The 46,214-nt window shown below is 56.8% G+C and carries 43 protein-coding genes, 1 other RNA gene, 1 pseudogene and 1 other annotated feature; of the genes and pseudogenes, 29 read left to right on the top strand and 16 right to left on the bottom strand.

The features are described from left to right. Positions 1-146: 146 nt before the first annotated feature. From DWV16_RS12845 to DWV16_RS12830, 4 genes are all read right to left on the bottom strand, one after another. Complete coding sequence (locus DWV16_RS12845) at positions 147-485, bottom strand: hypothetical protein (RefSeq protein WP_118479596.1); 339 nt, start codon at positions 483-485, stop codon at positions 147-149. 19 nt (positions 486-504) lie between these two features. Then, a complete protein-coding gene (locus DWV16_RS12840; RefSeq protein WP_066454759.1) occupies positions 505-1,278 on the bottom strand; it encodes an SDR family oxidoreductase in 774 nt (257 codons plus the stop codon). Between the two features lie 330 nt (positions 1,279-1,608). Next, positions 1,609-2,355: a coenzyme F420-0:L-glutamate ligase gene (locus DWV16_RS12835; RefSeq protein ID WP_079988076.1), complete on the bottom strand. Its 747-nt coding sequence runs from the start codon at positions 2,353-2,355 to the stop codon at positions 1,609-1,611. Positions 2,356-2,460: 105 nt separating this feature from the next. Then, positions 2,461-3,321 (bottom strand): DMT family transporter, encoded by an 861-nt coding sequence (locus DWV16_RS12830; RefSeq protein WP_066454762.1) that lies wholly within the window; start codon positions 3,319-3,321, stop codon positions 2,461-2,463. A gap of 279 nt (positions 3,322-3,600) precedes the next feature. Here DWV16_RS12830 and DWV16_RS12825 point away from each other — a divergent pair, with 279 nt between their 5' ends. Genes DWV16_RS12825 through DWV16_RS12815 form a run of 3 tightly spaced genes read left to right on the top strand, consistent with a single transcriptional unit; the run spans position 3,601 to position 7,809 of the window. Beyond that, the gene (locus DWV16_RS12825) at positions 3,601-5,010 is read left to right on the top strand and encodes an MBOAT family protein (protein WP_118479594.1); all 1,410 of its coding nucleotides are present in this window, start codon (positions 3,601-3,603) and stop codon (positions 5,008-5,010) included. A gap of 24 nt (positions 5,011-5,034) precedes the next feature. Then, positions 5,035-6,729, top strand: a complete 1,695-nt coding sequence (locus DWV16_RS12820; protein ID WP_118479592.1) for a DHHW family protein — start codon at positions 5,035-5,037, stop codon at positions 6,727-6,729. A gap of 24 nt (positions 6,730-6,753) precedes the next feature. Beyond that, positions 6,754-7,809 (top strand): TRAP transporter substrate-binding protein, encoded by a 1,056-nt coding sequence (locus DWV16_RS12815; protein ID WP_118479590.1) that lies wholly within the window; start codon positions 6,754-6,756, stop codon positions 7,807-7,809. A gap of 120 nt (positions 7,810-7,929) precedes the next feature. On the opposite strand, the gene DWV16_RS12810 is transcribed toward DWV16_RS12815, so the two are convergent. Next, entirely contained in the window at positions 7,930-10,146 is a 2,217-nt protein-coding gene (locus DWV16_RS12810; RefSeq protein ID WP_066454776.1) for a transglycosylase domain-containing protein, read from the bottom strand. Between the two features lie 543 nt (positions 10,147-10,689). Here DWV16_RS12810 and DWV16_RS12800 point away from each other — a divergent pair. Next, positions 10,690-11,028 carry a hypothetical protein gene (locus DWV16_RS12800; RefSeq protein ID WP_147349465.1) on the top strand — a complete coding sequence of 113 codons (339 nt, stop codon included), beginning with the start codon at positions 10,690-10,692 and terminating at the stop codon, positions 11,026-11,028. 333 nt (positions 11,029-11,361) lie between these two features. Next, positions 11,362-11,517, top strand: a pseudogene (locus DWV16_RS12795) (transposase); the annotation flags it as partial. Between the two features lie 150 nt (positions 11,518-11,667). Here the strand turns inward: DWV16_RS12795 and DWV16_RS12790 are convergent. From DWV16_RS12790 to DWV16_RS12780, 3 genes are all read right to left on the bottom strand, one after another. Then, positions 11,668-14,463, bottom strand: a complete 2,796-nt coding sequence (locus tag DWV16_RS12790; protein ID WP_118479586.1) for an N-acetylmuramoyl-L-alanine amidase — start codon at positions 14,461-14,463, stop codon at positions 11,668-11,670. A gap of 25 nt (positions 14,464-14,488) precedes the next feature. Then, on the bottom strand, positions 14,489-14,707 hold the full coding sequence (locus tag DWV16_RS12785) for a hypothetical protein (RefSeq protein ID WP_066454788.1): 219 nt from the start codon (positions 14,705-14,707) through the stop codon (positions 14,489-14,491). Between the two features lie 69 nt (positions 14,708-14,776). Continuing rightward, complete coding sequence (locus tag DWV16_RS12780) at positions 14,777-15,865, bottom strand: nucleoside recognition domain-containing protein (protein WP_118479584.1); 1,089 nt, start codon at positions 15,863-15,865, stop codon at positions 14,777-14,779. Between the two features lie 119 nt (positions 15,866-15,984). On the opposite strand from DWV16_RS12780, the gene DWV16_RS12775 reads away from it, so the two are divergent. The 10 genes from DWV16_RS12775 to DWV16_RS12735 all read left to right on the top strand — a co-directional run bounded on the left by DWV16_RS12775 (position 15,985) and on the right by DWV16_RS12735 (position 24,450). Beyond that, complete coding sequence (locus tag DWV16_RS12775) at positions 15,985-16,281, top strand: YabP/YqfC family sporulation protein (RefSeq protein ID WP_158572868.1); 297 nt, start codon at positions 15,985-15,987, stop codon at positions 16,279-16,281. Positions 16,282-16,303: 22 nt separating this feature from the next. Next, complete coding sequence (locus tag DWV16_RS12770) at positions 16,304-17,518, top strand: sporulation protein YqfD (protein WP_243007328.1); 1,215 nt, start codon at positions 16,304-16,306, stop codon at positions 17,516-17,518. 167 nt (positions 17,519-17,685) lie between these two features. Next, the gene (locus DWV16_RS12765) at positions 17,686-18,663 is read left to right on the top strand and encodes a PhoH family protein (RefSeq protein WP_066454805.1); all 978 of its coding nucleotides are present in this window, start codon (positions 17,686-17,688) and stop codon (positions 18,661-18,663) included. Between the two features lie 86 nt (positions 18,664-18,749). After that, on the top strand, positions 18,750-19,259 hold the full coding sequence (gene ybeY / locus DWV16_RS12760) for an rRNA maturation RNase YbeY (RefSeq protein WP_066454806.1): 510 nt from the start codon (positions 18,750-18,752) through the stop codon (positions 19,257-19,259). After that, positions 19,252-19,752: a diacylglycerol kinase family protein gene (locus DWV16_RS12755; RefSeq protein ID WP_118479580.1), complete on the top strand. Its 501-nt coding sequence runs from the start codon at positions 19,252-19,254 to the stop codon at positions 19,750-19,752. The genes ybeY and DWV16_RS12755 overlap by 8 nt, the downstream gene beginning before the upstream one ends. Before the next feature lie 11 nt (positions 19,753-19,763). Further along, the gene (gene era / locus DWV16_RS12750) at positions 19,764-20,675 is read left to right on the top strand and encodes a GTPase Era (RefSeq protein ID WP_066455026.1); all 912 of its coding nucleotides are present in this window, start codon (positions 19,764-19,766) and stop codon (positions 20,673-20,675) included. A gap of 110 nt (positions 20,676-20,785) precedes the next feature. Then, positions 20,786-20,968: a hypothetical protein gene (locus DWV16_RS19095; protein WP_066454809.1), complete on the top strand. Its 183-nt coding sequence runs from the start codon at positions 20,786-20,788 to the stop codon at positions 20,966-20,968. Continuing rightward, entirely contained in the window at positions 20,922-21,677 is a 756-nt protein-coding gene (recO, locus tag DWV16_RS12745) for a DNA repair protein RecO (RefSeq protein ID WP_066454812.1), read from the top strand. Before DWV16_RS19095 ends, recO begins: the two co-directional genes overlap by 47 nt. 4 nt (positions 21,678-21,681) lie before the next feature. Continuing rightward, positions 21,682-24,063: an endonuclease MutS2 gene (locus DWV16_RS12740; RefSeq protein ID WP_118479578.1), complete on the top strand. Its 2,382-nt coding sequence runs from the start codon at positions 21,682-21,684 to the stop codon at positions 24,061-24,063. An 87-nt stretch (positions 24,064-24,150) separates the two neighbouring features. Next, on the top strand, positions 24,151-24,450 hold the full coding sequence (locus DWV16_RS12735; RefSeq protein ID WP_242863566.1) for a hypothetical protein: 300 nt from the start codon (positions 24,151-24,153) through the stop codon (positions 24,448-24,450). Between the two features lie 56 nt (positions 24,451-24,506). On the opposite strand, the gene DWV16_RS12730 is transcribed toward DWV16_RS12735, so the two are convergent. The 3 genes from DWV16_RS12730 to DWV16_RS12720 form a co-directional block, all read right to left on the bottom strand. Beyond that, the gene (locus tag DWV16_RS12730; RefSeq protein ID WP_066454828.1) at positions 24,507-24,749 is read right to left on the bottom strand and encodes a helix-turn-helix transcriptional regulator; all 243 of its coding nucleotides are present in this window, start codon (positions 24,747-24,749) and stop codon (positions 24,507-24,509) included. A 176-nt stretch (positions 24,750-24,925) separates the two neighbouring features. Then, positions 24,926-25,660, bottom strand: coding sequence for an elongation factor P 5-aminopentanone reductase (ymfI, locus tag DWV16_RS12725; RefSeq protein ID WP_066454837.1), 735 nt, complete (start codon positions 25,658-25,660; stop codon positions 24,926-24,928). A 53-nt stretch (positions 25,661-25,713) separates the two neighbouring features. Next, positions 25,714-25,959 carry an IreB family regulatory phosphoprotein gene (locus tag DWV16_RS12720; protein WP_066454840.1) on the bottom strand — a complete coding sequence of 82 codons (246 nt, stop codon included), beginning with the start codon at positions 25,957-25,959 and terminating at the stop codon, positions 25,714-25,716. Between the two features lie 208 nt (positions 25,960-26,167). Between DWV16_RS12720 and DWV16_RS12715 the strand changes: the two genes are divergently transcribed. From DWV16_RS12715 to DWV16_RS12700, 4 genes are all read left to right on the top strand, one after another. Next, positions 26,168-26,836, top strand: a complete 669-nt coding sequence (locus DWV16_RS12715) for a FadR/GntR family transcriptional regulator (protein ID WP_118479576.1) — start codon at positions 26,168-26,170, stop codon at positions 26,834-26,836. A 190-nt stretch (positions 26,837-27,026) separates the two neighbouring features. Further along, positions 27,027-28,478, top strand: a complete 1,452-nt coding sequence (locus DWV16_RS12710) for an NAD(P)/FAD-dependent oxidoreductase (protein ID WP_118479574.1) — start codon at positions 27,027-27,029, stop codon at positions 28,476-28,478. Further along, complete coding sequence (locus DWV16_RS12705; RefSeq protein WP_118479572.1) at positions 28,475-29,713, top strand: NAD(P)/FAD-dependent oxidoreductase; 1,239 nt, start codon at positions 28,475-28,477, stop codon at positions 29,711-29,713. The genes DWV16_RS12710 and DWV16_RS12705 overlap by 4 nt, the downstream gene beginning before the upstream one ends. Then, entirely contained in the window at positions 29,707-30,069 is a 363-nt protein-coding gene (locus DWV16_RS12700; RefSeq protein ID WP_066454850.1) for a DUF1667 domain-containing protein, read from the top strand. The genes DWV16_RS12705 and DWV16_RS12700 overlap by 7 nt, the downstream gene beginning before the upstream one ends. A gap of 54 nt (positions 30,070-30,123) precedes the next feature. Here the strand turns inward: DWV16_RS12700 and DWV16_RS12695 are convergent, their stop codons facing one another. Continuing rightward, a complete protein-coding gene (locus DWV16_RS12695) occupies positions 30,124-30,825 on the bottom strand; it encodes a GntR family transcriptional regulator (RefSeq protein WP_118479570.1) in 702 nt (233 codons plus the stop codon). Between the two features lie 327 nt (positions 30,826-31,152). Here DWV16_RS12695 and DWV16_RS12690 point away from each other — a divergent pair, with 327 nt between their 5' ends. From DWV16_RS12690 to DWV16_RS12680, 3 genes are all read left to right on the top strand, one after another. Then, positions 31,153-31,935: a GntR family transcriptional regulator gene (locus DWV16_RS12690; RefSeq protein WP_066454852.1), complete on the top strand. Its 783-nt coding sequence runs from the start codon at positions 31,153-31,155 to the stop codon at positions 31,933-31,935. A gap of 106 nt (positions 31,936-32,041) precedes the next feature. Next, positions 32,042-33,118 (top strand): mannonate dehydratase, encoded by a 1,077-nt coding sequence (gene uxuA, locus DWV16_RS12685; RefSeq protein ID WP_066454855.1) that lies wholly within the window; start codon positions 32,042-32,044, stop codon positions 33,116-33,118. Positions 33,119-33,135: 17 nt separating this feature from the next. Continuing rightward, complete coding sequence (locus DWV16_RS12680; protein WP_118479568.1) at positions 33,136-34,155, top strand: zinc-binding alcohol dehydrogenase family protein; 1,020 nt, start codon at positions 33,136-33,138, stop codon at positions 34,153-34,155. A gap of 119 nt (positions 34,156-34,274) precedes the next feature. On the opposite strand, the gene pheT is transcribed toward DWV16_RS12680, so the two are convergent. The 4 genes from pheT to DWV16_RS12660 all read right to left on the bottom strand — a co-directional run bounded on the left by pheT (position 34,275) and on the right by DWV16_RS12660 (position 40,047). After that, on the bottom strand, positions 34,275-36,656 hold the full coding sequence (gene pheT, locus DWV16_RS12675; protein ID WP_118479566.1) for a phenylalanine--tRNA ligase subunit beta: 2,382 nt from the start codon (positions 36,654-36,656) through the stop codon (positions 34,275-34,277). A gap of 45 nt (positions 36,657-36,701) precedes the next feature. Next, a complete protein-coding gene (gene pheS, locus DWV16_RS12670; RefSeq protein ID WP_066454870.1) occupies positions 36,702-37,721 on the bottom strand; it encodes a phenylalanine--tRNA ligase subunit alpha in 1,020 nt (339 codons plus the stop codon). Positions 37,722-37,773: 52 nt separating this feature from the next. Further along, positions 37,774-38,012, bottom strand: a binding site (T-box leader). Between the two features lie 100 nt (positions 38,013-38,112). Continuing rightward, positions 38,113-38,982: a UTP--glucose-1-phosphate uridylyltransferase GalU gene (gene galU, locus DWV16_RS12665; RefSeq protein ID WP_118479564.1), complete on the bottom strand. Its 870-nt coding sequence runs from the start codon at positions 38,980-38,982 to the stop codon at positions 38,113-38,115. A 33-nt stretch (positions 38,983-39,015) separates the two neighbouring features. Then, a complete protein-coding gene (locus DWV16_RS12660) occupies positions 39,016-40,047 on the bottom strand; it encodes an RING finger protein (RefSeq protein ID WP_118479562.1) in 1,032 nt (343 codons plus the stop codon). A 222-nt stretch (positions 40,048-40,269) separates the two neighbouring features. Here DWV16_RS12660 and prfB point away from each other — a divergent pair, with 222 nt between their 5' ends. The 7 genes from prfB to dnaX form a co-directional block, all read left to right on the top strand. Next, a complete protein-coding gene (gene prfB, locus DWV16_RS12655; protein WP_066454876.1) occupies positions 40,270-41,403 on the top strand; it encodes a peptide chain release factor 2 in 1,134 nt (377 codons plus the stop codon). 28 nt (positions 41,404-41,431) lie between these two features. Then, entirely contained in the window at positions 41,432-41,845 is a 414-nt protein-coding gene (locus DWV16_RS12650) for an EamA family transporter (protein ID WP_066454879.1), read from the top strand. A gap of 95 nt (positions 41,846-41,940) precedes the next feature. Beyond that, complete coding sequence (locus tag DWV16_RS12645) at positions 41,941-43,554, top strand: penicillin-binding protein 2 (protein WP_066454887.1); 1,614 nt, start codon at positions 41,941-41,943, stop codon at positions 43,552-43,554. Between the two features lie 73 nt (positions 43,555-43,627). Then, positions 43,628-44,494, top strand: a complete 867-nt coding sequence (locus DWV16_RS12640) for a DegV family protein (RefSeq protein ID WP_066454890.1) — start codon at positions 43,628-43,630, stop codon at positions 44,492-44,494. Between the two features lie 10 nt (positions 44,495-44,504). After that, positions 44,505-44,834, top strand: a complete 330-nt coding sequence (locus DWV16_RS12635; RefSeq protein ID WP_118479560.1) for a hypothetical protein — start codon at positions 44,505-44,507, stop codon at positions 44,832-44,834. Positions 44,835-44,923: 89 nt separating this feature from the next. Continuing rightward, an RNA gene (gene ffs / locus DWV16_RS12630) (signal recognition particle sRNA small type) lies at positions 44,924-45,022 on the top strand. Between the two features lie 54 nt (positions 45,023-45,076). Beyond that, on the top strand, positions 45,077-46,214 hold a 1,138-nt coding region (gene dnaX / locus DWV16_RS12625), incomplete at its 3' end, for a DNA polymerase III subunit gamma/tau (protein ID WP_118479558.1).

Here is a 46,214-nt window from a genome sequence, read left to right as displayed (position 1 = left end):
CGCCGCCCCGCCGCCAAAAGCGGCGGATGAGGTACAAGGAGTGCCTGCGGCACGATTTGGGCCTCTCACTTTGGAAGGAAGGGGCCCGTGGGGAAGGGCGAGGAGCACGAAAGACTTGCGGACGGGAGCCGCAAGTCTTTCGTGCTTCAGAGTGGGTAAATATTGAGACGTTTGATTTTTTCTTCGCTGTCGATTTCGGAAAGGAAGGCGGTGACCGGAACGACCTTGCCGTTATAGGTGATGAAATACCAGACGGTAGTGTCGTTGAGGTGTTTCACCGAAGTGATCCGGAACGGGCCGCCGTTAAAGCCGAATTTATGATGGAACATCATTTCGATGGCCATTTTCCCTTCGAGATGCAGGGTATCCTGCCCGACCTTGATGAGCGAGGAATCGTGCAGCACGCCGTAATCGTTAAAGAGGTCCGCAAGGCAAGCGCAGTTGCCTTCCTGCATGCAGTGGATATATTGTTCGAGAATTTTCATCGTTCGGATGCTCCTTTCCTTAAATCTGTTCCGAGCGCAGCAGCGCGTCGATGCCGCCGTCCACAAAGAGAATGATACCGTTGATCCCACTTGCTTCCTTTGAGGCAAGGAAACAGATGCCGTTGGCGATTTCGACCGCATCGAGGAATTCCCGGCGGCCGTACCGGGTGGGGATCGGGATCAGCAGCGCGGCATCCATCTGCGCGGCGGTCATACTCTGGGTCATGGGGGTGGTGGTGTTGCCGGGCGCGACCGCGTTAATCCGCAGCCCGTCCGCAGCCCAGGAGGGCGAAACCCGGCGCACCCATTTGGCGAGCGCGCGTTTGGAGGAGCTGTAAGCGGATGGGGCCAATTCGCGCGGGAGGTCTTTGGCAAATTCCATCGCGCGTTCTTCATCCATGACATTGGCGAGCATGTCGACCCAGTCCATTCGTACCGTCATATTGGTGATCGAGTTGGAGGAGGTGATGACACAGCATCCTTTTCTCATTTTGAGCAGATCGCGGACTCCTTCGGCCAATTGAACCGAAGCGAAAAAGTTGAGCGCGAAGATCACGGGGATCGGCGCGGTGGGGCCGACGCCTGCATTGCAGATCATTGCGTCGATGCCGTCCGGAAAACGCCGGTGGACTTCTGCGATGGCGCCTTTTCGGCCTTCCGGAGTGGAAAGGTCGGCGGTGTAATCGCCGCCCTTGTAGTCAATATTGAATACCTCATGCCCTTGTTCCTGCAATTTCTCTCGGGCAGCGGCACCGATGCCCGTCGTCGCGCCGGTCATGACATAGATTGCCATTGATGCATTCCTCCATTCTATGAATGATAATAATTTATTGGATGCTTTTAGATTATCATCCGTTTTTTAAATTGTCAATTTTAATATTTCTTTCACAATTGGTATTTAATGCGCTTTGATGGAGCTTTTAATGAGATTTTAGTTGATTCGAATTGATAAAAAATTATCTTATACAAATATGGTATATTTTAAAGAGCCATTCTTTGGGAACTCGCACAAAACAAAGGAAAAGCCAGCCGGAAACGGCTGGCAATCTATATAAAAATGAAAGAGATTTTTCTCCATGCTGCAACATAAAACTCCCCGGCCAATCGGTCGGGGAGTTTGGTTTTACGCTTTGCGGATGACGCCCATAGGGGTTTGTTCGCTGCACTGGCCAAGGGGGTTGTCCTTGAGAATTTTGCAGAGCAGGCCGCGGTCGATTGATTTGTCCGAGGTGCCGAGGATCTGTCCCTCGAGGTCGTTGATGTCGGTGATGGCAACCGGGTGCCCGATTTTTTTTGCGATATCGGCGGCCACCTCGTCCGGCTTGTCCGGGCCGAGGACGACATATTCATTATATGGCGGAAGGGTAAAATCACAGGGCCCGTCGATACTGCGCGCCTTGTAGCCGGCAATATTGTAGAACCATCCGCGGATACCGAACAGCTTGCCAACGGCGGAAACCGCCGCCGCAAAAAGGATGCGGATAGTACCGCATTCCCGCAGGGCCATTTCCATGGTTTCGGGCATCGCGAGGCCGATGCCATAGGGGGTGCGCAGAACAAAACGGCTTAAAAACCGCGCCAACGGGCGGGGATGGATGTCCTTCAGGGGGATGGCGCGTTTCTGGGTGCAGGCGACCGCTTTCTCGGTGATGAAAAGGATGTCGCCATCCTGCAGGACCGGGGAGCCATACTTGTCCGCAACCTCAACAATGTTGTCCGCATCGGTGATGACATGGGTTTTGATGCAGAGCCTGCGGTAATCCACACCGTCCACTGTGATGACTTCGTTCTTCTCCGGATTTACCACATATCCGGCCGCCGCTTCCGGCTGCCCGGCGGCTTGGTTTGCTTCATTGACTTCGTTTGCCATTTAAAACGCCTGCCTTACCAATTTATTCATATCGCTATTCTGGAATGAAAACATTCAAATTATACAATAAAGGGCCTGTCCCGTCAATTCCCGGCGTCCACTGCTTCAGACTTCAGACCCCACCACCTTGTCCCGCCGCACACACCAGAGCGTGATAGTGACGATGACAATTACACCGCCGCACAGCGCAAATGCGCCGGGCCGTTCGCCGGTCACGAGGAACACCCAGACCGGGTTTAGGAGCGGTTCCACCGCGTCGAGCAGGGAACAGGCGAGCGGAGGACAGCTTTTGAGCGCACAGCCGTATAGGATATATGGGATGCCGAGCTGGAAGATGCCGAGAACGAGGATCGAGAAGATGGAAGCGGAGTTCAGCGGCGTGTCAAAGACAAACATCAAGGGGATGCCAATGAATGCCGAGACGAACTGCCCGAGCAGGATGCCGCTCATCCGTTCCTCCATATTCGCGCGGCTGTTCACCAAAAACATGCAACCGAAGCCAAGGCCCGCGCCGATCGCAAGCAGATTCCCGATCAGGCTGCCGAGGTCGAGCTGGTCAAAAAAGAAGAGCGCGATGCCGCCCATCGTAGCTGCGACTGTGAAAATATCGGCGCGTGAAAAACGCTGATGGAACAGCAGCGCGGAAAGAATCATAACGAAAACCGGCGCGGTGAACTGCAAAACGATCGCATTCGCGGCGGTGGTGAGCTTGGTTGCGCTGACAAATGCAAACATAACGACCACCATGAGCGACGCGCTCGCCAGGGAATAGTGATTGACCCGCACGCGCAGCCGGGAAAACCGCATATAGATCAGGACGCAGAAGCCGGCGATCAGGCTGCGCCAGCCGGTGATGACCAACGGGTTCCAGGGCAGCAGCTTGATAAAGAGCCCGGAGATACTCCAAAGCCCCGCGCAGGCGCACATCATCAGCATGCCTTTTTTCTGTTCGTCGAGCGCTTTCATCAAAAAATCCCCTGCCATTCTGCAATTCACAAACATAGTCTAATACTACCGTAATTGCATGGAAAAAACAAGCCGTACTAGAAAATTCCACTTTATTATTTGGCAGGTTCTGTGTATAATAGTAATATCATGCGCGGCCCTGTTGGGGACGGTTTCTGTTTCAAGGCAAAAGCGCTCCCCTCGGATGGCGGCGGGGCTTATCCGGCGCACTGGTTTTTGCCGCCGCTGCGGTGTAGATTGTTCTGCCGCCTGTTCATGCGGGCGGTCAAGGAGAAATAAATGGTTTTTGCAAATCTGCTGTTCCTGTATCTGTTTTTGCCGCTGAATTTGCTGTTTTACTTTCTTTCCCAAAAAATTGTATACCGCAACCTGGTACTGGTCTGCTTCTCATTCCTATTTTATGCGTGGGGCGAGCCGGTCTGGGTTTTTTTGCTTATGACCTCGGCCGCGTTTGACTATATGCATGGGCGGCTCATCGAACGGTACCGTGGTTCCTGGGTGGCGAAAGCGGCGGCCGTTTCGTCGCTCTGTCTCAATCTGGGACTGCTTATCACCTTCAAATACAGTGGATTTCTGGTGCAGAATCTGAACGCTATTCTGGGGACGGCGTTCCCGGTTCCCGCGTTTGCATTGCCGATCGGCATCTCGTTTTACACCTTCCAGACCATTTCCTATGTCATCGACGTCTATCGCGGAGACACCAAGGCGCAGCAGAATCCAGTTTACTACCTGCTTTACCTTTCGATGTACCATCAGCTGGTGGCGGGGCCAGTTGTGCGCTACGCCGACGTGGCGAGTGAAATACGGCACCGCACCGTCGACGCCGCAAGCTTTTCCGAAGGCGCGACGCGGCTTATCTATGGGCTGTGCAAAAAGGTAATCGTCGCAAACGCGGCTGGAAAGCTGGTGGATCAGTATATGGGCGCTGGGCTTTCGGGCCTTTCGGTGGCGGGGGCCTGGTTCGGCGCACTCATGTTTACGCTGCAGATCTATTACGATTTTTCCGGCTATTCCGATATGGCCATCGGACTTGGACGGATGTTCGGTTTTCATTATAAGGAGAACTTCAACTATCCCTACATCGCGAAATCAGCCACCGAGTTTTGGCGCAGGTGGCATATTTCGCTCTCCTCGTTTTTCCGGGATTATGTCTATATTCCGCTCGGCGGCAACCGCAAGCATCAGTACCTGAACCTTCTGGCGGTGTGGTTTTTGACCGGTTTCTGGCACGGAGCAAGCTGGAATTTCATTCTGTGGGGACTTTATTTCGGCTTTTTCATCGCGCTGGAAAAGAAATTTTTGCTGGGGATTTTGCAGCGGCTCCCGGCCGTTGTCCAGCATCTTTATCTGTTATTGATCGCGGTTGTCGGATGGGTGCTTTTCTATTTCACCGACATGAAACGGCTGGGCGGCTACCTTTCGGTGATGTTCGGCCTTTCGGGAAACCGGCTGTGGGACAGCCAGGTCGAAATCACCTTGCTCAACAACCTTTTCTGGCTGATTTTGGCGGTCGTGTTCTGCCTGCCGATTGTCAAGGAAATCAAGCGAGAGGTGAGTGAGCGGATGAATGCGGGCCGCATCCAGGTCGCCCTGTGCGGGCAGGCGTTCATAAACCTGGCGCTGCTGCTCATCTGCACCGCCCAGCTTGTTGGGCAGAGCTACAATCCGTTTCTTTACTATCGATTCTAAAATCCTTCCGACTGGAGATACCGCATGAGAGACCGCAACAAAAAATCAGAACCATATCGCTACCGGCCGCCTGCCGCAGGCGGATCGCCGCGTGTGGCGCGCCCGGAGGATACGCGGGAACGGTATTATCTGCTGATCCGATTAAAGCTTTCCATGGAATGGCTGCGGCGGGTTTCCTGGGTGAATATCGCTGTGTTCCTATGTGTGCTGGGGATGTTTTTCCTGGGTGGGATCTTCCTGCCGAAACCGGAATTTTCTCAGGTCGAGAAACGGGATCTTGCCAAGCTCCCGGAATTTTCGGCAGAAACACTGTTTTCCGGGGAATATACCCGCGGGTTGGAAACTTACTTCGCGGACACCTTCCCGCTGCGCGAATGGTTTGTAAGTTTTTCCGCTGTGATCGATGAAGCGCACGGCATCCGGAAGGACGATGTGCGTATCGTGCATAACGGCGGCATGAATGAGGTCCAGGATGTGCCGGTCACAGCGTCCGGCGACGCCAAAGCGCCTGCTCAGCCGGAAACGGACGCCGTTTCCGCCGCCGAAGCGTCTTCGGGGGCTTTTGCGCCGTCCGAAGCGGATATGCCCGAGAGCAGCGCACCGGAATCTCCGGCGCCTTCCGAACCGGCCGCGCCCCAGGACGACGGCACGGGTGAAGCGAGCACGATCAGCAATGGCATCCTGGTTTATAAGGGCCGGGCGATGTCGCTCTTCGGCGGGCTGCCCGCCAACGGCGAATGGTATGCGCAGGTTCTGAATGCCTATCACGAGGAACTGCCGGATGTGCAGATTTATAATATGGTGATCCCGACGGCGGGCGAGTTCTATGTACCGGAACGGTACCGCGACCTCACCCAGAGCCAGAAGGCGATGATTGACCACATCTACAGTACGCTCGACCCGGCGATCAAACAGGTGGATGCCTGGACGAAGCTTGCCGAGCACACCAGCGAATATATCTATTTCCGTACTGACCACCACTGGACCGGGCTGGGCGCTTATTATGCCTACACCGCTTTCTGCGAACAGGCAGGCTTTGAACCGCTTTCGGTCAGTGACTTTGAAACGCGCAGGCTCACCGATTTTATCGGCACCATGTATGCGCAGACGCAGGATTCCACACTGCTCAAAGAACCGGATTATGTGGACTATTATCTTTTCAAACAGCCATACACGGCCGAACGGTTCATGCCAAACGCGCCGTATTATCCGATCCGGCACAACCTATGGGGCGAATATGCGCAGAGCCCAAACAGTTATTCGGTTTTCCTGCAGGGTGATTTCCCACTGATCCAGGTGCATACAGGCATCCCGAACGGACGCAAAATCATGGTGGTCAAGGAATCGTTCGGCAATGCGTTCGCTCCCTTTTTGATCAATCACTACGAAGAAGTTTATATCGTTGACCAGAGGTACTTCCAGCTTGGCGCGGTCGATTTCATCAGGGAACATGGAATCAACGAGCTTGTCTTTGCCAACAACACCTTTGCGGCATGCACACCGTACCACATCCGCTGCATTGACAACCTGCGGCATCAGGTCTTTGTCCCGCCGGCGCCGGAACCCGCAAAGGAAGAACCTGCTGAACTCAAAACGGAGGAAAAGCCGAAAAAGCAGCAGATGGAGAAATCCTCCTCCGAAGTGCAGCCGGACGATGAGGAAGAGATGGACGACCGAGAACGGTCTGCCAAAAAGAAGAAGAACATGGACGGCGGATAAATTCCGAAAAAGGGGGTGCGCGCCATGTGCAAAGCAAAGAGAGCTGTAATCCTGTTGCTTTCGGCGATGCTGGTTTTGGGCGGGTGCGCCTCTGGCACAGCTGAAATGCGGCAGATTTCGGTGAAGATCACCCGCAGCCTGACCATGCAGGTGAGTGAAAAGGACGCGATGGTGCGTGAGGAGGCGGAGCGCTTCGCTGCGCGGGTTTCTGAATTGAGCGGCGGGATGCTCGAAATCGAGGTGCAAAGCGGTTTTCCAGATCATGAAACGGTGGCGTCGGGAGAGGCGGATTTCGCGTTCCTCAGCAACATTCAGATGGCGCAGGCGAACAGCCTGTTCGGGATGCTTTCGCTGCCGTTTACCTATGACGACTATAACCATATGAGCATTGCGCTCAATTCGGAGGAGATGCTCACGCTGCTGACCGACCGGCTTGCCGGCACCAATCTGCTGCCGATGATGGCGCTCTATAACGGTACCTCCTGCCTGGTCACCAATCGGGGGGAGCTGCGGGTGCCTTCTGATTTTCGGGATCTGGCAATTGCGATGCGCACCGACAACGCTGAAAAAATCCGAATGTTTGAGGTGCTTGGCGCACGGGTGCTGCCGTATTCGCATACCTCGCTCGTGCCAATGCTTGGGCAGGAGGTGGAAATCCTGCCGGATGATTTGACCAAGCCCGGCGACCTTGTCACGATCGATACGATTGAAGTTGACCTCGAACAGGCGCTCCAGCTGCTGTCCGATCCTGATTCGCTCTATTTGATCCGTACCTTCCACAATCTTTCGCCGCTCTGGCTGGTGGCCAATCAGGAGGCCTTCGCAAGCCTTTCCGCATGGGAACAGGCAGTGGTGCGCGAAGGCTTGGCTGGGTTGCTGGCGCAGATGGAACTGCGGCGGGAAGGGCGCGACCGGGAACTTCTTGCGCAGATGGTGAATATGGGGATCGAAATTGTGGACATCGAACGACCGGAAATCGGCGTGGCGATTTATGGCTCGAGCGGGACCGGGACCGACAAATACACGCCGCCTGCCGCGTTCGACCGGCGGGTCTACCAGATGATTCAGAACTTTTCATAAAAAACAGCCGCTTTGCGGCTGTTTTTTTGCACTGGGCAGGGCGCGCAATCAGCATGTATCCGCCTGCGTGAAAACTAAAGACAGAAGGCTGCCGTAGGCAGCCTCCTGTCTTTAGTTTGATTAATCTTCGTCGTCAATGATCTTGAGATCGTCCTTATCTTCCTTTTCCTTCTGCTTCAACCGGAGCGCGCGCCGCTCGGCGGGAGTGAGATCGTCGAGGTCAATCGAGTCGGTGACATCCGAATGGAGCGTGCAGGTGCCTGGCATGTAGGATTCCTTATACCATCCGATAGCAGTGGTTGGGCAGGTGTCGAGCGCCAAGTCGCCGCTTTCGGTGCAGTAGGCCTTCTCAACCACATTGCCCCAGACAGGGAACTGCTGAACTTCGAGCCCTTCGTGCAGCGGTCCCATAACCGCTTTGAAAACGAGCGGCGGCGGGTAGCTGGAATAGCGGATGCGTTCCGGGGTGTCGTAGCCCATCCAGACAGCGCAGACATAATAGGGCGTGCAGCCGATAAACCACTGGTCGCGGTCGTCGTCGGTGGTTCCAGTCTTGCCTGCAACCGGCATGGTGGAAAATTTTGCACCCGCGCCGGTTCCGTAAGGCCCGGTGGTGACCCGCTGCATCAGTTTGTTGACGATGGTGGCGGTTTCCGGGGTGATGACCCGGCGCGGCGTAATGTCGCGCTCAAGGATCGTTTCTCCGTTCGCGTCGAGCACCTTGGTGTAGGCATATGGCTTGGTGAAATAACCGCCGTTTGCGTATATCTGGTAAGCGCCCGCCATTTCAAGCGCCGAGACGCCGTTGGTGAGCCCGCCGAGCGCCATCGGGAAGAGATCGACGTCTCCGAGAATCCGTCCGTCGACCACCTGCCGTTCAACCAGCGTTTCCATGCCGAGCTTGTCGTGCAGGAAATCGAAAGCGCGGCGGGGGGTTATGATCTCGATCAGCTTGACCGGGATGGTGTTGGTTGAGCGCTGGATCGCCTCATCGATGGTGATCGGCCCCAGGTAACGGCCATAATGGTTGACCGGCCAGTCCTTGTCGTTGAGTTTGATGGGGGAGTCCTCCAGCTTGGTGGACCAGGTGACCACATCGTTTTCGATCGCCTGCAGATAGGCGGAGATCGGCTTGATCGACGATCCGCACTGGCGCAGCGACTGGGTAGCGCGGTTGAGCGCGCGGGAATATTCCTTCTCACCGATGCCGCCCGCGACCGCGAGCACCTTACCGTTTGGATCGGTGACCACACAGGCCGACTGCGGGTATTCTTCATTGTAGACGGTCTGAGGGAAGTTCGCGACATCTTTATAATAGGCCGAAAGGCTGTCCTGCATCTGCTGGTTTACAGTCGCATAGATGCGGTAACCGCCGTTAAAGACCTGGCTCTGCGCATAAGCGTAAGTGTAGCCTTTTTCCGATACCAGATCGGCGATTACCTCCTCGATGAGATGGTCGACAAAATCACTGTAGATAATATTCTTTTTGGCGTAGGCGATGTCCTTTTGGAAAACGAGTTTCTCATTGACAGCATCCTCGTATTCCTTGTCATTCAGATAGCCCTGGTCGTGCATCTCCGCAAGGATATGCTCCTGACGCTCCTTGTTGTCATCGGGGTTTACAAACGGGTCATACCGGCCGGGAAACTGGGTGATGCCGATGATGGCTGCCGATTCAGCTACCGAAAGCTCGTTTACATCCTTACCGAAATAGGTATTGGCGGCCGCCTGCACGCCGTAGCAGGAGTTCGCATAGTAGACGGTATTGAGGTAGGCCTCCAGGATCTGCTGTTTGGAATAGCGTTTTTCTAGGTTCAGCGCGCGGAAGATCTCCTGCACCTTGCGCTCAATGCGCAGGTCATCATCCCCGGTGACATTCTTGACCACCTGCTGGGTGATGGTCGAACCGCCCTGCTGGGTGTTATAGATGGGGACAAAGAGGTTCACGAATGCACCAAAGGTGCGCTTCCAGTCGACGCCCTGATGCTCCCAGAAGCGCTTGTCCTCAATTGCGACCAGTGCTTCGACCATGTGCTCAGGAATCTCATCGTAGGATACCCATATCCGGTTTTCCGCGGTCTGCAGGCTCTGCAGTTCGTAAGGTTCACCGGTCGCCGGGTCATCGGCATAGATGATGGTGGTGTATTTGAGCGGGAGGTTGTCGAGGCTGACCTGGTCGTCCGAATTGATGTAGCGCAGGATATAGACGGTCAATACCGAAGCCACGATACAGCCAGTGATGATACCGACCATGATAAGCGCAGCAATCACGCGGCCAATGTTGGCAAACGTCCCTTTGACGATGCTGCCAACAGAATATTTTTTGTTAGACCCCATTCGGTAGAATCCTCCTTACAGATGAGCGCAATGCAGAGACCTTTTTTACTGGGATTACATATCTATAGAATAGTATGCCATAAAACAGAGAAAAATGGATGATGCATTTGCATATGGGATATTCTCCCGCAAGAGCGAAGCGCGCGGCGGGAGAATTGCGCGCTGGGGCGGGAGCGCCAAAGGCGCGGATCGTCCCGCGCATAGCGGTATAATAACCGCATTGGAAAAAGGCCATGCGGATATTCTCCCGCAAGAGCGAAGCGTGCGGCGGGAGAATTGCGCACTGGGGCGGGAGCGCCAAAGGCGCGGATCGTCCCGCGCATAGCGGTATAATAACCGCATTGAAAAAAGGCCATGCGGTTATTATACCACAGAATAAAGGTAAAGTGTTACAGTTTTTTAAACGAATGAGGCAGGCGCTTCGGAAAAACAAAAACAGGGAACCGCTTACTGAATATTTTACCTAAACAGTGTGCAAAATATTGTAAATCAATTCATCCAAATGGATTTTTGGCCGATCCCGGAATGAGGTGTAGTTTTAAGATGCGTAATGCAGTGATATTGACGCTTGTAGGAATTCTGGTGGTGTCCCTGATCACAATCGGAGTCGCCTATGCGGTGCCGCAGACGGTTCCGCCAGAGATGACCTCCTCCAGCATGCCTGAACCGCCGCCGATTGAAGATACCACGGGGTATCCATATCTTCTGCGCAATTATGAAGGGAAGCTGGCGGTATTTACCGATGATCTTGTGCAGCCGGACATGGTGTTCGACGTATATGTCCGCACCCTGCCGGAACTCGACCAGCAGGAGCTGCAACGGGGCGTGCGGGTGCAGAGCTATGAGGAGCTCACCGCGCTGATTGAGGATTATATCAGCTAGCCAACCACAACATCTGGTGGTTGGAGACAGATGTAACCGCTTTGTAATCTTTCCCTTGTTTTTGTTACTATTTTGTTACCGCTTTGTAATCTAAAAAGGCGGATTTTATCCCTTGCGTATCATATAATAAAAACAGGTTAAGACTTCAATTACTTGAAAGTCTTCCTCCTGAAAAATCAGTTTTGAAAAATGCGTAAGGTCTGATCAGCCTTAACTCCCCACAATTAAGCGGTTGTACGAGCAGCCGCTTTTTTGCTGCCATTTTTCCGAAAACCGCCGGGCCTGATAGGGTCCGGCGGTTTTCATTATGACTTTCGCTAAGAAAAGGATAAATGGAAAAGAATAGAAATTATAGAGTGGCGTATGATGCCCGACCACATCCATCTGCTCCTCCGTATACCGTCAAAGCAGAGTGCGTCGCAAATCATGGGATATCTAAAAGGAAAAAGTGCAATGATGATGTTTGAGCGGCATGCAAATCTAAAGTACATACCACCGTGGCTTGAACAAAGTGAAAGCCAGCGTCTTTTAGGCGCTGGCTTCTCTTATGGCCTTATAGACGGCCCCTCATGCCACCCATCTTAAGGGTGTAATGACTGTAAAATAACTGGCGGCTGCGAAGGGTGGCAGCCCTTCGTGTCAATCCCCGAAGTAGGCGAGCACCGCATCCGCGACGGCGTTCGCGTAGCGGTACATGGCCTGTTCATTTGCAATCTCCTCGTACTCGGACGGGTTGCAGATGTAACCCGATTCGATCAGCACGGCGGGCCGCGCGGTCATCATCGTGACCCGGTACCAGGACCACTGGGCCCACCGCAGCTTGCGGCCGGTGTCCTGCGAAAGGTTTTCTCCAATCGCCTGCGCGAAGGACTCCGACTGGCTGTTGTAATAATAAACCTCAATGCCCGAAACGTCATTGGAATCGACGTTCTCTCCGAGTGAATTGTGATGGCTCGAGATGAATACGTCCGCGTCGAGCGTCTCGGCGAGCTGGATACGGTCGTTCAGGGTCATTGTCTCATCCGCCTGGGCCACATGGACCTCGGCGCCGAGTGCCGCAAAGCGGCTTTGCAGGGCGTAGGAATTTGCAAGGTTGAGGGTCTTTTCCATCGGGCCCGTCTCACCCGGAATACCAAGCGCCCCGGGGTCGGTGCCGCCGTGACCCGGATCGAGCAGGATGGTTACGCCCGCGAGCGGTGTGGCGGTGTCTTTGAGGAGCGCCGGCTTTTTGCGCAGATAAATAATGGTATCGTCGTTTTCGAACTGGACGTCCCAACCGAGCAGGTCGACGCCCTGGGCCAGGGTGAAGGTCAGCGTAAGACTCTGATCCTCACCGATTTCACTGTCGATCGATTCGCAGAGTTGGCTTTCGAGCCCCTTGGCATTGAGCTTTTCAAAACCTGTGATGTTCTGTAGGGTCACGGTGAGCTTCCCATCCACGAGCTCGCCTTTGAAGTATGGCCGCGCCGTGCCGGTAAGAATGATCTTTTCGCCCTTTGGCACGCGTGAAAGCGAGATGGCGGTGACATTGTTTTGCGCGGTCACGGCGCCTTCCGGGATATCGACGCTCGATTTGGGGACGTAGTCGCCTGTAACCAGCTTATAATAGCCGCCGCGTGGGTTTTCGGCAATCTCCACGACGCAGTCCTTTTTCAGCAGGGTGGAATAATCGCCGTCGTCCTTGCCGTTTTGGCTGATGGGCGAGAAGTTTTTCATCTTTGCGACCGGGACAATCCCTTCGCCGGTTACGAAGACCTCGCCCGCCGACTGCTGGGAGGAATTCATGCCCGCATAGTTGAGGTTATAGGTGATGGGCCCCAGTTTTTTGACCTGTCCGGCAACCGCGACAGAGGAAAGGTCAAGCGTGGCTTGGTAGGTCATTGCAATGCCGTTCTGGCTCGCGGCGGAAAGCGGTTCAAGCGTTTGGGTGAGCCCGCCGATCGAGGCGGTCACAGTGCCACCCGCCGGTGCGACGCAGGAAAGCTTGAGCACGTCGCCGTCGAGCACAACTTCGGCAGCGGACGGGTAGAGGTCGGATTTCTGGATGGAATCGATCGTCGCGACGGCGCCGGATGGCTGCGGGCGTACGATCGTCACAGTTTTGGTGGCGCCGCCCTGCGAAAAGGAATAGGTATTGGTTCCATAGGGGACGTTCACAAGCAGTCCCCAAAGCCCTGTTTGGGGACTGCGGGAAACCTCCTGCCCGTTATAGAGAAGCGGCTGAGAGGGATCGGAGGTGCCGGTGATAAAATACTTGTCATAGGAGGTGGTGAGCCGTTGGGCCGGTCGGGTCACCGCAAAGGTCTGGGGATAGCTGAGATCCGACATCATTGCGGACGGTTCCTGCGCGAAGGTGGCCGCGACCGAATAGGCGGCGACCCGCGCCTCGGTGTTCAGCGCGCCATAGTTGCTGACCACCACGCCGTCGGCGTTATGCTGGCGTTCGAGAAAAAGTCCGTTGTCGATCACATGCAGGAAGGCGGTGCCGTCGTCCACCGCATGCAGCGGGTAGTAGGCGGCAGAACCGCTGTCCGCACAGCGCAGATCCCAGGCGGAAAGTTCGGCCGCATAGGCCGCCGCGTCGTTCACGGTGGAGGCCGGGACAACCGGCACCACAAAATCGAGATCGCCGTTTTGCAGCGGCAGGGCGGAAAGATCGCGCATCCCGTTTTCCGGCAGGACCGCGCCGCTGTTCACCACCAGCCCAAGCCGCTGGCTGTCCTTGTGCTTTACCGCGTCATGGGCGTACCCCACAGCATTGGCAAGATCTTTCGCATAGTCTTGCGCGTCGTACGCCTCGGAATCCACTCCGCTGAGCAGCACGCCCGCGACGTCATAGTTGGCGGTCAGCTCTTCGGTGATTTTGCCGACCAGTTTCTGCACGCCGGTTTCTGCGGGATTGAGCCTGCCCGCCGAGACCCAGGATGGGTTCTTTGCGGCGGGGGAATCGGTGGAAACTTCGGCCGCAAGGTGAAATGGATTGACGACCGCGTAGATCTGAATATTCTTTTCCTTGCAGATGTTGACCAGGTATTTGAGCGGGTCGAAGAAGGTGAATTTTCCCTGTTCGCCGGTCCAGAAAGCGCTCGACGGCAGGATGGAGGAGCGGTAGAAGGCGTCGCCCTGCGGCGAAGCTTCAAAAAAAATGGCGTTGTAGCCGTAGGTTTTGGCAAAAGTGGCGAGCTCGTCGAGTTCGTCCTGCAGGATCTTTGCCGGAAGGCCGGGAGCGCTGGGGAAATCGGCGTTGTCCTGCGTGCGCACGGTCAGCGCGCGCAGCTCCCCCTGCGGGGCAGGGATGCCGTCGGGATAGGTCTTGCGGGGGATCTCCCCAAAAAAGAGCTCGCTGGCGGCGAGCACTGTAACGGTCAAAAGGACGGCCGCCAGCGAAACGGCCAGCGTGCGCCAGATGACGTGTCTTTTTGAATGATTCATCATCGTTTCATTCCTTCAATCGATTTGTTCAAAGCGAAAAATCCGATTTATCAAATTTCGGCAGTGCGTTCGGGCGCTTTGGGACCCGTTTGAGCGGAGCATATTGGTATTTCCTGCAGGAGTCGTACGGATTGCTGACCCCTTTTTTTTCACAGAGCACCGTCTTGCCGTCCCGCGTGAGGAAACCGTATTTGCAGTATTCGCATGCCGGTGGAATTTCTTTAGAGAACAACGATAGTTTACCCATTTTGAACCTCCGCGATTTTTGAAATCATATCGTTACAATTATACCGTATGTTTTCGACAATTTCTATGGCTAATTATGAATTCTCCCGCGCTGCGGCAGGATGAGGATGGTGCACATCGCGATGAGGCATGCGCAGGTGAAGAGCATGTTCGGTGTGGCCTGCGGTACCGGACGGGAGACCATTGCGCCCGCGGCCAGCTCTGCGGGAGGGATAAGCCGGTAGCCGAGCGCGGCCAGCAGGCTGGTGATGCCGCCGTGCAGGAGACGCGACCGGTAAAATTTACCGAAGGAAATTTCCGTTTCGGCCGGAAAACAGCTCTTTACCTGGAAGATGATGCTTATGGAGGAAAAGGAAACCAGGAACGCGCAGAGCACAAATCCCTGGAAGGTGTGCAGCCCGGCCGCGGCGATGCAACCGTTTGTGACTTCAAGCAGCCCAGTGAGCGCCGCTGAAAAAAAACGTTCCCCAAGCGCCGGGAAAAAGGAGGCCAGGACTCCGGTGAGCAGCCGGAAAACGCCGAATGCGTCGAGCAGCGCCGCCAGCGCGGAAAAGGCCACCACAAACGCGCAGATGCCGATCATCCCGGCGGCCGCGCCGCGCACACTCTCGACAAACGCATCTTTGGAAGGCGTTTGCAAAACCGGCGGAAGCCGGATGTTTCCGCCGTGAAAATGCAGGAATCCTACCGTGAGCGATGAAAGAAGCTGCGCGCCGAGCAGTACCAGCCCGGCGGTCCTGCTGCCGAGCATCCCCGCTCCGACGGCGGAGATGAGAAACGAAGGCCCCGCATTCACACAGAAACAGAGCGCGCGCTCGGCGGTATCGCGGCTGATCTCCCGACGCGCGAGCATTTCGGAGAGCATCTGCGCGCCGACCGGGAAGCCGCCCACAAAACTCATCAGCAGCACCGAGCCAAGTCGTTCGGGAAGCCCCATCGGCCGGGTGATGAGGCCGACGCAGCGGCTAAGCAGGGGCCCGGCCGAAGTGCGGGAGATGAGCCCTGCCAGAATCATAAATGGAAAGAGCGACGGGATCAGCACGTTTGCGCAGTTTAAAAGGCCCGTGCGCACTCCGGCGCAGACCTCCTGCGTCTTCCACAAAAGCCCTGCGGCCGCCACCGCCGCGAGCGCCGCCCAAACCCATCCGTACCGTTTCATTCCCAACGCCTCCACCGCCTCATAAATTCCCATGTTTTTTAATAGATATGAAGAGAAGCGTACAAGAATGACCGGGACGTTCCCACTTGCGCGAACAGGCCCGTATGGAGGAATCGGATATGTTTAAAAAGAAACGCGGACAGGAGCAGCGGCCCACCTTCGCCGACCAGCTCACCCGGCTGACCGGGCTGCCGGTCGACGTGGTGGAGGGGCTTCCGGAAATCGAGCTGCTGGGGAATAAGGAAGCGGTGATCGAGCACTGCCAGGGGGTGCTTGAATATAACGATAAGGTCATCCGGCTCAATACCGGCAAGCTGAACCTCAAATTTACCGGCAGAAACCTGCAGCTCAAAAGTATGACCGACAGCAGTGTGGTGGTGGAGGGTTATTTCACTTCCATCGAATTCACAAATTAGGGGGCCGGCCGCTTTGTACATCGTGAAACTGCTGCGCTTTTTGCGCGGCTATGTGCGTTTTTTTGCACGCGGCGGTTCGATAGAACGGTTTATCAACCTCTGTGCGCACCACGGCATCCCGACCTGGGGCTGCCGCAAGACCGAGGAGCATTTCACCGGGTACACCTCCGCGAACGGCTACCGCCGGATGCACCGCCTCTCCCGGAAAGCGGGCGTACGCCTGCGCGCGGGCGAACGGCACGGCCTGCCGTTTCTGACCTTCCGTTACCGCAGGAGGATCGGCATCACGGCAGGCGCGGTCCTGTTCGCGCTGGCGATGCTCTTGTCCCAGCAGTTCATCTGGGTGGTGCAGGTAGAAGGCAACGAATCTGTGGATACACAGCTTTTGCAGAATGCGCTTTCGGAGGCGGGTGTTCGCCGCGGAGTGCTCAAGCACAATGTGGATACCGGATTTGTGGGGCGGGAGATGATGCTCCGGGTGGATGATCTGTCGTTTGCGGCCGTCTATCTGCATGGCACGACCGCGACGCTGGTGGTGCGCGAACGGGCGAAGCCCCCGCGGAAGATCGACACCGGCGTGCCGGCGAACGTCGTGGCGTCGCAGGACGGGCAGATCAAGCGGATGGAGGTGATCGACGGGGTCGCGGTCTGCAAGGCCGGGGACGCGGTGCGCGCGGGCGACCTGATTGTGAGTGGCGTATACGAGGACCGCTGGGGCCTCACGCACTTTATGCGCGCGAACGCGAAGGTGATTGCGCATGTGCCGCAGTCGCTCGAGGTGCAGGTGCCGCTTTTGCAGGAACAGGTGCGGCAGACCGGAAAAGTGACCCGCCGCCGGTATCTGGAGGTGATGGGCCTTCGGGTTCCGCTCTTTCTTTATCATGGGCTGGAGGGGGACTATAAGCTCGAGCAGACCTGTCTGCATCCGACGGTGTTTGGGATGGAGCTGCCGTTCGAGATATCTCGGGAGACTTATATTTTCTACGAACGCGACGAACAGGAGATCAGCCCCGAGCTTGCGCTGCGGATGGCCGAGCGGGAGCTGCTCAAAAAAGAACAGGCCGCTTGGGGGGATGCAATCCTCATGCGGCAGGCTGCGGCCTCTACCGAAAACGGCATACTGACCCTGCGGGGGGAGTACGTCGTGGAGGTGGATATTGCTGAACAGGTGGAGATTCCGGTTCACGACCGAAAGAACCTGGAGGACCCAAAACCGATCCGAGAAGGCGGATATTAGGGAAAAATAACTAGGGAAGTTTCACAAAATATTCATAAATTTATGTGAAATATGCTTGTTATCTTTCCGACAATTTGCTATACTGTTAAATGGAAACGCAGAGATACGCCAGCACTGTGAAAAAACGGTGAAATCTGGCGGGCTTCCAAAAGGATGGATTAAAAAACATGATCGAACAGTTGGTAGATATCGACCGCATGGAACATGCGCTGGCGCTTTTTGGGAGCTTCGACGAAAATGTGCGGCTGATCGAACAGGAATACAGTGTAACGGTCACTTGCCGCGGCACCGAAATCAAGGTGTTTGGCGATGAGGAAAAGGTTTCGCTCGCGGTGCGCGCGATCACCGGCCTGCTTTCGCTCATCAACAAAGGCGAGGCAATCACCGAGCAGAATGTGCGCTATGTCATGGCCATGGTGAGCGAGGGCACCGAGGAAAAAGTCGCGGCGCTTTCGGACGACGTGGTCTGCATCACGACGGCGGGCAAGCCGGTCAAGGCGAAAACTCTTGGACAGAAGAAATATATCCAGGCCATCCGTGAAAATACCATCACGCTGGGCGTCGGCCCGGCCGGCACCGGAAAGACCTATCTTGCGGTGGCGATGGCGGTGCGGGCTTTCCGCGCGCATGAGATTAACCGGATTATCCTGACCCGCCCGGCGGTCGAAGCGGGCGAAAAGCTCGGCTTTCTGCCGGGCGATCTGCAGAACAAGGTCGACCCGTATCTGCGGCCGCTTTATGACGCGCTGTTCGATATGCTCGGCGCGGAGAATTTCCAGAAATATGTCGAACGCCAGCAGATCGAGGTTGCGCCGCTCGCCTACATGCGCGGGCGCACGCTCGACGACAGCTTCATCATCCTCGATGAGGCGCAGAACACCACGCCCGAACAGATGAAGATGTTTCTGACCCGCCTGGGCTTTAATTCCAAGGCGATCATCACCGGCGACGTGACCCAGATCGACCTGCCTGACCCGCGCCGTTCCGGGCTTGTGGAAGCGGTGAAAGTCCTGAAAGGCGTAGACGGCATTGCGGTTATCCACTTTACCGAAAAGGATGTCGTGCGCCATCACCTGGTGCAGGAGATCATCAAAGCATATGAAAAATATTATCACGCGAACGCCCACCAGAGGCGGCCCGGATGATGCGTATATCAATCAGCAGGCATGACGTGCGCCGATGCAAAAAACACTGCGCGGCGGGAAAAATACAAGGAGGGCAATCAAACAAAATGGCAGAGAGTATCAAGGTCCTGATTTCAAACCGACAGAAAGAAGTGAAAATCCCCAGCGGTATCCGTTTGCTGATCAGGCGTTGCTGCCATGCGGTTTTGCTTTCGGAGGATTTTCACGAGAACGCGGAGGTGAGCGTCAGCTTTGTGACCGACGAACAGATCCGTCAGCTCAACAAGGAATTCCGCGATAAGGATATGCCGACCGACGTGCTTTCCTTCCCGCTCGGGGAGAACGGCGTCTACGACCGCAATATGGAAACCGGCGCGCTGCAGTTGGGGGATATCGTCATCTCGATCGAACGCGCGTTTGCACAGGCGCGGATGTATGGGCACACCCTGCAGCGGGAGATCGGTTTCCTGACTGTGCATTCGATGCTGCACCTGCTCGGTTATGATCACGAAGCGGGCGGGCTCGAACAGGTGCGCATGCGCGAGAAGGAGGAGAGCATCCTTGCAAGCCTCGGGCTGCGCCGGGATGCAAGCTACGTGCTCGACGAGGATGAATAACAGGATTCGCAGCCTGGCCAAAAGCTTTGCCTGCGCCGCGTCAGGGATGAAATATTGTGTGCTCTGCGAGCGAAACTTCCGCATCCACCTGGTCGCGACGGCCTACGTGCTGGCGCTGGCGCTGCTGATCGATGTGGACGGGACGGATTTTGCAATTTTGCTTTTGACTGCTGGGGCCGTGATCGTCATGGAGATGGTCAACACGGCGGTGGAGGCGGTGGTGGACCTTGCGTCGCCGCAGGTGCATCCGCTCGCGCGGGTAGTCAAAGATGTGGCGGCGGGTGCGGTGCTTGTCGCGGCGTCGGTCAGCGTCGGGATCGGCTGTTCGCTGCTCTGGCGTCCCGCGAAGCTGCTGCTGCTCGCAAAAGCGGCGCTGGCGGCTCCGCCCGCCCTCGCCGCGTTCGTTTTGTCCGCCGCGTTTTCGGTCTGGTTTATCTTCTACAGCGGACAGCGCAAGGACGCCGGTACAAAAGAATCCGGCAGCTCCAAATGAAAGGAAAATTTATGAATTATACGGAACCTCAGTATGAGACAAAATCGGCGTTCGTTGCCATTGTCGGCAAGCCGAACGTGGGAAAATCGAGCCTTCTCAACGCGTTGGTCGGGGAAAAGGTGGCGATCGTCTCGAATAAGCCGCAGACCACCCGCACCCGGATCACCGGCGTGCTGACAAAGGACGACACCCAGTTCGTGTTCATCGATACGCCGGGCCTGCACAAGCCTCGCACCAAGCTTTCCGAATATATGAACCAGCAGGTGACCGACAGCGTCGCGGACGTGGATGTCGCCGTTCTGGTGGTCGAACCCATGGGGGAAATCCACAAGGCCGAACAGGATCTGATCGCATCCTTTAAAACGCAGCGCATCCCGGCGATCCTCGCGATCAACAAGATCGACACCGTCAGCGCAAAAGAAAAGCTGATGAGCCGGATTCTGGCCTTTTCACAGGCATATGATTTTGAGGCGATCGTGCCGATTTCGGCGCTTCGCGGGGATGCGGTGGACGAGCTGCTCGGAGAGCTTGCGAAATTCGCGGCCCCGTCGCCGTTTTTCTTTGACGCGGACACGCTGACCGATCAGCCCGAACGGGTGATCGTGGCGGAAATCGTGCGGGAGAAGCTGCTGCGGAGCCTGCGCGAGGAAATCCCGCATGGCACGGCGGTCGCGGTGGAACGAATGAAGGAACGCGAAGGCGGCGGTATCCTGGACATCGAGGTGCAGATCTACTGTGAAAAAGATTCCCACAAGGGAATGATCATTGGCAAGGGCGGAGAGATGCTCAAAAAAGTCGGTTCGCAGGCGCGCGAGGATATCGAGCGGTTTTTGGGCTGCAAGGTGAACCTCAAGTGCTGGGTCAAGGTCCGGGAGGACTGGCGCAACCGCGAAAACATCATCCGTTCGTTCGGATACAACTAAAATTTCGTTTGTCAAGTCCAAATTGTTGGAAAGCCTGATAGACTTTCCCTCTGATATCGTCCGTTGCATCGGAAAAGATAATCCCAACAAGATGTTGGAGGGATGTCCCGATGGAACAGAACGCACAGAACGCTTACGAACAGTTTTTGCAGACCGGAAAGGTATCCGATTATCTGCGCTATACTGAGATTTTGCATTCCGGCGCATCGGGCGTACCGGTGCCGCCGCATCCGACGGGAGAACACAGTGCATATTACGACCGACGCGATCGTTCTGCGGGAGCGCGCGGTTGACGAGTTCGACAGCGTGCTCACTTTGCTTTCGAAGGAACGTGGAATCATATCAGCTTACGCACGGGGAGCCAGGAAGCCGCGCGCAGCCCTCAGGGCCTGCGCGGAGCTGCTTAGCTACTCGTGTTTTGTGCTGTTTGAAAACCGGCAGAAGTATACGGTGGACAAAGCGGATCTGAACCGGATGTTCATGGGGGTGCGCGGCGATGTGGAAAAGCTTTCGCTCGCATCGTATTTCTGCCAGCTCACGGCGGAGGTCGCCCCGCATGAGGAAAATGCGGAAGGCTATCTGCGTCTTCTCCTAAACAGCCTGCACCTGCTCGACCGGGACAAACGTACCTGCGTCTTCATCAAACCGGTTTACGAGCTGAGGCTCCTTACAATGGCGGGTTTCATGCCCAACCTTGTAGGATGCTGTTCCTGTGGGAACTACGAGGCGGAGCGGATGCTTTTTCTGCCGCGGCTTTCGCAGATTATCTGTGGGGACTGCGCGCCCGAAACACTTCCGGAAAATGAAATCGCGGTGCCGCTTTCCAAAAGCGTGCTGGCTGCGATGCGGCATATCATCTATGCGGATTTTGGGAAACTGTTCGGTTTTACCGTCTCCGACGAGACGCAGCAGAACCTGAATGAAATCACCCAGCACTATGTGATGGTGCAGCTTGACAAACGCTTCGACACGCTGGATTTTTATCTGGCCATGAGAGGATAGACAGATGGATAAATATTGCAGAGCAATTGAACTCGATAAGATTTTAAACCGGCTCGCGCAGCACTGCGGCTGCGCGGACAGCAAAGACGCCGCGCTGGCAATCGCGCCGGCGTACGAGCTGCGGGACGCGAAACGCCTTTTACAGCTCACGGTCGATGCAAATACCTTGACCAACCGGTACGGCACACCGTCGATCGGCTCGGTTGAAAACTGCGGCGCGGCGTTAAAGCGCGCGCAGGTCGGCGCGCGGCTTTCGCCGCGCGAACTGCTGGATGTGGCAAGGGTGCTGCGCGCGATCGAAACGATTGAACGCTGGCACGACCAGCTCGAAGGCGAGCCGACCAGTCTGGAAGGGCTCCTTTCGTCGGTGATCGCGCTGCCGACCCTTTATCGCGGCATCACGACTGCGATCCTGTCGGAGGAGGAGATCTCCGACCGCGCGAGCCCGGAACTGGCGGATATCCGCCGCAAAATCCGGCAGGCCGGCGCGAAAGCCCGCGAGGTGCTCGATAAAATGGTGCGCTCGGCCACCTATCAAAAGTATTTGCAGGAGAATATCATCACCCAGCGCGACGGGCGTTTTGTCGTACCGGTCAAGATCGAATACCGGGGCGAGGTCAAGGGGCTTGTGCACGACACCTCCGGCTCCGGTTCGACCGTGTTCATCGAACCGATGGCGGTGGTTGAGGCGAATAACGAGATCCGTATCCTGCAAAATAAGGAACAGCTTGAGATTGACCGGATCCTTTCGGAGCTGTCCGCGCAGGTTGGCGGCTGCGCCGACAGCATCGCGGGAAGTTATGAGGCGATTGTGGAGCTGGATCTCTATTTTGCCAAAAGCCGCCTTGCGGATGAGATGCGCGCGACCATCCCCGTATTCAACGAAAACGGGGTCGTGAATCTCAAAAAGGCGCGGCATCCGCTGCTCGACCAGAAGAAGGTCGTTCCGATCGATCTGCGGCTCGGCGACGGATTCGATACGCTGGTTGTTACCGGCCCAAACACCGGCGGCAAAACGGTTGCGATCAAGACGCTCGGTTTGCTCGCAATGATGGCCCAGTGCGGGCTGATGCTGCCCGTCTCGGACGGGAGTACCCTGCCGGTCTATGAGAAGCTGCTGGTCGATATCGGTGACGAACAGAGCATTGAGCAGAGCCTTTCCACCTTTTCGGCGCACATGACCAACATCATCCGCATCCTTGCCGAAGCGAATGAGAATTCCCTTGTGCTGCTCGATGAGCTCGGCGCGGGCACCGATCCGGTCGAAGGCGCGGCGCTTGCCGTTGCGATCATTGAACAGTTGCGGGAGCAGGGCGCGCGGATCGTCGCGACCACCCACTATGCCGAAATCAAGATGTACGCGCTCAACACCGATGGCGTCGAGAACGCCTGCTGTGAATTTGACGTGGCCACCCTGCGGCCGACCTACCGGTTGCTGATTGGCGTACCGGGGCGTTCGAACGCTTTCGCGATCAGCGAACGGCTTGGACTGCCCGAAGCGGTGATCGAGAACGCAAAATCCCATGTCTCGAACGAGAACGCACGGTTTGAGGATGTGGTCAGCCAGCTGGAAGGCACCCGGCAGGAGCTCGAACGCGAGCGTAAGCTCGCTGAGAGTCAGCGGGTCGCGGCGCAGCGCACGAGCGAGGAGGCTGACAGGCTCCGGAAAAACGCGGAAAATGAACGGGAACGAGAGCTCGAGCGGGCGCGGGTGCAGGCGCGGGGCATTGTCGAGCAGGTGAACGCCCAGGCGGAAAAGCTGCTCGATGAGCTGGAAGAACTGCGCAAGCAGAAGGACAGCGAGGACTTTAAGGAGCGGATCGCCCAGACAAAGATATCCTTCAAGGCGGATATGCGCAAACTCCAGGATCTGGCCGACCCGGTCACCCGCAAGAACCCGGAAAACTATGTGCCGCAGCGGCCGCTTAAACGCGGCGATACGGTGCGGCTTATTTCGCTTAACAAAGAAGGCATCCTGCTTTCCGCCCCGGACGGGCAGGGCTTTGTCAACGTGCAGGCGGGCATTATCAAGACCAAGGTGCACCAGAGCGAGGTGCGCCTCGTTGACAACAAGGATAAGCGGGTCACTTTGAATAATTCCAGCGTGAACACCCGCGGCGTGACCTCCAAGGCGAAGCGGGAGGTCAAAACGGAGGTTGACCTGCGCGGCATGACCGTTGGAGAGGCTTTGATGGAGCTTGACCGGTATCTCGACGGCGCGGTGCTTTCGGGCGTGACAACCGTCACAATTATCCACGGGAAAGGCACCGGAGCCCTGCGTGCGGCCGTACAGGAGCACCTCAAAAAACACAGGAGCGTCAAGCGGTTCCGTATGGGCGTCTATGGGGAAGGCGAATCAGGCGTGACGGTGGCGGAACTCAAATAGGTTCGCTTTACAGCCTATGGAATTTGTGTTATGATATATTTGGTAACGTATAATTTTACAAATTTAAGATAGATGGAGAGATGTATATTGGAAAAGAAGATTACAAAACCAGGCACGCTCCAGTTTAAGGGCCGTCCGCTGGTGCGCTGTGACAAGACGATCTATTATGGGGACATGGGCGACAAATATGTCGCAATGCTCCAGATCCTCGGTGAAGAAAAGGTCGGGGAGGAGCTGCTCCCCAGCAAGGTTTCTGTGCAGATCTGGTCGACTGACGACGAACTGCGCCCGCGTGACCGCGTGATCAAAAAAACCGAGAAGAGCAACCTCTACGACGCGCTCAACATCGCTTCGATCTGGCTGGAACGCCAGCTCGACCAGAAATAAAAAGAAGAAATGCCGGGAAGCCTTGTGCTTCCCGGCATTTTTTATCGTCCGATTCCTCAGTCAGCCGCCCCTTCTGCAATCTGCGGACGGTCGGTCAGTCCGAGCAGATAGTCCTGTGTCACAAGAAAGTACGCGGAGAATTTTTCAAGTTCTTCGGTGGATACGGTCGCTTTGCCATTGGTGAGGTCCTCGATGTGCTTTTCACTGACATTCAGAGCCATTGCGAGCGCACGCGGGGTGAGCTCCTCCTTTTGCGTCAACAGCAGCAGCCGTTCGCCAAAGGTTTTTCTGCTAAACATGGTAAAAGTTCCTCCTCAGATCTTTGCCTGATACAATCTCAACCGCCAGAGAGCAAGCCCGGCGATTTATTAAGAACAGTATAGCACAAGATACGATCGATCGTTTATGATAAAACACATTTTTGTAGGGATGCACAATCCCTGCCAAATGTTCTGGTATTTTTGCTACTTTGCCGTCAGATGACAAACCCGCCATTGGGGCTGATGACCTGTCCGGTGAGGAAACCAGCCGCGTCCGAGCAGAGATAACAGATCAGCGAAGCCACATCGGCAGGCGTGCCGACTTTCCCGAGCGGCGTTTCCTCGCGCAGCGCCTCCAGCGCGGCTGCGTCGAGCTGTGCGTTCATTTCCGTGGCGATGAGGCCGGGCGCCACGCAGTTGACCGTGATCCCGGAGGGGCCTACCTCCTTGGCCAATGCCTTGGTGAAGCCGATGACCGCTGATTTTGCCGCAGAATAGTGCACTTCGCAGGAGGCGCCCGCGATCCCCCACATTGAGGAGAGGTTCACGATCCGGCCTTCGTGGCGTCGGATCATCTGCGGCAGGACGCACTGGCAGGTGTGAAACATCCCGGTCACGTTTACCGCGAACATCCGCTCCCACTCGCTGGCGGTGAGGTCGGTGAAGAGCTTCTGCTGGGCGATGCCGGCGTTGTTGACCAGCAGATCGATGTGCCCGAAATCCACGGTGGCTTTTTGCACCATCGCCTCGACTGCGGCCCGGTCGCTCACATCGGCCTGATAGACAGCCGCGTCGCAGCCGAGCGCCGCGAGTTCCGAAAGCAGGGATTTTGCCGCATCCTTTCGGGCATGATAATTGGCGGCCACCCGGTAACCTGCCCGCGCGAACTGCAAAGCGGTTTCGCGCCCGATGCCTCGGGAAGCCCCGGTGATGAGCACCGTTTTCGCCATCTTACAAAACACCTCACAAACAAAAGCTCCCGCCATTTGACGGGAGCCGGGATTCAATCGTTCAGGTAGCTTTTCACCAATAGTTGCAACAGCTCGTCGCGGTCGATTTTACGGATAAGCGCGCGTGCGTTGTTGTGCGTGGTGATATAGGTGGGGTCCTCCGAAAGGATGTAACCCACGATCTGGTTGATGGGATTGTATCCTTTTTGGCGCAGCGCGTCGTAAACCGCGGTGAGGATTTCCTTGAGCTGCTTTTCCTTATCCTCATGGATCGAAAAGGATATCGTTGGCTCGTGCATTACATCACCCCTTTCTGTTCGATTTGATATTTCCATTTTACAACAAAATTCGCCGCATGGCAATATGGACATGTAAATTTCACTGAGTTATTGTATGATGAAACTGTTAAGAATATGCGAAACGCTGCCGCGCGGCGATTGACAGGCATTTCCGGGGATGGTATAGTTTGGTCAAACGGTGCGAAGCCGGTACACGGAGGGATTACACTTGGAAGGAAAAACGCTTGCGCAGAAGGCCGCGGATGAGCTGGTGCGGCTCATCCGGGAACAAGGCAGCGCGCCAGGCGACAAACTGCCGAACGAATACGAACTATCGGCGCTGTTGGGTGTCGGGCGCAATACGGTACGCGAAGCGGTGCGGATGCTCGCCTCGCGCAACATCGTGGACATCCGGCAGGGCGCCGGAACCTTTGTTTCAGAGAAGATGGGGATCGCGGACGACCCGTTGGGCTTCACGCTGATTGAGGACCGGCGCAGGCTGGTGGCGGATCTTTTGCAGGTGCGCTGCATCATCGAGCCGCAGCTCGCGGCGCTCGCTGCCCAGAACGCCACCGCGCAGGATATCGGCGAGCTCGAGCGGCGATGCGGCGAAACCGAGGAGCTTATCGCGGCGAGAACGGATTTTTCCGACGCGGACCGCGCGTTCCATGTGCAGATTGCGCGGTGCAGCCACAATCTGGTCATGTCGAACCTTCTGCCGGTTATCAGCGCGGGTGTGACTTTTTTTGCCGCGCAGACCGAACGGGAGTTTGAACAGACAGTCGCCGCCCACCGCAAAATTTTCGAAGCGATTCGGGACCGGCGCGGCAGCGACGCGCAGCAGGCGATGCAGTTTCATCTGCTCTTCAACCAGAACCGCTTCCTCGATGCGAAATAGCCTTTTTTGCCCATTGGGAATTTTTCATTCCCAATGGGCAAAATCATAGGATGATTTCACTTTTCCTGTTTTGCCGCTCAATTTATAAAAAGCCTGTTATATAAGCGAAAAAGAAAAAATCCACTTGACATAAGGTACATGAAGTGTTATATATAACTTATAAATCATAGGATGATTTGGAGGCGGTCGGATGGAATCATTTGATGTGTTAATCATCGGTGCGGGCGTGATTGGCAGCGCTGTGGCGCGGGAGCTGACCCGCTGCAAGCTCAAAATCGGCGTGCTCGAAAAGAACAGGGATGTCTGCTTTGAAACGAGCGGACGCAATTCCGCCGTATTGCACGGCGGGTTTGCTTATGATACCGGGACGCTCAAGGCGCGGCTCTGCGTGGAGGGGAATCGGGAGTTCGACGCGGCGGCCAGGGAGCTCGACGTGCCGTATAAACGCACCGGGAAGGTATTGGTGGGCAATACGCCCGAGGACCGTGAACGGCTTTTGCAGACGATTGAAACGGGGCGCGTGAACGGTGCGTCCGGTCTTTCGATGATCGATAAAAAGCGGCTGCACGAACTGGTTCCGGCGGTTGTTGGCGAGTTTGCCATGCTTTCCGAGACAAGCGGTATCCTTGATCCGTTCCAATATGCGGTCGCGCTCGCGGAGAACGCCTGCATGAACGGCGCGAAATTCTTCTTCGATCACGAAGTAAATAGTCTTGCACGGGAAGAAAACGCCTGGACGGTGCAGACCAGCCGCGGCGTGCTGCGTGCCCGATGGGTGGTCAATGCGGCGGGGCTCGGCTGCGGGAAGGTGTCTGACATGCTCGGGATCAAAGGCTACCGCATCCTCGGTTCGCGCGGCACCTACATCGTGCTTGACAAGCGCACCGGTCCGCTCTTGCCGATGCCGGTCTATCCGGTGCCAAGCAACACCTATATGGGGATTCACGTTACGCCTACAGTCGACGGGAACGTCATTGTCGGGCCGGACGCCGAATACATTGACGATTTTTCCTATTATGGCGTGCCACAAAAGAATATCGATTATCTCGCCAAGAGTGCGTCCGATCTCTGGCCCTGTATCCGAAAGCCCGATTATATCCGTACATACGCGGGCATCCTGCCCAAATGGGTGACAGAAGACGGCGTGATCCACGACTTCACCATTGAAGTGCGCGACGACCTTGCGCCGAATGCCGTGAATCTTGTCGGGATCGAGTCGCCGGGCCTCACCGCCGCGCTGCCGATCGCCCGTCACGCGATCGGGCTGATCGCCGCGCGTGAACGGCTGGAACCAAATCCGGCCTTCAACCCGCGCCGCAAGGGGATCGTCCGGTTCGCGGAAAAGTCCCCGGAAGAACAGGCTGCGCTGGTCGCGGAGAACCCGGATTACGGAGAGATCATCTGCCGCTGCGAAAAGATCACCCGGGCGGAGATTTTACAGGCGGTGCACAACCCGCTCGGCACGGACACGATGGCAGGCGTCAAATACCGCACCCGGTCGATGATGGGCCGCTGTCAGGGCGGCTACTGTCAGATGCGCATCGCGCAGATTCTGGAGGAGGAGCTGGGCAAACGCCCCGAAGAGGTGCTCTATGCGCGCACCGGTTCCGAAATCTTCACGGGGAAGGTGAGGGAAGCATGATGCAAAAGAAGGACGTCATCATCATCGGCGCGGGTCCGGCGGGGCTTGCCGCGGCCGTTGCGCTCCATAAAAAAGGGGTGCGGGACATCCTGCTGCTCGAACGGGAGAAAACGCCGGGCGGCATCCTGCGTCAGTGTATCCATGACGGCTTTGGGCTGACCCGATTTAAAACCTCCCTGTCCGGCCCGGAATATGCGCAGCACTTTACTGATGAGGCCGAAACGCTCGAAATTCGCTGCATCACCGGCGCGACGGTGCTTTCGGTCACGCGGGACAAGGTGGTGACCGCCGTTTCACGGGAAGGGCTGCAAAGCTGGCAGGCGAAAGCAGTGGTTCTGGCGATGGGATGCCGGGAGCGCACCCGCGGCGCGCTGGCGATCCCGGGAGAACGCCCGGCGGGCGTGTTCACCGCGGGCGTTGCGCAGAGTTATATCAATCTTTATAACCGGATGATCGGCAGGCGGGCCGTCATCTTGGGATCGGGCGACATCGGCATGATCATGGCGCGCCGCCTCACACTGGAGGGCGTGCAGGTGGCGGGGGTTTTTGAAATCCAGCCGTATGCGAGCGGCCTGCCGCGCAATGTCGAGCAATGTCTCAATGATTACGGCATTCCGTTGTATTTAAGCCGTACGGTTACCGATGTCCACGGCCGGGCGCGGCTGACCGGCGTAACCGTTTCGCAGGTGGACGAGAACCTGCGGCCAATCCCCGGCACGGAACAGGATTATGAATGCGATACCCTGATCCTTTCGGTGGGACTCATCCCGGAGAATGAGCTTTCGCTCGATGCGGGTATTGCGCTGGATCCGCGCACCCGGGGAGCAGTGGTCGATGAGCATCTGATGACCGGCGTGGATGGCATTTTCGCGGCGGGGAACGTCCTGCATGTGCACGACCTCGTGGATTTTGTTTCGCTCGAGGCGGAATCGCTGGCCGATTCGGTGGCCGGGTATCTCACGCACGGCGGCCTTCCGGCCTGTCCGCTCGCGGTGAAGGCCGATGAAAACATCGGCTATACAGTGCCGCAGAAGATCAGTGGAAAATCGGATTTCACCTTGTCGCTGCGGGTAAAAAAGCCGATGCGCGACTGTGAGATCCAACTCATCCAGACGGGCAGGACGGTGAAAACCGTCCGGATGCGCAATGCGCTCCCGGCCGAGATGATCCGTATCCCGGTGGAAAAGGAACAGCTCTCGGAGGATGGGGAACTGGAGGTGTGTATCGTATGCTGATGGAATATACCTGTATCATCTGTCCAAACGGGTGTGGTCTTGAAGCGGAGATCGTGGACGGAAAAATTCGTTCCATCAAAGGCGCGCGCTGTGAGCGTGGCCGGATGTATATCGAACAGGAACTGTCCGACCCGCAACGCAACATCGCCACATCGGTGCTGGTGGAAGGCGGGACGCTGCCGCTTTGCAGCGTGCGGCTGTCCGGCCCAATCCCCAAGGGGAAGATTTTTGACGTGATGGCGGAAATTCGCGCGGCCCGTCTTACCGCACCAGTCAAGGCTGGAACGGTCGTGCTTGGAAATGTTCTGGGCCTTGGCCGCGACGTGATTGCCACCAAAAATATACCGGCTGGATAAAAAATCCCCGGAGCGGCATTTTTGCCGTTCCGGGGATTTTCTGTGATTTCGGGGTCAGCGCCCGTCCTCCTCGGCGCAGGGAAGAAAATACTGCGGACAGTCCTCCAAAATCCGCTGCTCGTCGGCCTTATAGCGTGCCACGTGGTTTTGGATCTCCCGCACGGCGACCTGGGCGTTGCGGCTTTTGAAGGCTTCGAGGATCAGCTCGTGTTCCGCAACCGCATGAGGAGCGCTCAGGCTTTGCAGGCAAAGACAGCGCATGATGTTGTACTGCCCGAGCAGGCGGGACATCGCCTCATAGATGCGCCCGGAGCGGGCGATCCGGAAGATGGCGGCATGGAAAGCGTTATCCAGCTCGATCAGCTGCTCATAGTTTTCCTGCTCCAGATAGAATTTCTGCATGTAGAGGTTGTTTTCCAGCTCCTGCAGGTCTTTCTGCGTGGCAAGCCCGCACGCGGTTTCGGTCATGGCCGATTCGAGGATATACCGCGCGCGTTTGGCCTCATCGATCAGGCTGGTATCGATGAGCGAGACGCGGCTGCCGCGCTGTGGGAGTACGTCCACCAGGCGCAGCCGCGACAGATAGGAGAGCGCCTCCCGCACAGGGGTCCGGCTCACGCCAAGAATCTGCGAAAGGGCCGATTCATTGATCGGCTGCCCGGGTTTCAGGATCAGGTGCAGGATATTGTGATGCAGAACCCGGAAAGCGTAATCCCCCGCCGGTTCCCGGGGGCGGCGTTCGAGAAGCGTCAGCATAATTATGAGGGCCCTCCCAGATTGGTTTTAATGATTTATTATAAACCGGCGGGAATCCGCCTGTCAACCGGCGGGGGGAAGGGCGCGAGTTTTTTCAAAATGTGTCTAAATTGTAAATAGCGGTGGAAGCATTGGAAAAATGGCCGGATATCCGTGTGGGACTGTGGAATACGAGGCAAAAACATCGAAAAAATAGACAGGATATCTCCGCAAAAAATTGACAGAATTTACAAAAATCTATAAAATCGATGATACATATTGCGAAAACTTCTCATTCATGCTAGCATGCTAGTTGAAGGATTCTTTAGAAGCAATGGGGGAACAGGGATGAATCTGACAGTCTACCCATCCCTGCCGTCCGAACCGGCGGGGGAATATGTCTACCGTGTGCTGCGCAAGAACATCCTGGCCGGGAACCTCCTGCCGGGCGAATGCCTTGGCCCAACAGAGATCGGCAAACTGCTGCAGGTCAGCCGCACGCCGCTGCAAAGCGCGTCAGTGCGTTTGATGACCGAAGGCTTGCTCAAAATTTATCCGCAGCGCGGGTCGTATGTGTCGCGGATCGATATGAAACGGGTTTATGAGGCAACCTGCATGCGCAACCTGCTCGAACAGGCGGCGATGCGCGTCCTCTGTACCGAGGGCATCGGCCGGGAAGGCCTGATGCAGCTGCAGGCGAACCTGATCCAGCAGAACTTCAGTTTTGAGCAAAAGCAGACCTGCGACGTCTTCGAACTGGATAACGCTTTCCATGAGCTGCTGTTTTCGCTTGCCGGCATGTCTCTCGCAAACGAAGCGCTGCAGAGTATTTCGGCCGACCAGTACCGGGTGCGGCTTTTGAAACTGCAGGCGCGGTTTCGCTGGGAACAGACGGTCGCCGAACATACCGGGATCATCGCCGCGATCCAGGCAAGAGACGTGGAAGCCGGGCTTCTGCGCAGCAATGAACATCTTTCCCGGATTTCCTGGGATCTGGAAACGATCCATGAGCAGCATCCGGATTATTTTGAAAACTGGGAGAGCTTCCCGCCGCGCGCCTTTTGCAAACGCCGGGAAAGCTTCTACACAATCTATCGCAACAGCGATGATAACGCCGCGCTGGAAGACTGAACTTTCGGGATATAAAAACGTCGAAAATGAGCCGCAGACAACTGAGAAGGTCATACCGGCCTTCGGCTGGAGCTCTACAAATATAAAAAACAGAGGTGCTTGCAAAATGAAAATGACATTCAGATGGTATGGAGAAGGCAACGACAGTGTAACCCTCAAGCAAATCAAACAGATCCCGGGCTGCACCGGCCTGATGGGCGTGCTTGACCAGTATGCCGCGGGCGAGGTCTGGCCGCTTGACGTGATCCGGGACTATGTCAAACACGTCAATGACGCCGGCCTCGAGGTCGAGGTCATCGAGAGCGTCAACGTCCATGAGGACATCAAGCTCGGCCTGCCGACCCGCGACAAGTATATCGCCAACTACATCGAGACCATCGAAAACCTGGCCAAATGCGGGATCAAGGTGATCGTCTACAACTTTATGCCGGTGCTCGACTGGCTGCGCACCGATCTGGCGCGTGAAATTCCGGAGGATGGCTCGAACTCGCTCTATTTCGATGAGCAGGAACTGCTCGGCATGACCCCGCTCGAAATTGTCGAGAACACTGCGAAGAATTCGAACGGATTCACCCTGCCGGGCTGGGAGCCCGCGCGTCTGAAGGAACTGGAGCATGTGCTTGAGCTCTATAAATCGGTTGATGAGGACAAACTGCGCGAAAACTACAAATACTTCCTTGAGAAGATCATCCCGACCTGCGAGAAGGTCGGCATCAAGATGGCCTGCCATCCGGACGATCCCGCGTGGCCGATTTTCGGCCTGCCGCGCATCGCGCATTCGCAGGACGACTATGACAAGATCGTGGCCCTGGTCGACAGCCCCTGCAACACCGTCTGCCTGTGCACCGGTTCGCTCGGCTCGAACCCCGAAAATGATATCCCCGCGATCATCCGCCATTTCGGTGAGAAAAACCGCATCGGCTGCATGCATGTGCGCAACGTCAAATATCTCGGCTATCACAAATTCCGTGAGGCGTCGCACCTTTCGAGCGACGGTTCGCTTGACATGTACGCCATCATGAAGGCGATCTATGACACCTGCCCGGATACCTATGTCCGCCCTGACCACGGTCGCATGATCTGGGATGAAAAAGCGCGTCCGGGTTACGGCCTCTATGACCGCGCGCTGGGCATCACCTACCTGAATGGAATCTGGGAAGCGCTTGAGAAACAAGGCAAATAAGAAAGAAGGCAATCATTGTGAAAGCAGTTAAAATTCCGGAGCCTTGGAAGGTGGAGCTGGTTGAGCTCCCGAAACCGGAACCCAAACAGGGTGAGGCACTTTTAAAGGTGCATATGGCGGGTATCTGCGGCTCGGATATCGGGGCGTTCCGCGGCGCCAACAGCCTGGTGAGTTATCCGCGTGTGATCGGCCATGAAATCGCGGGGGAGATCCTTTCGATCCCGCAGGACAACAAAAAGGGCCTCAAACCGGGAGACAAGGTGATCGTGGATCCATATCTCTACTGCGGGGAGTGCTATCCCTGTTCTATCGGGCGCACCAACTGCTGTACCAGCCTGCGTGTACTGGGCGTGCATATCGAGGGCGGCATGGCGGAGTATTTCACCCACCCGGCGGATATGCTTGTGAAGGTTCCGGATGACATGGAGTGGGAGCTGATCCCGCTGGCTGAACCGCTGACCATCGCGCTGCATGGCTTGCACCGCGCGCAGTTGAAAGCCGGCGAGCATATCGCCATCTCCGGCGCGGGACCGATCGGGCTGCTGGCCGCGATGGGCGCGCTCCATTACGGCGCGGAGCCGATCCTGATTGACCTGGTCGAGGAGCGCCTGCAGATGGCGCGGGAATTGGGGGTGCGCTGCACTGTCAACCTGGCCAAGGAGAATCTGGAAGAGAAGATCAAGGAATACACGAATGGTCGTATGGCGCAGGTAGCGATGGAAGCGTCCGGCGCAAAGCCCGCGATCCTCAATGCCTTCAATATTGTGGCAAACGCGGGCCGCGTCATCCTGACCGGCTGGCCGAAGGACGCCACCGAGATCGACACCGGCCTTTTCACCCGCAAAGAGCTTGATGTCCGCGGTGCGCGCACCAGCGCGGGCGAATTCGAGGAGGCAGTGGAGCTGATCTATACAGGCAAGGTGGACGCGCGCGGGATCCTCACCAAGGTGATTTCGCTCGAGGAAGCTCCTGAAACGATCATCGACATCGAAAAAAATCCCGGCGATTATCTGAAAGTCAACGTCCGGATGAACTGATCCGGGAAACGGGCAGGGCGGACGGCCGCAGAGATGCGGCTGTCCGCCCTGTTTTTGCGCGCAAAAAAGGGCCGTTCCCAAACTTTTGGTTTGGGGACGGCCCTCCCGTTTTCCGGTGATCAGCTTCGGATTTCCGCGCCCAGGTTTTTCAGGGCCTTGAGCACCCGTTTGATGGCCGCGTCGGCTTCCTCGTCGGTGAGGGTGCGGTCGGCAGCGCGCAGGGTCAGGCTGTAGGCGACGCTCTTTTTGCCTTTGGCAACCTGTTCACCTCGATAGACGTCGAACAGGCCCACATGCTCGAGGATATTGCCGACCGCCGAACGGATGGCCTTTTCGAGCGAGGCGACCGGAGTCTCGTCATCGCAGATGAGCGCGAGATCGCGGGTGGAAGCAGGGAACTTTGGCAGCGGGCTGTAACCTTCCTCCGGAGCGACATGCCCGAATAGGAGCATTTCGTCGAGGCAGGCGATGTAGGCGCGCGTGCCGATCTGATAGTTCTCACAGACCGCCGGATGCACTTCCCCGACCATACCGAGCAGTGTGCCGTCAAGCGTGACCTTCGCGCAGCGTCCGGGATGGTAAGACGGATGGTCCTTGCAGGCTTCATATTCCACGCCTTTTATACCCAGCGCCTTGAACATCGTTTCGAGGATACCCTTGAGCGAGAAGAAGTCATGTTCCTCGCCGTACATGCCGATGGTGACGAACGGGCGTTCCTCTGGAAGATCCTGGCCATCTTTCGGGAGGTAGACGTTACCGATTTCGTAGAGCGCGGCAGACTTGTTGCGGTTGTTGTAGTTGCGGGAGAGCACCTCAAGCATCGACGGCACCACGGTGGTGCGCATGACGCTGGTGTCTTCGCCAAGTGGATTCTGGATCACCACGCAGTTGCGGTATTCGCTCTGCGCGGGCAGGCGGATCTTGTCGTAATATTTGGGGCTGATGAACGAATAGGTGGAGACTTCATAGAGTCCCTGCGCCTGTAGAATCCGGTTGATTGCGCGCTCAAATTTCTGTTCCGGGGTATATTTTCCGTTTGCCACGCCACGGATCGCGGTGGACGGGATCTTGTCATAGCCGTAAAAACGCGCGACCTCCTCGGAGATATCCGCTTTGTGTTCGAGATCGAGCCGGAAAGAGGGCGGGATCACACAGCCATCCTCGAATCTGCATCCGAGCCGCGTCAAAATACGGCGCATCTCTTCCTCCGCGACTTCGATGCCGATGAAGCGGTTGATCCACGCGGGATCGAACGGGATGCGGCGCGGTTCGTGATCCGAGTTGTCCACGTCGATCATGCCGCCGATCACCTCGCCTGCGCCGAGCAGCTCGCAGAGCTCGCAGGCGCGTTCGACTGCCGGAATGCAGGTAGCCGGGTCGAGCTGTTTTTCAAAGCGGCTGGAGGCTTCGGTGCGCATACCGAGCTTTTTGGCGGTGGTGCGAACCGACGCGCCATTGAAGCATGCCGACTCGAAAACGATCATATTGGTGTCGTCCATGATGCCGCTCATTTCGCCGCCCATGACGCCCGCGACTGCGGAAGGTTTCTTCGCGTCGGCAATGGCGAGCATGTCGGAGGTGAGGGTGCGTTCCACCCCATCCAGGGTCATGATCTGTTCGCCGTCTTTTGCGCGCCGCACGATGATCTCGCCGCCCTCGACATACTTGTGGTCGAAGGCGTGCATCGGCTGGCCGTATTCGAGCATGACGTAGTTGGTGATATCGACGATATTGTTGATCGGGCGTACGCCGCAGGCACGCAGACGCTCGCGCAGCCAGCGCGGGGACGGTTCGATTTTGATGTTCTTGACCATCCGGGCGACATAGCGCGGGCAGAGGTCGGGCGCTTCCACCTTGACCGAAAGATAGCGGCTGATATCGTCGGTCGTGTGTTTCACGACCGGAGCAGGAAGGTTGAGCGGCTTATCGAAGGTGATGGCCGCCTCGCGCGCAAGACCGGCGACTGACATGCAGTCGGGACGGTTGGAGGTGATCTCGAACTCGACGCAGGTGTCATTGAGCCCGATCGCGCTCTGGATGTCCTGTCCAGGTTTCATATCCGGCTCCTCGAGAATGAAGATGCCGTCCTCAATCGCATATGGAAAATCGTGAGCAGTGAGCCCGAGCTCGGAAAGTGAGCAGAGCATGCCATTGCTTTCCACGCCGCGCAGTTTGCCCTTTTTGATGTGTTTGCCGCCGGGCAGGTCCGAGTCATGCAGCGCGGTGGGGACATAGTCCCCCTGTTTGACGTTCTGGGCACCGGTGACGATCTGAACAGGTTCTCCAGCGCCGACGTCCACCTGGCAGATGAACATGTGATCGGAATCCGGATGCCGGACGATTTCAGTCACCTTGCCGACCACCACGTTGCGGATTTCGCTGCCCTCGGTTTCCCAGCCTTCCACCTTGGAGCCGGACATGGTCATCGCTTCCGCGAAAGCACGCGGCGCGGCGTCCCGGACATCCACATAATCATAAAGCCATCTCATTGACAGATTCATATTGTTAAGCCTCCGTAAATTTCAAAATGGTTCTTGCCCGCGGATTTAAAACTGGCTCAGAAACCGGACGTCGTTTTCATAGAAGAGCCGCAGGTCGTCGATGTTGTAACGGCGCATGACGATCCGCTCGAGTCCCATGCCGAACGCGAAGCCGCTGTACTCCTCCGGATCGATCCCACAGTTTGAAAGCACCTTCGGATGTACCATGCCGCAGCCGAGGATCTCGATCCAGCCTTCACCCTTACAGAGCCGGCAGCCTTCGCCGTGACAGGCGAAGCACTGGAAGTCCATCTCGGCAGAAGGTTCGGTGAACGGGAAGTGGTGCGGACGGAAACGCACGACCGATTCCTCGCCGTACAGCCGCTTGACAAACATCTCAAGGGTCCCTTTGAGGTCGGCCATGGTGATCCCCTTGTCGACAACCAGCCCTTCAATCTGATGGAACAGCGGGGAATGGGTTGCATCGACGGCGTCCGAGCGATAGACACGTCCGGGGGAGATGATGCGGATGGGGGGCTTTTGCTTTTCCATGGTGCGCACCTGCACCGGGGAAGTCTGGGAACGCAAAAGGACGTTGTCCGAGATGTAGAAGGTGTCCTGCGTGTCCCGCGCGGGGTGGTCCTTCGGGATGTTGAGCGCTTCAAAGTTATAATAGTCGAGCTCGACCTCGGGGCCCTCCGCGATCGAGAAGCCCATGCCGAGGAAGATTTCCTTGATCTCGTCGAGCACCTTGGAAAGCGGGTGCGCTTTGCCCAGCGGCGCGGCCTTTCCAGGCATGGTCACGTCGAGCTTTTCCGCCTCGAGCTTTTTCTCAAGCATCGCGGCCTTCAGAGCCGCGGCTTTCTCATCGATCAGCGCTTCGATCGAAGTGCGCACTTCGTTTGCAAACGCGCCGACCTTCGGGCGCTCCTCGGCGGAGAGGGATCCCATCTGCTTTAAGATCGCGGTGAGCTCGCCTTTTTTCCCCAGATACCTGACGCGCAGTTCATCGAGCGCCTTGGGGTCGGAAACATCGGCCAAAGCCTTTGCTGCCTGCTCTTTGATGTTTTGCAGAGCGTTTAACATAGCTGTATCATCCTTTACATCGTTTTAAAAAATAAAAAAAGCCGTCCGTCCGCAAAGGGACGAACAGCATTCAAGCCAATCCGTGGTACCACCCAAATTTCCGCCTTGTATCGCAAAACGGACACTTCTGCGCAGGATAACGGCTGCGGGCCGTCGCCGCCTACTGTTGTTTCAGCAGCACCGCTCACGGGTGAACTTCACAAAATGGAGCATTCCGGTTTGCTTTCAGCCGGTGACAAACCTCTCTGGAGCAGCTCCGGGTTTTGTTACTCTCCCGGTCGTCGCGTTATAACTAGATTTTACTATAACATGTTCCCCATTCAAATGCAAGGGGTATTTTTGCATGTTCCGGCACGCGGCGGTTTTCTTCCCGCACTGCGGGCGAAAAAGACTAGAGACTCTTGGAAATGCTCTTCAGGTATTCCCGGAACCCGTCCCCAATTTCAGGATGGGCAAGCCCCACTTCGACGATGGCCTGCAGGATGCCGAGCTTGTTGCCTATGTCGTAGCGGACGCCCTCGTATTCGACGCCCATCATGTCGCCGCGTTTTGCAAAAGCGCGCATCGCGTCGGTGAGCTGGATTTCGCCGTTGCGGGAAGGGGGGGTCTGTTCGATCAGTTCGAAGATGTCCGGGGTCAGCACGCAGCGGCCGAGGATGGCAAAATTAGAAAGAATCTCAGACGGGAGCGGCTTTTCGATCATGTCGAACACCTGGTAGACGCGGTCCTGAACCTGCTTGACGTCAAGCGTGCAATAGCTCGGAAGCAGTTCGGCCGCCACCGGCTTGATGCCGACGACGCTTTTGCCGTACTGCTCGTTGACGGCCATCAGCTGGCCGATCGCGGGCTTTTCCGAAATGATGACGTCGTCGCCGTAAAGGACGGCAAACGGTTCGCTGCCGACAAAGGATTTCGCACACCAGACCGCGTGGCCGAGCCCGCGGGTTTCCTTTTGGCGGACATATTGGATGTTCGCCAGATGCGCGAGCGAGACCACCGTATCGTAAAGATCCTGTTTGCCGGAAGAAAGCAGTTTTTCCTCAAGTTCCGGCGCATGATCAAAGTGATCCTCAATGAGACTCTTGCCGCGGTTGGTGATGATCAGGATGTCCTCGATGCCGGAAGCGACCGCTTCCTCGACGATATACTGAATCGCGGGCTTGTCCACAATGGGGAGCATCTCCTTCGGGACAGCTTTGGATGCGGGAAGCACCCGGGTGCCGAGCCCAGCGGCGGGGATAACTGCTTTGCGTACCTTCACGAATAACCCTCCGTAATTTTCAAATCTTCCTTTTTAAACGGCGACAATGCCCGCGATGAGGAAGCAGACCATAAAATAGCATGCAATGACGCTGCCAAGCACCGCGATGACAGCCGCCCGGCTGGTGCGCCCGCGGTATGCCAGTTCGTCGACATAGGCGCGGTCATCCGCAACCTGCCCGTTCTGATCGAGAAACCGGGCGCGGATATTTTTCACGCTGCGCAGGACGAACCCCATATAGAAGCGATTGGCAAACGCTGCAAAAGCAATCGAGATGCCGAAGGTGAAATAGCGCATATACGGGAGAACCGCCCAGGCCCACAGGTTGGTCTGCGGGATGAATTCCGCAGGCATGATACCCATGCTGATATCTTCTATATTGGCTAAAATAAAAGCGGTATATTCCGGCATGACGAAGAAAGTGGGAATCTGGGTCAGTACGACGAGGCCCAGAAGCAGGCCGCCGAAGAAATACATCTTGCGGTAGAAGAAATAGAGGAAATTGAAGATGAGTGCGCAGAAATTGAAGCTGACCGGCGAACCTTCCGCCATTTTTTTAAAACGCGGAAGAAAGTACTGGGAATTTTCCCCGATAAACAGCGCCGCATCCCGCGCGGTAACGCCGTCGATTTCCTCTTCCGGGGAAAGTCCGCCAAACGCCAGGGTATAAGCGTTCTGGAAGGGCGTCTGCGCGCTGCCGAACCCATTCGCCCCATAGGGCGGCGGGGCCTGCCGGGGCTGCACGGCGGGGCCTTTGAGCGGCGCGCCGCAAATCTGGCAGAAAAGACCGGTCGTTGGGTTGTGCGCCCCGCAGGCGGGGCAGGCCGTGCTGTCTCCGGAAGCGGCCCCGTCTTTTGAGCCTTGGACGGACCGGTCCTCCTGCCGGCCGCCTTCCGGTTGCCAGGTATGTCCTTTGATATGCAGTTCGTCCAGGGCGCAGTGGCCAAGCTGCCGATAGCATTCGCGGTGATGGGGGGCGCCGCAGATTGGGCACACCACGATATCGTCATCATCCGTGAAGCGTTTCTTGCACACCGGGCAATGAACACCTGTATAGTTTGCCAAAAGATCAACTCCTGAGATAGAATTCCAATCGAATGCCGATACTTCTAAAATCTCATAATACAGAAAGATACTGGAAATTTCAAGGGCGTAATTATGAACATTTCGTATTGGGGCCCGGGAAAGCCTGCGGGAACAAGATTTTCTTTACATTTTACGGGGAAAATACTATAATATTTGCGTATATGAATTTTGCTAGATTTTAACAAGGAATGGTGCAACGGAATGTTACAATTTGAAGAACTGCGGCTGCGGCTGGAGGGGCATAAGGACGAGCTTGCCGACCTGGCGCAGGCGATCGGTTACGAAGGGCTCAGGCGCAAGCTGGCCGAGCTGGAGGAAAAGACCACTGTCCCTGGCTTCTGGAACGACGTGGAAAAATCCCAGCAGAACCAGCTCGAGACCGCCAAGGTCCGCGCCAAGCTGGAGGGCTGCGACGGGCTCGGCCGCCTTTACGACGACACGCTGACCCTCATCGAGCTGGCTAATGAGGAGGAGGACGAGTCGGTCTATCCGGAAGCGCTGGCGGATGTGGAAAAATTTGAACAGGAGCTGGAGACCCAGAAGCTTTCGACACTGCTGACCGGCGAATACGATGCGAACAACGCAATCCTCACCTTCCATGCGGGCGCGGGCGGCACCGAGGCGCAGGACTGGGCCCAGATGCTTTACCGGATGTATACCCGATGGTCCGAGCGCCATGGCTATAAATATCGAATTCTTGATTATCTCGACGGGGATGAGGCTGGCATCAAGAGCGCGTCGATCCTGATCGAAGGCACCAACGCTTACGGTTTCCTGCGTTCCGAATCGGGCGTGCACCGGCTGGTGCGCGTCTCGCCATTCGATGCGTCCGGCCGGCGGCACACCTCGTTCGCGTCGCTCGAGGTCATCCCCGAGCTGCCGGATGACAAGACGGTGGAAATTGACCCTGAGGATATCAAGATGGAAGTGTTCCGTTCGTCCGGCGCGGGCGGCCAGCACATCAATAAAACCTCCTCGGCGGTGCGCCTCATCCATATCCCGACCGGCATCGTGGTCTCCTGCCAGAATGAGCGCAGCCAGTTCCAGAACCGCGAGATGTGTATGAAGATGCTGACCGCGAAGCTGGTGGAAATCAAGGAGCGCGAGCACCTCGAAAACATCAACGAGATCAAGGGCGAGCAGATGCAGATTGCGTGGGGCTCGCAGATCCGTTCTTATGTGTTCATGCCTTACACCCTGGCCAAAGACCACCGCACCGGTTTTGAGATGGGCAACATCAATGCGGTGATGGACGGCGACCTCGATGGATTTATCAACGCCTACCTCAAGGCGGCGAGCCTCGGCACGCTCGGCAGCGGCGGCGCGGACGACTGATTGGATGACGAAATTGGGGGAAAGCGGTATGTGGGCGGTCTATGCGGTTGGCTCGGCGGTGTTTGCTGCGCTGACCTCGATCCTGGCAAAGATCGGCATTGAAAATGTAAACTCAAACCTGGCCACCGCCATCCGGACAGTGGTGGTGCTGGTGCTCGCGTGGGGGATGGTGTTCCTGACCGGAAGCCAGAGCGGCATCAAGGATATTTCCCAGAAAAGTATGCTGTTCCTGGTGCTTTCCGGGCTTGCGACCGGGCTTTCCTGGCTCTGCTACTACAGAGCGCTGCAGATTGGGCAAGCGAGCAAGGTGGTCCCGATTGACAAATGCAGCGTGATCATCACGCTGGTGATGGCCTTTCTCATCCTGCATGAGCCGTTCACCGTGAAGGCGCTGATCGGATCGTTCCTGATCCTGGCGGGCACCCTGTTTATGGTACTGTAATAAAAATTGCACAAAGGCTCTCCGGCCTTTTCTGGCCGGAGAGCCTTTGTATATTTTCCGGCGGTTTCGGTCAACCTGAAACTGGGTGATAAAATATGGGAAAAAGAGCAATTTCAATCTATGTGGCGCTCGTCTTGATGTTCACGGGGCTGCTTTGCCGGATGTATATGCTTTCCGCGCAAGGGGATCTGCTCGCTTCGGCGGCGCATAGCCAGAGCACCTATCTTCTGGACGTAGACCGGACCCGCGGACTTATTTACGACTGTAATTTAAAGCCTTTGGTGGCCCAGAAGAAACGGACGGTGGCCGCGGTGCTGCCGTCGCCGGAGGCAAACGCCGCGCTCACAGTCGCAATCCGCGAGGAAGGCGAACAGTTCGATTTCGACCCGCAGGCGCAGAAGCCGTACACTGTACCTCTGGAGGAGGCTTCGGTCTATGCGAAAAATGTGGATATGTTCGACGTGGTACAGCGGTATTCGGACGGGCAGCTCGCTCCGCACATCATCGGTTACCTGAATCCTGAAAAGACCGATGGCGCTGCGGGGATCGAGATGGCTTACAACGATCTGCTGCGGCAGTATGACGGCAGCCTGCAGCTGCGGTATACGCTCGATGCGGTCGGCCGTACGATGTCGACCATGGCGCCTGAGGTGGTGAAAAACAACTACGAGAGCGATGGCGGCGTGGTGCTGACCCTAGACGCGGACATCCAGTGGGCGGCGCAGTATGCGATGCGGGAGGTGGAAAAAGGAGCGGCGGTTGTGATGGATGTGGAAAACGGGAACATCCTGGCTTCTGTTTCGATGCCCGCTTATGATCCAAACGATCTGGCGGCCAGCCTCAAGGACCCGGACAGCCCGTTCGTCAACCGTGCGTTTTCGCAGTACAGCGTCGGCTCTACCTTCAAGCTTGTGACCGCTGCGGCAGCGCTTGAATCTGGGATCGGACGTTTTGCGCCTTATAACTGCGAAGGATATATCGATGTGGACGGACATATCTTTTACTGCCACTGGCGCAACGGCCACGGCGAGATCGACATGAAAAAAGCGGTCGAGGTTTCCTGCAACCCGTTTTTTATCAATCTGGGGCTTGAAACAGGCGGAAAGCGGATCGTTTCAATGGCCCGTGACATCGGATTTACCCGCGCCGCGCAGTTCACCGACGACATCAAAACCCAGAGCGGCACCCTTCCGGACGAAGCGGAACTCGAGAACCCTGCAGCGGTTGCAAACCTTTCGTTTGGACAAGGAAGCCTGACCGCGACGCCGGTGCAGATCGCGCAGATGATCTGCACCGTGGCAAACGGCGGCTACGCGGTCACGCCGCGGCTGGTGGAGGGGTTTACCGACAACGGCCGCACCATCTATGAGCATGCGACTGCCTATGCGCCGAACAGGGTTTTTTCAAAGCGCACCTCGGACATCCTGCGGGAATTTCTCGTGGGAAATGTGGAGAACGGCAGCGGCAGGCCGGCCAAGCCGAATTACAGCACGGCGGGCGGAAAGACCGCTTCGGCGCAGACCGGCATCTACCGCACCCCGGGCGATGAGGACAGCGAGATCGTACACGCCTGGTTCGCGGGATATTTCCCTGCGGAATCGCCAAAATATGCGATTGCCGTGCTGGTGGAGGGCGGCGAATCCGGACAGGACGTGGCGGGTCCTATCTTTAAGCGGATCGCGGATGGGATTTACCTTTCAAAATCCTGACGGCGGCTTGTCTTTGCAGCTAAAATATGGTATGATATATTGGATAGAATGACTGCCTGAGGAGGGCGAGCCGATGCGAAATTACCTCGTTGTCACCGATTCCAATGCGGATCTGGTTCCCGGATATGCGGCCGCGAACGACGTCATTGAGATGGAGCTGACCTATACCCTGGATGACAAAACTTATTACTGCAACGATCCGGCGCTTTCCCGTCCGGAGTTTTATGCCCGGATGCGGGCCGGCAAGATGCCGATCACCGCACAGATCAATCTGGAGAGCGCGAAAGCGATCATGGGGCCCGCGCTCGAAGCTGGAAACGACCTGCTTTGCGTGATGTTTTCGTCGGCGCTTTCCGGCACTTACAACAGTGTGCGGCTGGCGGCGGAGGAGCTCGCGCAGGAGCATCCTGAGGCGAAGATCATCGTCCTGGATAGCTTGGCTGCTTCGGCAGGGCAGGGGATGCTGGTGGCGCGCGCGGTCGGCTACAAGGCACAGGGATTGACAATCGACGAAGCGGCGCGGCGCCTGCGCGCGGATATTCCACATCTGGCGCACCTGTTCACGGTGGACGACCTGAACCACCTGCACCGCGGCGGCCGCGTCTCGGCCGCGACAGCGCTTTTCGGCACGATGCTCGGCATCAAGCCAGTGCTGCACGTCGACGACGAAGGGCGTCTCGTCCCAACCGGCAAGGTGCGCGGCCGGCGCGCTTCGCTGCTTGCGCTGGTGGACGGGATGGAACAGCAGATCGACCGGGAACGCTGCGACTGCTTCGCCCTGAGCCATGGAGACTGCATTGATGACGCGCAGTTTGTGGCGGACGAGGTCTGCAAACGCTTTGGCCTGAAAAACTACACGATCAGCTATGTCGGCCCGACGGTCGGCGCGCATTCCGGTCCTGGGACTGTGGCGCTCTTTTTCTATGCAAAATATAAATAGGCGATCCACATTGATAAAGTGGATGGCAGCGCTGTTTACGGCGCTGATGCTGCTCGCGGGATGCGATGCGCCGGGAAAGGACGAGGGCCGCTACCATGCGGTCTATGCGGTCGCCGCGACCTTTCCGGAACGCGAACGGGACGAAATCGTGATCCGCAACGGCTGGTCCGCACAGTATTGTGAGAATCCGGACGGCGTGTGGCTTCTGATGGCGGACGGCGAAGAGCCGTTTCTATTCACCGGGCCGTGCTGGCTGGTGCGCGGGCCACAGGCAAAGGATTACCCGGCCTACTGTGTGACAACCGGCTGGACGGTAGCGGGAATTCTTGCGGAAGAATGAAATCCGTAGTTGAAATCGTAGCTTTCCTGTGCTATAATATTCTGGCTATGTAAAATCAGCATGATCCATGTGTGCCCAGACATGCGGGTATGCGGGTCCTGTGCGACAGAGCGCCGTGAACCATGTCAGGCGGGGAACCGAGCAGCATTAAGCGGTTTGTGATGTGCGCCGCAGGTAATCTGCATGTCCGCATTTGTGGGCACACATTTTTGTGTCAAAAAACCGGAATGGAGGTGGGAGGAATGTATCAGGCCCTTTACCGCAAATGGCGGCCGAAGGACTTTGAGGATGTGGTTGGACAGGATCATATCACCGTAACCCTCAAAAATGAGGTGGCTTCGGGAAAATTCTCCCACGCCTATCTGTTCACCGGTTCGCGCGGCACCGGCAAAACCACCTGTTCGAAGATCATTGCCAAGGCGGTCAACTGCCTGCATCCGGTCGATGGAAACCCCTGCAACGAATGCGAGATCTGCCGCGGCATTGATGAGGGTTCGATCCTCGACGTGGTTGAAATCGACGCGGCCAGCAACAACGGCGTTGACAACATCCGCCAGCTGCGCGAAGAGGCGTATTTCATGCCTTCGGTGGCAAAATACCGAGTGTACATCCTCGACGAGTGCCACATGCTTTCGGCCGGCGCGGTCAACGCCCTGCTGAAAATTTTGGAGGAACCGCCGGAGCATGTCATCTTCATCCTGGCGACCACCGAAATCCACAAGGTGCTTCCGACCATCCTGTCCCGCTGCCAGCGGTTTGACTTTAAACGTATCAAATCCCGCACGATTGCCGACCGGCTTTTGTATGTGGCCGGGGAGGAGGGCTTTTCGCTCACGGACGACGCGGCGCTCCTGATCGCCCGCCTTTCGGACGGCGGCATGCGCGATGCGCTTTCGCTGCTCGACCTGTGCACCTCTTATACCGGTGAGATCAACGTGCGGACGGTGACTGAAGCGGCCGGGCTTGCCGGGCAGGGGCATCTGTTCGATCTCGCTGCCGCCGCGATTGCGAAGGATCCCACCGCCGCCTTGCGCACCGTCGAGGCGCTCAGCGAAAATTCGGTGGACTTCGCGCGGCTCACAGAGCAGCTTGTGGGGCATTTTCGCAACTTGATGCTTGTGAAAACGGTGAAGGAGCCGGAGGAGCTTGTGCAGGCGACGCCGGAGGATCTCGAACGCCTGCGTACGCAGGCGAAAGGGATCACCCTGCCGCAGGTGCTCATGGCGATCGACCTTCTGCAGGAGACGATGGGGAAAATTTCCCGTACCGCCTTTAAACGCACCGAATTTGAGATGGCGCTTATCCGCCTTTGCGATCAACAGCTTGGAGGCGGCCTGGAGGGCGTACTCGACCGGCTGGAGAAGCTCGAACGCGCGGTGC

Source organism: Anaerotruncus sp. AF02-27 (assembly GCF_003465835.1).
Classification (GTDB): Bacteria; Bacillota; Clostridia; order Oscillospirales; family Ruminococcaceae; genus Anaerotruncus; species Anaerotruncus rubiinfantis.
This window is presented reverse-complemented; position numbering and strand designations above follow the sequence as displayed.

What these genes read in the sequence shown, in the direction of transcription:
- DWV16_RS12645 (WP_066454887.1), top strand. Translation starts at nt 41,941, where the DNA reads ATGGGAAAAAGAGCAATTTCAATCTATGTGGCGCTCGTCTTGATGTTC.
- DWV16_RS12650 (WP_066454879.1), top strand. Translation starts at nt 41,432, where the DNA reads ATGTGGGCGGTCTATGCGGTTGGCTCGGCGGTGTTTGCTGCGCTGACC.
- DWV16_RS12810 (WP_066454776.1), bottom strand. Translation starts at nt 10,146, where the DNA reads ATGGGGTCTAACAAAAAATATTCTGTTGGCAGCATCGTCAAAGGGACG.
- DWV16_RS12825 (WP_118479594.1), top strand. Translation starts at nt 3,601, where the DNA reads ATGGTTTTTGCAAATCTGCTGTTCCTGTATCTGTTTTTGCCGCTGAAT.
- DWV16_RS12780 (WP_118479584.1), bottom strand. Translation starts at nt 15,865, where the DNA reads ATGAAACGGTACGGATGGGTTTGGGCGGCGCTCGCGGCGGTGGCGGCC.
- DWV16_RS12820 (WP_118479592.1), top strand. Translation starts at nt 5,035, where the DNA reads ATGAGAGACCGCAACAAAAAATCAGAACCATATCGCTACCGGCCGCCT.
- DWV16_RS12755 (WP_118479580.1), top strand. Translation starts at nt 19,252, where the DNA reads ATGAATAACAGGATTCGCAGCCTGGCCAAAAGCTTTGCCTGCGCCGCG.
- DWV16_RS12720 (WP_066454840.1), bottom strand. Translation starts at nt 25,959, where the DNA reads ATGCACGAGCCAACGATATCCTTTTCGATCCATGAGGATAAGGAAAAG.
- DWV16_RS12690 (WP_066454852.1), top strand. Translation starts at nt 31,153, where the DNA reads ATGAATCTGACAGTCTACCCATCCCTGCCGTCCGAACCGGCGGGGGAA.
- DWV16_RS12840 (WP_066454759.1), bottom strand. Translation starts at nt 1,278, where the DNA reads ATGGCAATCTATGTCATGACCGGCGCGACGACGGGCATCGGTGCCGCT.
- prfB (WP_066454876.1), top strand. Translation starts at nt 40,270, where the DNA reads ATGTTACAATTTGAAGAACTGCGGCTGCGGCTGGAGGGGCATAAGGAC.
- DWV16_RS12710 (WP_118479574.1), top strand. Translation starts at nt 27,027, where the DNA reads ATGGAATCATTTGATGTGTTAATCATCGGTGCGGGCGTGATTGGCAGC.
- DWV16_RS12740 (WP_118479578.1), top strand. Translation starts at nt 21,682, where the DNA reads ATGGATAAATATTGCAGAGCAATTGAACTCGATAAGATTTTAAACCGG.
- pheT (WP_118479566.1), bottom strand. Translation starts at nt 36,656, where the DNA reads ATGAATCTGTCAATGAGATGGCTTTATGATTATGTGGATGTCCGGGAC.
- DWV16_RS12640 (WP_066454890.1), top strand. Translation starts at nt 43,628, where the DNA reads ATGCGAAATTACCTCGTTGTCACCGATTCCAATGCGGATCTGGTTCCC.
- uxuA (WP_066454855.1), top strand. Translation starts at nt 32,042, where the DNA reads ATGAAAATGACATTCAGATGGTATGGAGAAGGCAACGACAGTGTAACC.
- DWV16_RS12700 (WP_066454850.1), top strand. Translation starts at nt 29,707, where the DNA reads ATGCTGATGGAATATACCTGTATCATCTGTCCAAACGGGTGTGGTCTT.
- DWV16_RS12695 (WP_118479570.1), bottom strand. Translation starts at nt 30,825, where the DNA reads ATGCTGACGCTTCTCGAACGCCGCCCCCGGGAACCGGCGGGGGATTAC.
- DWV16_RS12705 (WP_118479572.1), top strand. Translation starts at nt 28,475, where the DNA reads ATGATGCAAAAGAAGGACGTCATCATCATCGGCGCGGGTCCGGCGGGG.
- DWV16_RS12730 (WP_066454828.1), bottom strand. Translation starts at nt 24,749, where the DNA reads ATGTTTAGCAGAAAAACCTTTGGCGAACGGCTGCTGCTGTTGACGCAA.
- DWV16_RS12785 (WP_066454788.1), bottom strand. Translation starts at nt 14,707, where the DNA reads ATGGGTAAACTATCGTTGTTCTCTAAAGAAATTCCACCGGCATGCGAA.
- era (WP_066455026.1), top strand. Translation starts at nt 19,764, where the DNA reads ATGAATTATACGGAACCTCAGTATGAGACAAAATCGGCGTTCGTTGCC.
- DWV16_RS12835 (WP_079988076.1), bottom strand. Translation starts at nt 2,355, where the DNA reads ATGGCAAACGAAGTCAATGAAGCAAACCAAGCCGCCGGGCAGCCGGAA.
- DWV16_RS12765 (WP_066454805.1), top strand. Translation starts at nt 17,686, where the DNA reads ATGATCGAACAGTTGGTAGATATCGACCGCATGGAACATGCGCTGGCG.
- ymfI (WP_066454837.1), bottom strand. Translation starts at nt 25,660, where the DNA reads ATGGCGAAAACGGTGCTCATCACCGGGGCTTCCCGAGGCATCGGGCGC.
- DWV16_RS12815 (WP_118479590.1), top strand. Translation starts at nt 6,754, where the DNA reads ATGTGCAAAGCAAAGAGAGCTGTAATCCTGTTGCTTTCGGCGATGCTG.
- DWV16_RS12845 (WP_118479596.1), bottom strand. Translation starts at nt 485, where the DNA reads ATGAAAATTCTCGAACAATATATCCACTGCATGCAGGAAGGCAACTGC.
- DWV16_RS12800 (WP_147349465.1), top strand. Translation starts at nt 10,690, where the DNA reads ATGCGTAATGCAGTGATATTGACGCTTGTAGGAATTCTGGTGGTGTCC.
- DWV16_RS12830 (WP_066454762.1), bottom strand. Translation starts at nt 3,321, where the DNA reads ATGAAAGCGCTCGACGAACAGAAAAAAGGCATGCTGATGATGTGCGCC.
- DWV16_RS19095 (WP_066454809.1), top strand. Translation starts at nt 20,786, where the DNA reads ATGGAACAGAACGCACAGAACGCTTACGAACAGTTTTTGCAGACCGGA.
- DWV16_RS12775 (WP_158572868.1), top strand. Translation starts at nt 15,985, where the DNA reads ATGTTTAAAAAGAAACGCGGACAGGAGCAGCGGCCCACCTTCGCCGAC.
- DWV16_RS12790 (WP_118479586.1), bottom strand. Translation starts at nt 14,463, where the DNA reads ATGATGAATCATTCAAAAAGACACGTCATCTGGCGCACGCTGGCCGTT.
- pheS (WP_066454870.1), bottom strand. Translation starts at nt 37,721, where the DNA reads ATGTTAAACGCTCTGCAAAACATCAAAGAGCAGGCAGCAAAGGCTTTG.
- ybeY (WP_066454806.1), top strand. Translation starts at nt 18,750, where the DNA reads ATGGCAGAGAGTATCAAGGTCCTGATTTCAAACCGACAGAAAGAAGTG.